49 protein-coding genes and 4 pseudogenes (1 of these 53 only partly in view) are annotated in these 56,406 nt (G+C 66.6%); 33 read left to right on the plus strand and 20 right to left on the minus strand.

Annotated elements, in window-relative coordinates:
• Nucleotides 1-203: 203 nt before the first annotated feature.
• The 9 genes from typA to AVHM3334_RS15840 form a co-directional block, all read right to left on the minus strand.
• On the minus strand, nt 204-2,024 hold the full coding sequence (typA, locus tag AVHM3334_RS15800) for a translational GTPase TypA (RefSeq protein ID WP_284413812.1): 1,821 nt from the start codon (nt 2,022-2,024) through the stop codon (nt 204-206).
• The gene (gene truB, locus AVHM3334_RS15805; RefSeq protein ID WP_284413813.1) at nt 2,021-3,106 is read right to left on the minus strand and encodes a tRNA pseudouridine(55) synthase TruB; all 1,086 of its coding nucleotides are present in this window, start codon (nt 3,104-3,106) and stop codon (nt 2,021-2,023) included. The genes typA and truB overlap by 4 nt, the downstream gene beginning before the upstream one ends.
• 2 nt (nt 3,107-3,108) lie before the next feature.
• Nucleotides 3,109-3,480 (minus strand): 30S ribosome-binding factor RbfA, encoded by a 372-nt coding sequence (gene rbfA, locus AVHM3334_RS15810; protein ID WP_284413815.1) that lies wholly within the window; start codon nt 3,478-3,480, stop codon nt 3,109-3,111.
• 14 nt (nt 3,481-3,494) lie between these two features.
• A complete protein-coding gene (gene infB / locus AVHM3334_RS15815; protein WP_284413817.1) occupies nt 3,495-6,347 on the minus strand; it encodes a translation initiation factor IF-2 in 2,853 nt (950 codons plus the stop codon).
• A gap of 23 nt (nt 6,348-6,370) precedes the next feature.
• Nucleotides 6,371-7,855, minus strand: a complete 1,485-nt coding sequence (gene nusA / locus AVHM3334_RS15820) for a transcription termination factor NusA (protein ID WP_092744978.1) — start codon at nt 7,853-7,855, stop codon at nt 6,371-6,373.
• 73 nt (nt 7,856-7,928) lie between these two features.
• On the minus strand, nt 7,929-8,519 hold the full coding sequence (rimP, locus tag AVHM3334_RS15825; protein ID WP_284413819.1) for a ribosome maturation factor RimP: 591 nt from the start codon (nt 8,517-8,519) through the stop codon (nt 7,929-7,931).
• A 245-nt stretch (nt 8,520-8,764) separates the two neighbouring features.
• Nucleotides 8,765-9,154, minus strand: a complete 390-nt coding sequence (locus AVHM3334_RS15830; protein WP_284413821.1) for a thioredoxin family protein — start codon at nt 9,152-9,154, stop codon at nt 8,765-8,767.
• 18 nt (nt 9,155-9,172) lie between these two features.
• The gene (locus AVHM3334_RS15835) at nt 9,173-10,456 is read right to left on the minus strand and encodes a c-type cytochrome (protein ID WP_284413823.1); all 1,284 of its coding nucleotides are present in this window, start codon (nt 10,454-10,456) and stop codon (nt 9,173-9,175) included.
• Nucleotides 10,453-11,184 (minus strand): c-type cytochrome, encoded by a 732-nt coding sequence (locus AVHM3334_RS15840; RefSeq protein ID WP_284413825.1) that lies wholly within the window; start codon nt 11,182-11,184, stop codon nt 10,453-10,455. The genes AVHM3334_RS15835 and AVHM3334_RS15840 overlap by 4 nt, the downstream gene beginning before the upstream one ends.
• Before the next feature lie 262 nt (nt 11,185-11,446).
• Between AVHM3334_RS15840 and AVHM3334_RS15845 the strand changes: the two genes are divergently transcribed.
• The gene (locus tag AVHM3334_RS15845) at nt 11,447-12,913 is read left to right on the plus strand and encodes an aminotransferase-like domain-containing protein (RefSeq protein WP_284413827.1); all 1,467 of its coding nucleotides are present in this window, start codon (nt 11,447-11,449) and stop codon (nt 12,911-12,913) included.
• An 82-nt stretch (nt 12,914-12,995) separates the two neighbouring features.
• On the opposite strand, the pseudogene AVHM3334_RS15850 reads toward AVHM3334_RS15845, so the two are convergent.
• Nucleotides 12,996-13,925 (minus strand): annotated as a pseudogene (locus AVHM3334_RS15850) (alpha/beta hydrolase domain-containing protein); the annotation flags it as partial.
• Here AVHM3334_RS15850 and AVHM3334_RS15855 point away from each other — a divergent pair.
• Nucleotides 13,918-14,073: pseudogene (locus AVHM3334_RS15855) on the plus strand (LysR substrate-binding domain-containing protein); the annotation flags it as partial. The pseudogenes AVHM3334_RS15850 and AVHM3334_RS15855 sit on opposite strands and share 8 nt — an antisense overlap.
• Before the next feature lie 60 nt (nt 14,074-14,133).
• Nucleotides 14,134-14,358 carry a hypothetical protein gene (locus AVHM3334_RS15860; RefSeq protein WP_284413829.1) on the plus strand — a complete coding sequence of 75 codons (225 nt, stop codon included), beginning with the start codon at nt 14,134-14,136 and terminating at the stop codon, nt 14,356-14,358.
• Nucleotides 14,359-14,504: 146 nt separating this feature from the next.
• Here AVHM3334_RS15860 and AVHM3334_RS15865 read toward each other — a convergent pair whose 3' ends face one another.
• Nucleotides 14,505-14,864: a hypothetical protein gene (locus AVHM3334_RS15865; protein WP_284413831.1), complete on the minus strand. Its 360-nt coding sequence runs from the start codon at nt 14,862-14,864 to the stop codon at nt 14,505-14,507.
• Between the two features lie 152 nt (nt 14,865-15,016).
• Here AVHM3334_RS15865 and AVHM3334_RS15870 point away from each other — a divergent pair, with 152 nt between their 5' ends.
• The 4 genes from AVHM3334_RS15870 (at nt 15,017) to AVHM3334_RS15885 (ending at nt 16,121) form a co-directional block, all read left to right on the plus strand.
• The gene (locus AVHM3334_RS15870) at nt 15,017-15,328 is read left to right on the plus strand and encodes a hypothetical protein (RefSeq protein ID WP_284413833.1); all 312 of its coding nucleotides are present in this window, start codon (nt 15,017-15,019) and stop codon (nt 15,326-15,328) included.
• Between the two features lie 43 nt (nt 15,329-15,371).
• Entirely contained in the window at nt 15,372-15,650 is a 279-nt protein-coding gene (locus AVHM3334_RS15875; RefSeq protein ID WP_284413834.1) for a hypothetical protein, read from the plus strand.
• Nucleotides 15,651-15,767: 117 nt separating this feature from the next.
• A complete protein-coding gene (locus AVHM3334_RS15880; protein ID WP_092744968.1) occupies nt 15,768-15,944 on the plus strand; it encodes a DUF3606 domain-containing protein in 177 nt (58 codons plus the stop codon).
• Nucleotides 15,945-15,956: 12 nt separating this feature from the next.
• The gene (locus tag AVHM3334_RS15885) at nt 15,957-16,121 is read left to right on the plus strand and encodes a hypothetical protein (RefSeq protein ID WP_284413837.1); all 165 of its coding nucleotides are present in this window, start codon (nt 15,957-15,959) and stop codon (nt 16,119-16,121) included.
• Between the two features lie 283 nt (nt 16,122-16,404).
• Here the strand turns inward: AVHM3334_RS15885 and AVHM3334_RS15890 are convergent, their stop codons facing one another.
• Nucleotides 16,405-17,034 (minus strand): DUF4124 domain-containing protein, encoded by a 630-nt coding sequence (locus tag AVHM3334_RS15890; RefSeq protein WP_284413838.1) that lies wholly within the window; start codon nt 17,032-17,034, stop codon nt 16,405-16,407.
• Nucleotides 17,035-17,253: 219 nt separating this feature from the next.
• Between AVHM3334_RS15890 and AVHM3334_RS15895 the strand changes: the two are divergent.
• Nucleotides 17,254-17,751, plus strand: a pseudogene (locus AVHM3334_RS15895) (transposase); the annotation flags it as partial.
• 286 nt (nt 17,752-18,037) lie between these two features.
• On the opposite strand, the gene AVHM3334_RS15900 reads toward AVHM3334_RS15895, so the two are convergent.
• The 3 genes from AVHM3334_RS15900 to AVHM3334_RS15910 are packed head-to-tail and all read right to left on the minus strand — an operon-like array spanning nt 18,038 to nt 19,798.
• Complete coding sequence (locus AVHM3334_RS15900; RefSeq protein ID WP_284413910.1) at nt 18,038-18,766, minus strand: IS630 family transposase; 729 nt, start codon at nt 18,764-18,766, stop codon at nt 18,038-18,040.
• Nucleotides 18,720-18,869: a hypothetical protein gene (locus AVHM3334_RS15905; RefSeq protein ID WP_284413924.1), complete on the minus strand. Its 150-nt coding sequence runs from the start codon at nt 18,867-18,869 to the stop codon at nt 18,720-18,722. Before AVHM3334_RS15905 ends, AVHM3334_RS15900 begins: the two co-directional genes overlap by 47 nt.
• Nucleotides 18,870-18,889: 20 nt before the next feature.
• Nucleotides 18,890-19,798: a LysR family transcriptional regulator gene (locus AVHM3334_RS15910; protein ID WP_284413840.1), complete on the minus strand. Its 909-nt coding sequence runs from the start codon at nt 19,796-19,798 to the stop codon at nt 18,890-18,892.
• A 259-nt stretch (nt 19,799-20,057) separates the two neighbouring features.
• Between AVHM3334_RS15910 and amaB the strand changes: the two genes are divergently transcribed.
• From amaB to AVHM3334_RS15930, 3 genes are read left to right on the plus strand one after another with little or no spacing between them, the layout of a single operon-like run.
• Nucleotides 20,058-21,629: an L-piperidine-6-carboxylate dehydrogenase gene (gene amaB, locus AVHM3334_RS15915; RefSeq protein WP_284413842.1), complete on the plus strand. Its 1,572-nt coding sequence runs from the start codon at nt 20,058-20,060 to the stop codon at nt 21,627-21,629.
• A 59-nt stretch (nt 21,630-21,688) separates the two neighbouring features.
• Nucleotides 21,689-23,587, plus strand: coding sequence for an aminotransferase class I/II-fold pyridoxal phosphate-dependent enzyme (locus AVHM3334_RS15925; RefSeq protein ID WP_502869923.1), 1,899 nt, complete (start codon nt 21,689-21,691; stop codon nt 23,585-23,587).
• Nucleotides 23,588-23,629: 42 nt separating this feature from the next.
• The gene (locus AVHM3334_RS15930) at nt 23,630-25,357 is read left to right on the plus strand and encodes a thiamine pyrophosphate-binding protein (RefSeq protein WP_284413844.1); all 1,728 of its coding nucleotides are present in this window, start codon (nt 23,630-23,632) and stop codon (nt 25,355-25,357) included.
• A gap of 111 nt (nt 25,358-25,468) precedes the next feature.
• Here AVHM3334_RS15930 and gshA read toward each other — a convergent pair whose 3' ends face one another.
• Entirely contained in the window at nt 25,469-26,992 is a 1,524-nt protein-coding gene (gene gshA / locus AVHM3334_RS15935; protein WP_284413914.1) for a glutamate--cysteine ligase, read from the minus strand.
• A 279-nt stretch (nt 26,993-27,271) separates the two neighbouring features.
• Here gshA and xopZ point away from each other — a divergent pair, with 279 nt between their 5' ends.
• Nucleotides 27,272-31,513, plus strand: a complete 4,242-nt coding sequence (gene xopZ, locus AVHM3334_RS15940) for a XopZ family type III secretion system effector (RefSeq protein ID WP_284413846.1) — start codon at nt 27,272-27,274, stop codon at nt 31,511-31,513.
• An 81-nt stretch (nt 31,514-31,594) separates the two neighbouring features.
• Here the strand turns inward: xopZ and AVHM3334_RS15945 are convergent, their stop codons facing one another.
• On the minus strand, nt 31,595-33,829 hold the full coding sequence (locus tag AVHM3334_RS15945) for an FUSC family protein (RefSeq protein WP_284413848.1): 2,235 nt from the start codon (nt 33,827-33,829) through the stop codon (nt 31,595-31,597).
• A gap of 109 nt (nt 33,830-33,938) precedes the next feature.
• On the opposite strand from AVHM3334_RS15945, the gene AVHM3334_RS15950 reads away from it, so the two are divergent.
• Nucleotides 33,939-35,924: an esterase/lipase family protein gene (locus AVHM3334_RS15950; protein ID WP_284413850.1), complete on the plus strand. Its 1,986-nt coding sequence runs from the start codon at nt 33,939-33,941 to the stop codon at nt 35,922-35,924.
• A gap of 38 nt (nt 35,925-35,962) precedes the next feature.
• On the opposite strand, the gene AVHM3334_RS15955 is transcribed toward AVHM3334_RS15950, so the two are convergent.
• Entirely contained in the window at nt 35,963-36,256 is a 294-nt protein-coding gene (locus AVHM3334_RS15955) for a hypothetical protein (RefSeq protein WP_284413852.1), read from the minus strand.
• Nucleotides 36,257-36,446: 190 nt separating this feature from the next.
• Here AVHM3334_RS15955 and AVHM3334_RS15960 point away from each other — a divergent pair.
• The 12 genes and pseudogenes from AVHM3334_RS15960 to tolA form a co-directional block, all read left to right on the plus strand.
• Nucleotides 36,447-36,749: pseudogene (locus AVHM3334_RS15960) on the plus strand (glutathione S-transferase family protein); the annotation flags it as partial.
• Between the two features lie 249 nt (nt 36,750-36,998).
• Nucleotides 36,999-37,280 (plus strand): DUF427 domain-containing protein, encoded by a 282-nt coding sequence (locus tag AVHM3334_RS15965; RefSeq protein WP_284413854.1) that lies wholly within the window; start codon nt 36,999-37,001, stop codon nt 37,278-37,280.
• A gap of 390 nt (nt 37,281-37,670) precedes the next feature.
• Nucleotides 37,671-37,967: a 2Fe-2S iron-sulfur cluster-binding protein gene (locus tag AVHM3334_RS15970; RefSeq protein WP_284413856.1), complete on the plus strand. Its 297-nt coding sequence runs from the start codon at nt 37,671-37,673 to the stop codon at nt 37,965-37,967.
• Nucleotides 37,968-38,107: 140 nt separating this feature from the next.
• Complete coding sequence (locus AVHM3334_RS15975) at nt 38,108-39,820, plus strand: T6SS phospholipase effector Tle1-like catalytic domain-containing protein (RefSeq protein ID WP_284413858.1); 1,713 nt, start codon at nt 38,108-38,110, stop codon at nt 39,818-39,820.
• A 146-nt stretch (nt 39,821-39,966) separates the two neighbouring features.
• Entirely contained in the window at nt 39,967-41,088 is a 1,122-nt protein-coding gene (ribBA, locus tag AVHM3334_RS15980; RefSeq protein WP_284413860.1) for a bifunctional 3,4-dihydroxy-2-butanone-4-phosphate synthase/GTP cyclohydrolase II, read from the plus strand.
• Nucleotides 41,089-41,091: 3 nt separating this feature from the next.
• Nucleotides 41,092-41,556 carry a 6,7-dimethyl-8-ribityllumazine synthase gene (gene ribH, locus AVHM3334_RS15985; protein WP_284413861.1) on the plus strand — a complete coding sequence of 155 codons (465 nt, stop codon included), beginning with the start codon at nt 41,092-41,094 and terminating at the stop codon, nt 41,554-41,556.
• On the plus strand, nt 41,553-42,143 hold the full coding sequence (gene nusB / locus AVHM3334_RS15990) for a transcription antitermination factor NusB (RefSeq protein WP_284413863.1): 591 nt from the start codon (nt 41,553-41,555) through the stop codon (nt 42,141-42,143). The genes ribH and nusB overlap by 4 nt, the downstream gene beginning before the upstream one ends.
• A 121-nt stretch (nt 42,144-42,264) precedes the next feature.
• Nucleotides 42,265-43,449 carry a pyridoxal phosphate-dependent aminotransferase gene (locus AVHM3334_RS15995; protein ID WP_284413865.1) on the plus strand — a complete coding sequence of 395 codons (1,185 nt, stop codon included), beginning with the start codon at nt 42,265-42,267 and terminating at the stop codon, nt 43,447-43,449.
• Between the two features lie 29 nt (nt 43,450-43,478).
• Nucleotides 43,479-43,979 (plus strand): YbgC/FadM family acyl-CoA thioesterase, encoded by a 501-nt coding sequence (locus AVHM3334_RS16000; RefSeq protein WP_284413867.1) that lies wholly within the window; start codon nt 43,479-43,481, stop codon nt 43,977-43,979.
• Nucleotides 43,976-44,680: a protein TolQ gene (tolQ, locus tag AVHM3334_RS16005; protein ID WP_284413868.1), complete on the plus strand. Its 705-nt coding sequence runs from the start codon at nt 43,976-43,978 to the stop codon at nt 44,678-44,680. Before AVHM3334_RS16000 ends, tolQ begins: the two co-directional genes overlap by 4 nt.
• Nucleotides 44,681-44,700: 20 nt before the next feature.
• Nucleotides 44,701-45,126, plus strand: a complete 426-nt coding sequence (locus AVHM3334_RS16010; protein WP_284413870.1) for an ExbD/TolR family protein — start codon at nt 44,701-44,703, stop codon at nt 45,124-45,126.
• A 64-nt stretch (nt 45,127-45,190) separates the two neighbouring features.
• On the plus strand, nt 45,191-46,192 hold the full coding sequence (gene tolA, locus AVHM3334_RS16015; protein WP_284413872.1) for a cell envelope integrity protein TolA: 1,002 nt from the start codon (nt 45,191-45,193) through the stop codon (nt 46,190-46,192).
• Between the two features lie 248 nt (nt 46,193-46,440).
• Here tolA and AVHM3334_RS16020 read toward each other — a convergent pair whose 3' ends face one another.
• The gene (locus AVHM3334_RS16020) at nt 46,441-47,778 is read right to left on the minus strand and encodes an MFS transporter (protein WP_284413873.1); all 1,338 of its coding nucleotides are present in this window, start codon (nt 47,776-47,778) and stop codon (nt 46,441-46,443) included.
• 177 nt (nt 47,779-47,955) lie between these two features.
• Here AVHM3334_RS16020 and cyoA point away from each other — a divergent pair, with 177 nt between their 5' ends.
• The 7 genes from cyoA to AVHM3334_RS16055 all read left to right on the plus strand — a co-directional run bounded on the left by cyoA (nt 47,956) and on the right by AVHM3334_RS16055 (nt 54,859).
• Nucleotides 47,956-49,035 carry a ubiquinol oxidase subunit II gene (gene cyoA, locus AVHM3334_RS16025; protein ID WP_284413875.1) on the plus strand — a complete coding sequence of 360 codons (1,080 nt, stop codon included), beginning with the start codon at nt 47,956-47,958 and terminating at the stop codon, nt 49,033-49,035.
• A gap of 51 nt (nt 49,036-49,086) precedes the next feature.
• On the plus strand, nt 49,087-51,090 hold the full coding sequence (gene cyoB / locus AVHM3334_RS16030; RefSeq protein ID WP_284413877.1) for a cytochrome o ubiquinol oxidase subunit I: 2,004 nt from the start codon (nt 49,087-49,089) through the stop codon (nt 51,088-51,090).
• Nucleotides 51,083-51,724 carry a cytochrome o ubiquinol oxidase subunit III gene (cyoC, locus tag AVHM3334_RS16035; protein WP_284413879.1) on the plus strand — a complete coding sequence of 214 codons (642 nt, stop codon included), beginning with the start codon at nt 51,083-51,085 and terminating at the stop codon, nt 51,722-51,724. Before cyoB ends, cyoC begins: the two co-directional genes overlap by 8 nt.
• Nucleotides 51,721-52,149, plus strand: coding sequence for a cytochrome o ubiquinol oxidase subunit IV (gene cyoD / locus AVHM3334_RS16040; RefSeq protein WP_284413881.1), 429 nt, complete (start codon nt 51,721-51,723; stop codon nt 52,147-52,149). Before cyoC ends, cyoD begins: the two co-directional genes overlap by 4 nt.
• A gap of 104 nt (nt 52,150-52,253) precedes the next feature.
• Complete coding sequence (locus tag AVHM3334_RS16045; RefSeq protein WP_284413916.1) at nt 52,254-53,012, plus strand: SURF1 family protein; 759 nt, start codon at nt 52,254-52,256, stop codon at nt 53,010-53,012.
• The gene (locus tag AVHM3334_RS16050; RefSeq protein WP_284413883.1) at nt 52,996-54,333 is read left to right on the plus strand and encodes an ATP-binding protein; all 1,338 of its coding nucleotides are present in this window, start codon (nt 52,996-52,998) and stop codon (nt 54,331-54,333) included. The genes AVHM3334_RS16045 and AVHM3334_RS16050 overlap by 17 nt, the downstream gene beginning before the upstream one ends.
• Nucleotides 54,323-54,859, plus strand: a complete 537-nt coding sequence (locus AVHM3334_RS16055; RefSeq protein ID WP_284413885.1) for a response regulator transcription factor — start codon at nt 54,323-54,325, stop codon at nt 54,857-54,859. Before AVHM3334_RS16050 ends, AVHM3334_RS16055 begins: the two co-directional genes overlap by 11 nt.
• Nucleotides 54,860-55,025: 166 nt before the next feature.
• Here the strand turns inward: AVHM3334_RS16055 and AVHM3334_RS16060 are convergent, their stop codons facing one another.
• Nucleotides 55,026-55,754, minus strand: a complete 729-nt coding sequence (locus AVHM3334_RS16060) for an IS630 family transposase (protein ID WP_284413918.1) — start codon at nt 55,752-55,754, stop codon at nt 55,026-55,028.
• Between the two features lie 49 nt (nt 55,755-55,803).
• Here AVHM3334_RS16060 and AVHM3334_RS16065 point away from each other — a divergent pair, with 49 nt between their 5' ends.
• On the plus strand, nt 55,804-56,406 hold the 5' portion of the coding sequence (locus tag AVHM3334_RS16065) for a dienelactone hydrolase family protein (protein ID WP_284413920.1). The gene runs 18 nt beyond the window's last position; 603 of the gene's 621 nt are visible here — the first part of the coding sequence; the start codon lies at nt 55,804-55,806; its stop codon lies off the right edge, out of view.

Genomic DNA, 56,406 nt, shown 5'->3' on the forward strand with positions numbered 1-56,406 from the left:
CTTCCAATGTCAATCTGGCATTCTTATGGCTGTTCATCCGGTGGGATCCCTCTGTGACTCTGAAGCGTGTTAACTCCAGTTTCCCAGACCCATTCGGGTGAACAACCTATTGAGACATCACATCTAGCTGTGATGTCTCGCAAAAAAAGGCACCTCGCGGTGCCTTTCTTTCAATGGCCGGGGCTCATCAAACCCCTGCCAGATCAGCGCCCCGCGCGCTTGCGGTCGCTTTCCTTCAGGTGGCGCTTGCGCAGGCGCACCGACTTGGGCGTGATCTCGACCAGTTCGTCGTCCTCGATGAATTCCACGCCGTATTCCAGCGTGAGGTCGATCGGAGGCGTGATCTTGATCGCATCTTCCTTGCCGGACACGCGGAAATTGGTCAGCTGCTTGGTACGCGTGGCGTTCACCACCAGGTCGTTGTCGCGGCTGTGGATGCCGACGATCATGCCTTCGTACACCGGATCGTTCGCCTTCACGAACATGCGTCCGCGGTCGTCCAGCTTGCCCAGGGCGTAGGTGAAGATTTCACCGTCATCCATGGAAATCAGCACGCCATTCTTGCGGCCGCCGATCTCACCCTTGTGCGGCTCGTAGCTGTCGAAGATGTTGCTGATCAAGCCAGAGCCACGCGTCAGATTCAGGAACTCGTTCGTGAAGCCGATCAGGCCCCGCGCAGGAATGCGGTACTCCAGGCGTACGCGGCCACGGCCGTCCGGCTCCATGTTCACCAGCTCGCCCTTGCGTTCGCCCAGTGCCTGCATCACGCCGCCCTGGTGGGTTTCTTCGATGTCGGCAGTCACCAGCTCGATCGGCTCGTGCTTTTCGCCGTTGACGTCGCGGAACACGACGCGCGGCTTGGACACGGCCATCTCATAGCCTTCGCGGCGCATGTTTTCCAAGAGGATGGTCAGGTGCAATTCGCCACGGCCCATCACTTCGAAGATGCCTTCTTCGTCGGTTTCCTTCACGCGCAGGGCCACGTTGTGTTGCAGCTCCTTTTGCAGGCGGTCCCAGATCTGGCGGCTGGTCACGAACTTGCCTTCGCGACCGGCCAGGGGGCTGGTGTTCACGCAGAAGTTCATGGTCAGCGTGGGCTCGTCCACCTTGAGCATGGGCAGCGGCGATGGGTTGGCCGGGTCGGTCACGGTCACGCCGATACCGATGTCCTCGATCCCGTTGATCAGCACGATGTCGCCAGGGCCGGCCATCGGCGTCTGCATGCGATCCAGGCCCTGGAACGTCAGCACCTGGTTGACACGGCCCTTGACGGCCTTGCCATCGGGGCCTTCCATGACGACCACGTCCATCATGGGTTTGATCGTGCCCTGGCTGATGCGGCCCACGCCGATGCGGCCGACGAAGGTGGAGAAGTCCAGCGCCGAAATCTGCAATTGCAGTGGAGCGGTCGGATCACCCGAGTTCGGTGGAACGTGCTTCAGGATGGTGTTGAACAGGGCCGACATGTCGGGGCCCCACTGCTCGCCAGGCGCGCCCTCTTCCAGCGACGACCAGCCGTTGATGCCCGAGGCATACACCACGGGGAAGTCGAGCTGCTCGTCGGTGGCGCCCAGCTTGTCGAACAGGTCGAACGCGGCGTTCACGACCTTGTCGGGATTGGCACCGGGCTTGTCCACCTTGTTCACGACCAGGATGGGACGCAGGCCGAGGGCCAGCGCCTTCTTGGTCACGAAACGCGTCTGGGGCATGGGGCCCTCTTGCGCATCGATCAGCAGCACCACGCTGTCCACCATGGACAGCGCGCGCTCCACTTCACCGCCGAAGTCCGCGTGGCCCGGGGTATCGACGATGTTGATGTGGGTGCCTTCCCAGCTCACGGCGCAGTTCTTGGCCAGGATGGTGATGCCGCGCTCTTTTTCGATCGCGTTGTTGTCCATCACGGTGTCGACCACTTTTTCGTGGTCGGCGAAAGTGCCCGACTGGCGCAGCAGCTGGTCCACCATGGTGGTTTTGCCGTGGTCAACGTGCGCGATGATGGCGATGTTGCGGATTTGTTTGCTCATAGTGCTTCCAATATGCCGCGCTCTACCTGCGGCGTGCTTTCCAGAATCTGTTGAATTTCCAAAGGGCTGAGGAGCCGGTCGGGCACCAGTTCACCCGCGATGGTGTGGCCCACACCCAAAAGGGCATGGGGGTCGTCTCCGAACACTGCCACGGCGGGCGCGTCCGGCCAGGGGCCGCGGCGGCGCACGCCGGACAGAAACCGCCCGGCATTCTCGCTGTCCAGCGTGACACGCACATGCTGTGCCAGCAGGATCTCGGCCGGGTGCACGCAGGCCATGCGCTCGCTTTCGTCCATGGCCTCCAGCGCCGCCAGCGTGACGCAGCGCTCCACCCCGAGCCCCCCCGTATCGACACGCCGCAAGAAGGTGAGATGCGCGCCGCAACCGAGAGCGGCACCGATGTCTTCGCCCAGCGTGCGAATGTACGTGCCCTTGCTGCAGGTTACTATTATTTTGATAGCAAACTGCCCTAGTGTTTCTTGTGCCAGAGCCAGTTTCAATGCATGAATCGTGACGTCTCGCGCTTCGCGTTCGATGGCGATGCCGGCGCGTGCATATTCGTACAGCGCCTTGCCATCCTTCTTCAGGGCGCTGTGCATGGGCGGTACTTGGCGGATCGGGCCCGTGAACTGTCTTTGCACTTCGGCCAGGCGCTCGGGAGTGAGCTGCGCGGGATCGATCTCGCGCTGCGCCAGCACCTCGCCTTCGGCATCGCCGGTCGTGGTCGTGGTGCCCAGCAGGGCCATGGCTTCGTAGGTCTTGGGTGCGTCGAGCTGCAACTGGCTGAACTTGGTCGCCGCGCCGAAGCACAGCGGCAGTACGCCGGTCGCCAGCGGATCGAGGGTGCCGGTATGGCCTGCCTTTTCCGCGCGCAGCAGCCATTTCGCCTTTTGCAAAGCATCGTTGCTCGACAGACCCAGGGGCTTGTCCAGCAGCAGCACGCCGTGCACCGGACGCCGCTGGATCCTGACGCGGGCCGCGCGAGGCGCGCGCGCGTCAGCGCCACGCGGCGCTGGCGCTGCGTGCAAATCGCTGGCCCCCAAGGGGGCACTCGCTCCCTGGGGCGGCCCGTCGATGTGCATGTTCAGTCTTCTTGAGCGCGCGAGGAAACCGCCTTGGCGATCAAGGCGTTCATGTCGGCCGCACGTTCGGTCGTGCGGTCGTACACGAAGTGCAGCGTCGGCACCGTGTGGATGTGCAGGCGCTTGAACAGGCCGTTTCGCAGGAAACCGGCGGCTTGGTTCAATGCCACCTGCGTGGCTTCCGGGTCACCGATCAGCACGCTGAAAAAGACCTTGGCGTGCGCATAGTCGGGAGTCACCTCCACGGCCTGCAGCGTCACCATGCCCACGCGCGGATCTTTCAATTCGCGCGAGATCAGCTCCGTCAGATCGCGCTGGATCTGATCGGCGACCTTGAAACCGCGGTTGGGAGTGGAGGATTTCTTCGCAGCCATGTGTCGCCCACGCCTTACAGCGTCCGCGCGATTTCCTTGATGTCGAAGAACTCCAGCTGATCACCTTCTTTGATGTCGTTGTAGTTCTTGAGCTTGATACCGCACTCGAAGCCTTCTTTGACTTCCTTGACATCGTCCTTGAGGCGCTTGACCGAATCGACTTCGCCCGTGTAGACCACCACGTTCTCTCGCAGCAGGCGGAAGCGTGCGTTGCGATGGACCATGCCCGAGGTGATGTACGAACCCGCGATGGTTCCGATCTTCGTGGCCACGAACACCGTGCGGATCTCGGCCGTGCCGATGACTTCCTCGCGCTGCTCGGGGGCCAGCATGCCGGACATGGCGACCTTCAACTCGTCCACGGCGTCATAGATGATGCTGTAGTAGTGCAGATCGACGCCGTTGTTTTCGGCAGTCTTGCGCGCGCCGGCATCGGCACGCACGTTGAAACCGATCACGATGGCCTTGGAGGCGATCGCCAGGTTGATGTCGGATTCGCTGATGCCGCCCACGCCCGCATACACGAGCTGGACCTTGATCTCGTCCGTGGACAGCTTGAGCAGCGACTGCGACAGCGCTTCCTGGGAACCCTGTACGTCGGCCTTGACGATGATGGGCAGGTACTTGACCTCGCCCGCCGTCATGTCGGCGAACATATTTTCCAACTTGGCGGCTTGTTGCTTGGCCAGCTTGGTGTTGCGGAACTTGCCAGCGCGGTAGGTGGCGATTTCGCGGGCCCGGCGTTCGTCGCCCAGCACCATGAATTCGTCGCCGGCCTGCGGCACTTCCGTCAAGCCCTGGATCTCGACCGGAATCGATGGTCCGGCCGACTTCGCGACCTTGCCGTTTTCGTCCAGCATGGCGCGAACGCGGCCATAGGTCTGGCCTGCCAGCACCACATCGCCCACCTTCAGCGTACCGGACTGCACCAGCACCGTGGCCACCGGGCCGCGGCCCTTGTCCAGTTCGGCTTCGATCACGAGACCCTTGGCCATCGCATCGACCGGAGCGCGCAGTTCCAGCACTTCGGCCTGCAGCAGCACCTGTTCGAGCAGATCGTCGATGCCCATGCCGGTCTTGGAGGACACGGGCACGAATGGCGACTCGCCGCCGTATTCTTCTGGCACCACCTGCTCGGCCACCAGTTCTTGCTTGACGCGGTCGGGGTTGGCATCGGGCTTGTCGGCCTTGGTGATCGCAACCACGATCGGCACACCAGCCGCTTTCGCGTGCTTGATGGCTTCCTTGGTCTGGGGCATGACGCCGTCGTCCGCCGCCACCACGAGGATGACGATGTCGGTGGCCTGCGCACCGCGCGCCCGCATGGCGGTGAATGCCTCGTGGCCTGGGGTATCCAGGAACGAGATCATGCCGCGCGGCGTTTCCACGTGGTAGGCGCCGATGTGCTGCGTGATGCCGCCGGCTTCGCCCGCAGCCACCTTGGCACGGCGGATGTAATCCAGCAGCGAGGTCTTGCCATGGTCCACGTGGCCCATGACGGTCACCACAGGAGCACGCCAGACCGATTCGGCCTGTGCACCCGACACGTCGTCGTTGGTGAAGGCTTCCGGATCGTCCAGCGCCGCCACGACGGCCTTGTGGCCCATTTCTTCCACCACGATCATCGCGGTGTCCTGGTCCAGGGGCTGGTTGATGGTGACCATCTGGCCCATCTTCATGAGCGCCTTGATGACTTCGGACGCCTTGATCGACATCTTGTGCGCGAGTTCGGACACCGTGATGGTCTCCGGCACGTGCACTTCGATGATGCGGGTTTCCACCGGAGCGGACTGCTGGTGATGGTGGTGGTCGTCGCGCTCGTTGCGGCGTCCACGGGGGCCACCGCGCCAGTTGTTGCGACCCACGCCGCCACTGCTGTCGCCGCGCGTCTTGATTTCCTTCTTCTTGGCAGGATCGCCGGCCCAGCTGGACGACAGCTTGGCGGACTTGACTTCCTTGTTGCCACCGACAGGCGCAGCCGGTGCACGTGCACCTGGCGCAGTGACGGGCTTGTGAAGCGTGCCCTTCTTGGCATCGCCGGCAGGCTTGGCCACCGCGGCAGCGGCTGGCTTCGGTTCGTCCGGCTTCTTGGCCACGAGCACCTTCTTGGGCGCAGCCATCATCGCGCGAATCGCTTCGGCTTCGGCCAGTGCCTTGCGGCGGCGTTCGTCCAGGTCGGCGGCACGCGCGGTTTCCTCGGCCGCACGGGCCTTGGATTCAGCTTCGGCCTTGGCGCGGGCTTCGGCCTGCGCCGTCTGGCGTGCAACGGCTTCGGCGGCCTGCTCGCGAGAGGCTTCCTGCTTTTCAGCCTGCACCTGCGCCTTGCGGTTTTGCTCCTGGGCAGCGTAGGCGGCGGCGCGCTCTTCGGCTTCGCGTTCGCGCTGCTCGCGGGCTTCGCGTTCGCGGCGCTTTTCGTTCAGCTCGGCCTCCTGGTGGCCGATCAACTCGGCCTGGCGGCGCGCTTCTTCCTCGCGGCGCACCAAGTCCTGGGACTCGGCGGAGATCGCGGTGTCAGCGGCTTCCGAAGCCTCGTCGGCTCCAGCGTCGGAGACGCCCTCGCCCCCTTCGTCGCGCTTGATGAAGGTGCGCTTCTTGCGCACTTCCACCTGGATCGTGCGCGCCTTGCCGGTGGCATCGGCTTGCTTGATTTCGCTCGTGGATTTTTTCGTCAAGGTGATCTTCTTGCGATCGGCCGAGGCGGTGCCGTGGCTGGCCTGCAGGAACGCCAGCAGCTTTTGCTTGTCCGTCTCGGTCAGAGCATCGGTCGGGGCGGCCTTGGCCACTCCGGCAGACTTCAACTGGTCGAGCAGGGTTTCCGGCGATTTCTTGAGTTCGTTGGCGAACTCGGCGACTGTATTACTGGACATATTTGGTTCGTACCTCCCCTGACCTACTCTTGCCCCGCGAACCAATGTTCGCGCGCCTTCATGATCAAGGCTTTGGCTTCTTCTTCAGACTGGCCGGTCAGGGCGGTCAGTTCGTCAAGGCCTAAGTCGGCCAGATCATCCCGGGTGTTCACGCCGCCTTCGGCGAGCTTGCCGATCAACTCGGGCGTTAGGCCCTCGAGATCGCGCAGGTTCTGCGAAACGCCGTCCACGCTTTCCTCTCGGGCAATTTCCATGGTGAGCAGCGCATCCTTGGCACGGGCGCGCAGTTCATTCACGGTTTCCTCGTCGAAGCTTTCGATCTCCAGCATTTCCTGCAGCGGCACGTAGGCCACTTCTTCGAGGCTGGCAAAGCCTTCCTCGATCAGGATGTTGGCGATTTCTTCGTCCACATCGAGCTTTTCCATGAACAGCTTGCGGGCCGTGTCGGTCTCGTTGGCCTGCTTTTGCGCGCTTTCAGCGGCGTCCATGATGTTGATTTTCCAACCCGTGAGGTCGGAAGCCAGGCGCACGTTCTGTCCGCCGCGGCCGATGGCGATGGCGAGGTTCTCCTCGTCCACCACCACATCCATGGCGTGTTTTTCTTCGTCCACCACGATGGAAGAAACGTTGGCCGGTGCCAGGGCGCCGATCACGAACTGCGCGGGGTCTTCAGACCACAGCACGATGTCCACACGCTCGCCCGCCAGTTCGTTGGTGACGGCATTGACACGGGTGCCACGCACGCCCACGCAGGTCCCGATGGGGTCCACGCGCTTGTCATGCGACAGCACCGCGATCTTGGCGCGGCTGCCGGAGTCCCGGGCACAGCTTTTGATTTCCAGCAGGCCCTGTTCGATCTCGGGCACTTCGTTGCGGAACAGCTCGATCATGAACTCGGGCGCAGAGCGCGAGAGGATGATGGGTGCGCCGCGCAGCGTGAGGTCGACTTCCATGATCATGGCCCGCACGCGGTCACCGTTGCGCAGGTTTTCCTTGGGGATCATTTCGGAGCGGCGCAGGCGGCCTTCCACACGGCCCGACTCGACGATGATGTCGCCCTTGTCCATGCGCTTGACCGTGCCGGTGAAAATCTTCTCGCCGCGCGACATGAAGTCGTTCAGCAGCATCTCGCGCTCGGCGTCGCGGATCTTTTGCAGGATGACCTGCTTGGCGGCCATGGCACCGATGCGGCCGATCGGCACGGAGTCGACGCCTTCCTCGATGTACTCGCCCACCTCGATGTCGGCGATGCGCTCCTTGGCATCCATCAGGAGTTCTTCGGCTTCGGGATTTTGCAGGCCTGCGTCGTCGGGCACGACGAGCCAGCGGCGGAAAGTCTCGTAGTTGCCGCTGTCACGGTCGATGGCGACACGGATGTCCACTTCGCCCTGGTACAGCTTCTTCGTGGCCTGGGCGAGGGCCAATTCCACGGCGCCAAAGACCACATCGCGTTCCACGTTCTTTTCACGCGAAATGGCTTCAACCAACATCAACAGTTCGCGATTCATGCGACGACTCTCCTATTTCAATCTCTTGAAGGCCCCGCGCAGAGCGCGTCAACCTTTGCATTTGTTCGGTGTGTCAGGCCTGGGCGGGCCCGTTTTTCGATCCCCGCCCCTTGAAATCGACGATGGACGCAAGGCGCGCATCGCGCAATTCGTCCAGCGTGAAGCCCATCGCCTGCAGCGGCGCAGGAACGCGTTTTTTACTCACTCTCTGCCCGGGCTTCACGGGCGGTTCTTCCCTCCACACGACCTGCCAGCCGCCTGCTTCGGTGCGCTCCAGCGTGCCTCGGAATTTCTTGCGATTGGCGTTGACCTGCCCGCCCCCGGCTTCGCCGATGGGGGCCTTGAGCGTGAGGTCGACCATGTGGCCGGCAAAACGAATGAAGTCCTGCTCGTGGCGCAGTGGCCGATCGATGCCGGGCGAGGAAACTTCCAGCCGCTTGTACTCCGCGCCATCGACTTCCAGCGCGAACTGCAGCTGGCGCGTGACTTTTTCGCAGTCTTCGACGGTGATGAACTGCTCGGGCAGCACGGGCTCGCCCTCCACGGGCGCCTGCCAAGGCAAATCGATGGTGATGCGCAGCAGGCCACCGGCGGAGCGTTCAATCTCCACCAGGTCATAGCCCAGCCCGGTCACGGTTTGTTCGACGATCTGCTGCAATGCCACGTGTTGTTCTGTTCAGTATCCAGAAGTACAAAAAACCCGATAACCACCTAGGATCTTCCAGGGCAGCTTCGAGCTCCAAAAGCGAACGGCCAAAAAAAACGGGCGGTGGGTACCCGCCCGTTTGGCCGTGAAGCCCGGATTGTAGCCTGTCGCGCGCTGCTTTGCAAAGGCGGCGGCATGCAATTTGCATTGGCGCCACGGTCTGCCTGCTTTGCGGCGGCGAGAGCAGCGCTGCCGTGCGATGGCTAGGGCCGGGCCGCGCGAATCCGCTCCATCAATGCCTGGGCTTGGGGGTCACGCGCGCTCGATGGCGGCGGCGATTGCGACGAAAGGCTGTCCAGCAGCCGGGTCAGCACGCCCGGTTGAGGCAGCAACGGGCCGAGAAACCGCGCGCTGTCAGGGTCGGAAATGAGCAGGGTGGGAAACGTTTCCACATCCAGGTCGCCGGCCAAGTCTTCTTCGTCTTCGATGTCCACCCACAGGAAACGGGCCTGCGGATGGGCCTTCGCCATCGCGTCGAATACGCCCTGGTAGTCACGGCACACGCCGCACCAGCCAGCGCACAGGCAGACGACCCACCAGCCTTGGGTCGCATCAAAGGATGCGGTGTCGAGAGAAGCAGCCGGTTCTTGCATGGGATGGATGGGGAAGGCTCAAGGACTGCGCCCCTCTCGGGCGCGATAGACGTCCATCGTACCCACACCGGCCGCCCGGTTGCCCCATGTGTTGCGCACATAGGTCGAAACGGAGGCCACTTCTTCGTCGCTCAGGGCCTGCCGAAACGGCGGCATTCCGAAGGGGCGCGGGTTTCCGGCGGTGGTGGGCGGATAGCCGCCCAGCAGCACCATCCTGATCAGATTGGTCGGGTTTTCCATCATGACCGCGCGATTGCCTGCGAGTGGGGGAAAGGCGCCGGCCCGGCCATCGCCCTTCTCGCCGTGGCATTGCGCGCACTGCTGGGCATACACCGTGCCGCCGCGCGCCATGGAGGACGCAGAAGGTGCCTCGGCCACCGGCGCCTGGCGCTCGTGCGCTGGCAGCGCGCGCAGATAGACCGCAATGGCCCGCAGGTCGGCATCGTCCAGGTATTGCGTGCTGCGAAACACCACCTCCGCCATCGGCCCGATGACCGATCCACGCGGGGCCACACCAGTGCGCAGCAGCGCCATCACTTCATCCTGCGTCCAACCCGCCACGCCTGCCTCGGTGGGGGCGTTGAGCGCTGGCGCATACCAGTTCTGCACCGGGATCAACCCGCCGCGGAAGGCGCGCGATTCGCTCGTTGCACCGAAAGCATTGCGCGGGCTGTGGCAGGCGGCGCAGTGGCCCAGCCCCTGCACCAGATAAGCCCCGCGATTCCAGTCGGCCGATTGCTGCGGGTCCGGTTCCAGCGCACCCGGCCGAAAGAAGAGCGCGCGCCAGCCCGCCAGCGCCGCCTGCGTGCTGAAGGGGAACGCCAAAGCATGCGGCGTATTGGGTCGCTGCACAGGCGGCAGGCTGCGCAGATAGGCGTAGATCGCGTCGGAATCGTCCCGCGTGACATGGGTGTAGTTGGGGTACGGAAAGGCCGGGTAAAGCAGGCGCCCGTTCCGGGACCGGCCGTTGTGCATGGCGCGCCAGAACTCCGCTGCAGTCCACTGGCCGATCCCTGTGGAGACATCGGGCGTCAGGTTGCTGGCAAACACCACGCCGAAGGGCGTTTCCACGCCGCGGCCACCGGCAAAGGGCGCCCCGCCCTGCGCCGTGTGGCAGGACATGCAGTTGCCGGCGCGGGCCAGATATTCCCCCCGCCGTACCACCTGCGCCGTGCCCTGGGCCAGAGGACTGTCCTGCGGCGGCAAAGGCGCCTCGTCGCGCAGATTGAGAAACACCACCGCTGCACAGGCCGCGGCGGCCAGCAGCACCAGTACCGCCAACGCTTTCAAAAGGCGGCTCATCGTGAGACTCCTGCATTCGCTGCGGCGGCAGGCTTGCGGGGAGCGGCCATATCGGTCACGCCTCCGCAGGCCATCGGCAGCCCGGCAGGCAGCGCGGTGGCGGGCTTGGCCGTGCCCTGCACCGGCTGCGACGACAGCCATGCGTTGACTGCGCTCACGTCTTGCGGCGTGAGTTGCCGCGCCACATGGGCCATGCAGTCGGGGGCCTGCGCGCGCCGCTGCCCGGTCTGCCAGGCACCGATCTGGCTGTTGAGGTAATCGCGTGGCAGGCCCAGCAGACCCGGAATGGAAGGAGCAACGCCCGTCATGGCTGCGCCGTGGCATTGCACGCAGGCCGGAATGCCCCGTGCCGGGTCGCCCTCCCGCACCAGGGCCCGGCCTCGCTCCAGCGCGGAAGGCGACGCCTTGGGCGCAAGCGGTGGCGGATACGGCAGGTCCAGCATGGCGAAATGCGCGGCGATCTCGCGCAGGTAGTCGTCAGTCATGTGCTCGAGCAGGTACGACATCTGCGGATAGCTGCGGCGGCCATCGCGGAAATTGAGCAGTTGGTGATAGAGATAGCCCGCAGGCTTGCCGGCGATGCGCGGAAAGTAGCCCTCTTGCGTGGCCCGCCCTTCCCTGCCGTGGCAGGCCGTGCACGCCAGAACGCGATCGCCCAACCCGGCATTCGGCAGTTCGCCGGGCAACCGCGCGTCGGCGGGCGCTGCAGCGGCGGATGGTGCGGCCATGGTTATAACCATGGCCAACAGCGCGGCTGGCAGACCGTGGCGCAAGGCTGAGCGTGCGATGCCTCTCAACGGGGCCAGGCCGCGAATTTTGTTTTTTGGTGCCATGGCAAGACTCTACGCACACGCCTTAAAACAGTACAGATTCAGTTTGCCCGCAAAAATACGGATCAGTTGCATGCTGCCGACCCGGAGCCCTTCAAGGAGCACCACCGCTTGGCAGGACTTCGAGCCCACAACCCCTGGATTGCCGCCCTGCCCCACCATGAAACGCTACGAACGCCACGCCGACGCCCTGGCCCAACTGATCCACAGCGGCGCCTTGCGCGCCGGCGACCGCATGCCGTCGGTGCGGGAAACCAGCCGGACCCGCGGCATCAGTCCTTCGACCGTGTTCGCGGCCTATGACCTGCTGGAAGCCCAGGGCCTGGTCCATGCCCGGCCGCGCTCGGGCTATTACGTGAGCCATCGGCAGCCGTCCGCCACGGAACGCGTCCCGGCCGAACCGCAGCCCTCGGCGCCGCGCGATGGCTCCCACGGGGTGGAGATCAGCAATTTGGTGTTCGAAGTGCTGGGTTCGGCGCGTGACCCGCACCTCGTGCCGCTGGGATCGGCCTTTCCCGGGCCCGAGCTTTTTCCGCTGGCGCGGCTGGCGCGCTGCCTGTCCAGCGGCATGCGGCGACTGGACCCGGCCGCCATCGTGCAAAGCCTGGCGCCGGGCGACGAGCGGCTGCGCCAGCAGATCGCCCTGCGCTACGGCCTGCACGGCATGGCGGTGGACGCTGCCGAGATCGTGACCACCAACGGCGCGATGGAAGCGCTCAACCTGTGCCTGGAGGCCATCACGCAGCCGGGTGACATCGTGGTGCTGGAGTCGCCCACCTTCTATGCGGCGCTGCAGGCGCTGGAGCGGTTGCGCCTGCGTGCCGTGGAAATCACCACGCACCCGCGCGAAGGCATCGATCTGGCCGCCCTGGAGCGCGCGCTGGGCACGCACCCGGTGAAGGCCTGCTGGCTGATGCCCACCTTCCAGAATCCGCTGGGCAGCACCATGCCCGCGGAGCGCAAGCAAGCGCTGGTGGCGCTGCTCGCCCGCCACCGCGTCCCGTTGATCGAAGACGACGTGTACGGCGAACTGCATTTCGCCCCGCGCCGGCCGCCGCCCGCCAAGGCGTTCGATACCGAAGGCCTGGTCCTGCATTGCAGTTCGTTCAGCAAATGCCTGGCGCCCGGCTACCGCGTGGGCTGGATGGCCGCAGGCCGCTTTGCGGGCGCGGTGCAGCGCCTGAAACTGATGACCACGCTCTCGACCGCCACGCCATCGCAGCAGGCGCTGTCGGAATACCTGGACCAGGGCGGCTACGACCGGCACTTGCGCCAGCTGCGCGGCACGCTGGCGCAGCAGCAGGCGCGCGCACTCGCGTTGATCGCGCAGCACTTTCCGCCCGGCACGCGCGTGTCGCGGCCCGAGGGCGGATATTTTCTGTGGGTGGAACTGCCGCCCCCGGTGGATGCGCTGGCCCTGCACCGGGCGGCGCAAGGCCAGGGCATCAGCCTGGCACCAGGCCAGGTGTTCTCGACCGATCGTCGCTTTTCGCACTGCGTGCGCATCAACTACGGCCACCCGGCGGCAGCGCGTTTCGATGACGCTTTGCGTACCGTCGGGGCGCTGGGCTGTGCCCTCGGCACCACCAGCCACGGCATCACCGAAAGCCGATTGCTATCAAATTAATAGCTACTCAACCAATGAATATTGCGGCAGTGGCACTTTTCGATCCAAGCCTTCGCCGCAGCGTCCCTCTGCCCTTCATCCGTCAGGGAAGCACCGCAGACGCTTTGGCCTTCGCCACCAGCACATCCGCATCGCGGCGCAGCAGCAGGCGCCCCGCCACCAGCGAGTCCGCGGCCTGGGTGACTGCCGCCACATAGCCGGCCTGCGTGCCGTACAGATCCTCCAGCGAGGGCCGCGCATCGCCCGCCGCCAAACGCGCTGCACGCGTCTTGTGAAAGGGAATGAAGCTGCCCGTGAGGTTCGACAGATCGGTGATGCCCGGCGTGGCCACGTAGTTGAACTCGATGCTCGTGCCCAGCGGGGCGCGCGCCTCGACGCTCTGAATCCCGGCGCGGGCCAGGCCCTTGGCCGGGTCCACCTGCGGCACCAGGATGGCGTAGTCGCGGCCCACGGCGCGCGGCGGCTGCAGGGTGGCGATGCCGGCTTCATCCTGCGGGATATATTGCGGCCCGAAGTCGAGCAGCGAGAAGCCGTTGTAGCGCGCGAGGTAGTTGAAAGCCGGGATCGCGGTCGGCGTGCCGCCCACATTCCAGGTCAGGCCCCGCATGGCCGGGTACACCAGCTTGGCGGGGGGCACGAGCGTGCCATCGGCCACCTTGGGCACCTGGCTGGCTGGCGGTTCGGTGCCGCGCACCACCCAGTCCTCCAGCGCGATGAAAAGTGCGCGGAAAGTGTCGGTGAAATGCACCACCGTGCCGGCAGGGTAGAGGTTGCGCGTGGGTGCGTAGCTGATGCTCTCGGTGCCGCCCGCGCCGCCGTGCTGGGTGCTGGCGTAGTAGTAGATGCGCGCATTGGCGGGCTGTGCGATGTCGCGCTGGCCGTTGGCATCGGTCAGCACCGGCGAACCCTGCAGCTGCCAGAACTCGGTGCCCGACAGGCCAAGGAAGAACTTCGGGCAGGTATCGGTGGCGGCGCAGCGCTTCATCACCCCGCCCTGGCGGCCGCTCACCTTCTTTCACTTCGACCAGCCGGACTTGGTGACGCGGCCTTTGTCGCTACCGGGCCTGACGCGACAGATCTACCTCGTGCGACGAAGAGACCGCAGCCTGTCGATGGCGGCCCAGGCCATGTATGCACTGGTGATGGAACACCGTCCCTGACGCCCCGACCCGGCACGGGGCATAAAACAATTTGCTATATTTTTAATAGCAAAAAATGCCATGGATGCTGCGGTGGCGGCCTATTTGGTTGATGAAGAATATTCACTCAATGGTGCGGAGGCGGTTCCTGCACCGGACGATCCCCCTCGCCTGGCGGAGGCTCTTCAACCGGAGGCAAGGGCAACCACCCAGGCTGCGGCGGCGTATCCGGAGGCAGTTGCGGGTTCGCAGGGTTGGGAACGGGAACAGAAGATGCTTGCATCGAAAGACCTCTGGTTGAATTGAAAGGTTGAAAACTGCGGGGGATCGCTCACCAGTTCCAGGGCATTCCAAGGCGGCGAAACGGATGCACAACGGATGCGCGGGCAAGTTTCTCCACGAGCGCGAGGACAGCGAGCGAGCGTGTTCTTGGGCCGCGCCAAGCCTGAAGACTATTTCGTCTTCGCTCGGTCTTCCAGCTCGCCAATCACTTCGGCGCCTTGGCGGGACGACAGCCTGGGCTCCTTGTGGGCCTCGCCACCGTAATCCAGGCCGAGGCCCCGCGCAGAACCCGAGGCATCGACTGCTGCAATCGGCCCGGTGGGATGTTCATGAAGGGGATCTTCCGCAGCCCGGTTGGCATAACTGGATTCATCCCCACCAGAGCCGAAGCGCCGCGCGCTGCCGCCATCACCCTGGTTTTCCCCGTCCACCACACCGCTGCCACGGGAGTCATCACGCATGCCGTACAGCTTGAAATGGCCCTGGTCGCGCTGGCGATCCCGCTCGGGCGTCAATTTGTCATGTGCCATTTTTTCGCTCCTGAAAAGGAAGCTGTCAGCCTAGGCGCAGCTTTGCGCCATGGGTGTAGGACCAGTGCTTTCGAAGCCTGGAGACAAAAAACCGGATGGACATCGCCCAAAAATACTGTAAATTCATACAGCATCAACCAACGGAGCACCCCATGGAAACGGAAGAACTCACCTACACCGTCACCCTGCGCGATTACCCCGAAGCCCTGCCCGAGCGCGAGCGCTCCGGAGCGGAACGGCGTTATGCCAAGGCCCTGGACAAAGCGTTCGGCTCCGCGGCCCAGGTCGCAGCGGCACTGGACACCTTGCGCAGTCTGGAAGAGTCGCCGCCCGAAGTCGTTGCCCCCGCAGACCTTGCGCTGCTGCGGCACTGGGGCAAGGCCAGCACCACCGCGCGCCAGGCAGCCTTTCAGGGTTTGGGCGAGGCCGAGGGCGCGTATTTCGACGTGCACCTTGCCGGGTGAATCGCCGTTGCTGCCCGAGCTTTTGACAGACGCCGTCCTGCCCATGGGCCTCGATCAAATCGCCATCGCGCTGCTGGGGGCTGCTGCGGCCTGGCTTTCACAGTCGCGCCACGAAGAGCGGCGCCGCTGGGCCTGCGTCTTCGGCCTGCTCGGCCAGCCCTTCTGGTTCTATGCCAGCTGGAAGGCGGGCCAGTGGGGCATCTTCGCCGTCAGCGTGCTTTACATGGGCGCATGGCTTCGTGGTGTGTGGATCCATTGGCTGACTCCACCTGCGCCGCAAGGCATCGCCACCATCCAGTTGACGCCGCAGCGCAGGCCATGAAGCGCGCGGGCACCGTGTGGCATTGAGTCACCGGCGGTCCTGCCGCAATCGTCCTACGCAGTCGTCCCGCACGCCGGTCCTAGCATGGGCGCTCGCAGTTTAACCAGGAGCTAAACGATGCCGGACGACGCCACGAAAACCGCCGAAGACCGCAGGCTCATAAGCCTCTCCGAAGACTACGAAATCCGCGACTGGATGCGGTCCCTGAACTGCACCGAAGAAGAGTTGCGCGCCGCCGTGAAGGCCGTGGGCAATTCGGCGCAGGCCGTTCGCTCGTATCTCGCAAACCGTTAGACGGAGATGACCATGTGGGAAGAACCGATCGGAAAAATGGCAGACCTGCGCCAAGTCTGCATGCCGGAGTCACTGGCCGACCTGGCAGAGAAGACGCCATTCTTGCAGTGGCAGCAAGCGGATGAAGCAAGGGTGCAACTGAGCCATGCGGACGTGCCGGCCCGGCAACTTTCATAAGGGAAAGGGAGGCGAGAGCGAACCCTTTCATCCGCATCAAAGGTGCTGAAGGATGGGGCGTGGCTGGCATTGTCATCAATGCGCCACTTTCCGCTCAGCGGGACGAAGGGCTTGCCATACGCGCCTAAGATTGCGCTGCCGACACTCCCTGTCGACACCTCCCTTTCTTGCTCTTGCGCAAGTTTCAGCCCGCCTCGTGCGGGCTGCATTTTTTGTGCGGTGAGCTGTCACTCCACAGCGCTGAATCCTTCAGCTGCCCTCTATGCGAGGGAGTAGAACACCCTCACTGGCACGTCCAGGTTTTGCCCACGCCGGTGCACATCTGACCGTCGGGCGCCGCTAGAACATTGGACCCATTGCGCCCATACGCCGCGCCTTGTTCGTCATAGCAGAACTTGTCTTCACAACGGGTGATCACGATCTGCCGGACCACGCGGGGCGGCGGTTCTTGAAGGAGTGGCGTGTTCGTTCCGCAAGCCGCATTGACACCGCTGATGGCCCCATTCATGCGTGACCGTTTCTCGGTGTCAGACAAGGTGCGAATGCTGGACACGAACTCCAGCTCCTTCTGCGCCGCACGGCAATCGGGGCGGTTTTGCGCCACAGTAATGGGCGCCATTGCAGTACCCGAGCGAGAACTCACGCCTGGCACGGGTGGTTCTGTGGACTGCAGCGCATTGCGTTGCCGGGCCTGAGCGGCCTCAGCCCGCTCCTGCTGCACGGTTTCTGCGGGCTTTCGCTGTTCGAGCTGAGCCGCCGCCTGATCCGCAGCGCACGGCTGGTCGGAATAAGTGAGGTGACCTTTTGCGTCCGAACAGCGGTGCACCTGAGCCGTGGCCGAAAGAGTCCAACTGCACAGCAGCGCTGCCGCGATGAAAAATCCCTTTGATTTCATACCGCCTCCTTTGTGCAAACTCTAGCACCGCGAGGCGACGAGATCCGCGCAGGCCACTTCACACGTTAGGCGGCCTCGATCGACCGGCAACGGAGCCGACGGGCGCACTCTTGAGTCCGTCCTGAACAACTCGCAAGTCGTTGATCCTGCTTGCAGTTCTTGGGGTTGATGGCCGCAGCCTTTGCAAGGTATGGTTTTGCCAATACCTGTTTTCTTGCAAATTCCTCCGGAGATTCCATGGGTCCGAAGCCTTCGCAGCCGCAAACGGCCGAGTTGTTCCGTCCAAGGTTGGACGAGTTGATCAACATGCGTCACCCGCTGGTCAAGCTGGCCGCACTGATCGACTGGGCCGAGATCGAGCGCACCTTCGCAGCTTCTTTCACGTCCGCACGAGGCCGACCCGCGTTGCCGCCGCGGCTGGTGGCTGGGCTGCTGTACCTGCAGCACGCCTTCGATGCCTCTGACGAGGCAGTGGTGAACACCTGGGTGGAGAACCCGTACTGGCAGTTCTTGTGTGGCGAGACCTACCTGCAGACCGAGGCGCCCATCGACCCGTCCAGCCTGACGCGCTGGAGAAAGCGCGTTGGAGAGGAAGGCGTGCAGACGCTGCTGGCGGCCAGCATCGAGGCCGCCCGGCGCGGTGGCGTCGTGCGTGCCTCCAGCGTGGACAGTGTGATCGTGGACACGACCGTCATGCCCAAGGCCATCGCCCATCCCACCGACAGCCGGCTGCTGTCACCGACCGCCATATAGGAGCCAGTCCGTGATCGGCATGTAGGAGCCAGTTGCGGATCGGCATATTGGAGCCACCGCTGCTGACGACTCTCCTTCGCGCATGCGCTGTACGGCCAGCATGCGCATTTCTTCCAACACATTGTGGGCCAGGGTGCGTCCGTCTCGTTTCATGCCGTCAATGAAAGCACCGATCGCCGCACTGCGCAAGAGAGTGTTCTCTAAGTTACTGACTTATGAGTAATTCATGCCGGATCAATAATATTGATCCGGCATGAATAAACTTGAATCAGGCGGCATACCGGACCGGTTCGTGTTCAAAGTAGCTCTTGATGCGTTCAGGCTTTCGCTGAACGCTGCGCAAATGCCTCGCGGTGGCCTTGACCAACTGCAACTTCGTGCGCGCCGGGGCGAGCTTCGTGACGGCCTGCTTGAGGTCGGCGTTGGCCATCTCGTTCGGGTTGAGCTGCGGGCTGTAGCTGGGCATCTCGTCGCCCCAATGGATATCGGCGCCCTCGACCTTGGCGCACGCGGCGATCACAGGGTATTCCTCTTCAAGCCACTTTTTCACCGCCGCGGGCGACTGCTCGTAGGCCTTCTTCATGGGCTTTTGCGGCCTGAAGCCCCAGCGCGCCAAGTACAACCCCATCGTGCGCACCGGCAGCCGAACGCCAAAGCGCTGCTCGATGAGTTCGCCCACCGCCGCACGAGTCCACAGCGCGTACGACATCTTCAGCTGATCGGGCGTCTTGTCGGTGATCAGCTTGCGCACCGCCGCCTCCTGGGCCGCGTCCAGCCGTCGCCCTTCGCCCAGCTTGCGGCCACCGGGCGCGCCCTGCAGCGCACGGGCGCCGGTGGCTTCGTGGCGCTTGACGATGTCGAACACGCCGGTGCGGCTCAGGCCCGTCTGCGCCGCAATTTCGTCGTACGTGCGACCCGCCTTGCGCAGGCGAATCACTTGCACGCGTCTTTCATGCCGCGCTTCGCGCGACAGCGATCTCATGTCGGTTGCTTTCATCATCCATACATGATGGCTCATTCAAAAAATTCAAGATTATTATTGCCGGATCAATAATCATTTTTATAAAGCCGGCGGGCGTGTCGGCAATGGCGCGGATCATGCAAGCAGCCTGCTCGCCATCTACCTTTTCCCTTTTACGCCCCCACTCTCCCCCACCACCCAATCCCTGAACGCCTTCACCAAAGGCGCTTCCGCCCGCGTCTCCGGATACACCAGGTAATACGCATCGCCACTGGTCAGCACCGTATCCGACAGCTCCACCAGGCTCCCTGCCGCCAGCTCCGGCTCGATCAAGAACCGGGGCAGCAGCGCCGCCCCCAGCCCCGACACCGCTGCCTGCGCGATCATGGCGAACTGCTCGTGCCGTGGGCCGCGCAGCGCAAGGCTGGTCGGGGCGCCCACCCGCTCGAACCATTCCGACCACTGCGTGGGCCGGGTGCTCTGCTGCAGCAGCACCACGCGCGCCAGGTCTTGCGGGGTGTGGATGCCGTGCTGGCTTCGGTAGCCCGGGCTGCATACGGGCACGACTTCTTCATGCATGAGGTATTCGCACACCGCGCCGGCCCAGTGGGGTGTGCCGAAATGAATCGCGGCGTCGAACGGGGTGCCGGCAAAGTCGAACGGCTCGGACCGCGCCGCAAAATTGACCGTCACGTCCGGGTGCAGCGCCATGAAGCCGCCCAGGCGCGGGATGAGCCAGCGGGTGCCCAGGGTGGGCAGCACGGCCAGGTTGAGCAGGTCGTCGGTGCTGCTGAAGGCCATGGCTTTTTGCGTGATGGCCGACAGTTGCTGCAGCACGCCCTGCAGGTCGGCGGCATAGACGCGGCCGGCGTCGGTGAGCACCACGCGCTGGCGCACGCGGTGGAACAGGGCGGTGCCCAGTTGCGCCTCCAGCTGGCGGATCTGGCGCGAGACGGCGCTTTGGGTCAGGTGCAGTTCTTCGGCCGCGCGCGAGACGCTGCGGTGGCGGGCGGCGGCTTCGAAGGCCAGCAGATCGGCCATGGAGGGGAGAAAGGCGCGGCGCAGCATGGTGGTGGTGTGGCAGTGACGGGTGAGCGGGTTGTGACGGTGGCAAGAGCGGCACGGCCAATGGTCATGCGCCGGGGGAATGACTGCAAAAATGCCGCTGGCCGCCAGCGCAGATTCAAGTAGGGCGAGGGTTTTTACCCATTTGCAGTTTGATTCCATTTTGGCATCAAGTCGTTCCAATTTTTTGCTATGCAGGGCCGGGGGATTGGCGGATATTGGCGCATCCCCCCATCGTTCGTTTTCGACTGCGAGCCCTGCCATGTCTTCCAACGCTGCCAGCCCCTCTCCCGCCACGCCCGCCCACCCTGCCGCCCCGGTCGCGGCCGGGGTCGAACAACTGCTGCAGCGCCTGGGCGTGCCGCGCTCGGCCTACGCGGGCGGCAGCCTGCCGGTGCGCTCGCCGATCACGGGCGAGGCCATCGGCGCGGTGCCGCAGCACAGCGCGGCCGACGCCACGGCGGCCATCGGGCGGGCGCATGCGGCGTTCCAGGTGTGGCGCAACGTGCCGGCGCCACGCCGGGGCGAGCTGGTGCGCCTGCTGGGCGAAGAGCTGCGCGCGGCCAAGGCCGACCTGGGCCTGCTGGTGACCATCGAGGCGGGCAAGGTGCCGTCCGAAGGGCTGGGTGAGGTGCAGGAGATGATCGACATCTGCGACTTCGCCGTGGGCCTGTCGCGCCAGCTGTACGGCTTGACGATCGCCACCGAGCGCCCCGGCCACCGCATGATGGAAACGTGGCACCCGCTGGGAGTTTGCGGCGTGATCTCGGCGTTCAATTTTCCGGTGGCGGTGTGGTCGTGGAACGCGGCCCTGGCCCTGGTGTGCGGCGATCCGGTGGTATGGAAGCCGTCGGAGAAAACCCCGCTCACGGCGCTGGCCACGCATGCGATCGCCCAGCGCGCCATCGCCCGCTTCGGCGCCGATGCACCCGAGGGGTTGCTGGAGCTGATCGTGGGCCAGCGCGACCTGGGCGAGGTGCTGGTGGATGACGCCCGCGTGCCGGTGCTGTCGGCCACCGGGTCCACGGCCATGGGCCGCGCGGTGGCCCCGCGCCTGGCGGCGCGCTTTGCGCGCGGCATTCTGGAGCTGGGCGGTAACAACGCGGCCATCGTGGCGCCCACGGCGGACCTGAAACTGGCCCTGCGCGGCATCGCCTTCGCAGCCATGGGCACGGCGGGCCAGCGCTGCACCACGCTGCGCCGGCTGTTCATGCACGAAAGCATCTACGACCAGTTCGTGCCCCAGCTGGCCAAGGTGTATGCCAGCGTACAGGTGGGCGACCCGCGCACGCCGGGCACCCTGGTGGGCCCGCTGATCGACCGGCCGGCCTTCGATGGCATGCAAAAAGCGCTGGAGCAATGCCGCGCGCTGGGCGCCCAGGTGCATGGGGGCGAGCGGGTGCAAGGCATTGCGGGCAGCGAGGCGTATTACGTGCGCCCCGCGCTGGTGGAGCTGCAAAAGCACGAAGGCCCGGCACTGCACGAGACCTTCGCACCCATTCTGTACGTGGTGCGCTACGGCACGCTGGACGAGGCGATCGCCATGAACAACGCGGTGGGCGCGGGCCTGTCGTCGTCCATCTTCACGCTGAACGTGCGCGAGGCGGAGCAGTTCATGTCGGTGGCAGGTTCGGACTGCGGCATTGCCAACGTGAACATCGGCCCGAGCGGCGCCGAGATCGGCGGGGCTTTCGGTGGCGAGAAGGAAACCGGCGGCGGGCGCGAGGCGGGCTCGGACAGCTGGAAGGCCTACATGCGCCGCGCGACCAACACCATCAACTATTCCACCGCCCTGCCACTGGCGCAGGGCGTGACCTTCGACATCGCCGATTGAGCGATCGGCCGCGGCGCACCGGATCGAATCCGGTGCTGGCCGGCACGGCTGCGGCCGCAATGGCCTTTTTCTGGTGCGCTGGCGCCGCTGCGCAGACGTCCGCACCGCCCGCCGCCGCTTCGGCGCAGCAGCCCACGCTGGAGAAGATCAAGGCCGCCGGCAAGGTGGTGCTGGGCGTGCGCGAGGCCTCGCCGCCCATGGCCTATGCCCTGGGGGCGAACGAGAAGTTCGTGGGCTACCACGTGGAACTGTGCGAGCGCGTGATGAAGGAGATCGCGCCGCAGGCCCGGCTCGAATACATGGCGATCACGGCGCAGAACACCCTGGCGCTGGTGCAGAACGGCACGGTCGATATCGGCTGCGGCCCCACCACCAACAACACGGCGCGCCAGCAGCAGGTGGCCTTTGCCGTGACCACCTACGTGAGCGAGGTGCGCATGGCGGTGAGCGCGGATTCGGATTTGAACTCGGTGAACCAGCTGGGCGGGCGTGGACGGCTTGCTGATCCGGCTGATGCAGACGGGCGAGCTGGAAAAGATCTACGCCAAGTGGTTCACCAGCCCGATCCCGCCACGCAACCTGAGCCTGAACCTGCCCATGAGCGGCACGCTGCGGCAATTGATCGCAGCGCCCAACGACAAGCCGCTGGAGGCGTACCTCAAGTGACCGCCACCACCGCCGCTACCAGCGCCACCACGGCCAATACCGCCATGGACACCCCCCTGGCCACCGGCGCGGCCACGGCCACGGCCGGCGCCTTCGTGCCAGCGCAGCGCATCGCCGCGCTGGGCGTGTCGCCGATCCTGCGCATCACGGACCATGCCAATGCGCTCAAGCGCTCGGGCCGCCCGGTGATCGTGCTGGGTGCGGGCGAGCCCGACTTCGACACACCCGACCACATCGTGGAAGCGGCCCGCAAGGCGCTGGCGCGCGGAGAGACCCGCTACACGGTGCTGGACGGCAGCCCGGCCATGAAGGACGCCGTGCGCGAGAAGTTCCGGCGCGACAACGGCCTTCACTTTGCGCGGGAAGAGATCACCTTGGGCACGGGCGCCAAGCAGGTGCTCTACAACGCGTTCATGGCCACGCTGAACCCGGGCGACGAGGTGATCCTGCCGGCGCCGTACTGGTCGTCGTATGCCGACGTGGTGACCATTGCGGGCGGTGTGCCGGTGACGGTGCCGTGCACCGAGGCGGACGGGTTCCGGCTGACGGCGGCAGCGCTGGAGGCGGCCATCACGCCGCGCACGCGCTGGCTGCTGCTCAACTCGCCCTCCAATCCCACCGGGGCCGCCTACGGTGCCGCGCAACTGCGCCCGCTGCTGGACGTGCTGCTGCGCCACCCGCAGGTGTGGCTGATGTCGGACGACATTTACGAACACATCCTGTATGACGGCGCGCCCTTCGCCACGCCGGCCGCACTGGAGCCGCGCCTGCAGGGCCGGTGCCTCACGGTGAACGGCGTATCCAAGGCCTATGCCATGACGGGCTGGCGCATCGGCTTTGCCGGCGGCCCGCGCGAGCTGATCGCCGCCATGGCGGTGGTGCAGAGCCAGTGCACCTCTTGCCCCTCGTCCATCAGCCAGGCGGCGGCGATCGAGGCGCTGACCGGGCCGCAGGCCATCGTGGCCGAGCGCTGCGCGGATTTCCAGGCCCGCCGCGACTTCGTGGTGCAGGCGCTGAACCAGACCCCCGGCCTGCATTGCCGCATGCCCGAGGGCGCCTTCTATACCTACGCCAGTTGCGCTGGTACGCTGGGCCGCACCACGCCGGGCGGCGTGCTGCTGAAGACCGACGTGGATTTTTGCAAGTACCTGCTGGCCGAGTACGAGGTGGCCGTGGTGCCGGGCACGTACTTCGGGCTGGCGCCGTATTTCCGGGTTTCGTATGCGACGTCGATGGCGCATTTGCGCGAGGCCTGCCAGCGCATCCAGGCGGCCTGCGCTGCATTGCGCTGACGGCATCGCTTTTCTTTCTCCAACGCTTCGGATCGACGTGCCATGAGTTCAACGACCCCCTCCCACCCCTCCACCACCTCCGCCACCTCCGGCCCGACATCGCGCACGGGCGGCCAGGTCCTGGTGGACCAGCTCCTCCTGCACGGCGTGCAGCAGCTCTTTTGCGTGCCCGGCGAAAGCTACCTGGCGGTGCTGGACGCACTGCACGACGCGCAGATCGCCGTCACCGTGTGCCGCCAGGAAGGCGGCGCGGCCATGATGGCCGAGGCGCAGGGCAAGCTCACCGGGCAGCCGGGCATCTGCTTCGTGACACGCGGGCCGGGGGTGACGAATGCGTCGGCCGGCATCCACATCGCGCACCAGGATTCGACGCCGCTCATCGTGTTCGTGGGCCAGGTCGCGCGCGGTGCGCTGGGGCGCGAGGCGTTTCAGGAGCTGGACTACCGAGCCGTGTTCGGCACCATGGCCAAGTGGGTGGTGCAGATCGAAGACGCGGCGCGCGTGCCCGAGCTGGTGTCGCGCGCCTTCCACGTCGCCACGTCGGGCCGCCCCGGCCCGGTGGTGGTGGCCCTGCCCGAAGACATGCTGACCGATGCCGTGCAGGTGGCCGACGCCCTGCCCTACACCGTGCCGGAGACGCACCCGGGCACTGCCGCGCTGCAGGAACTGGCCGAGCGCCTGGCCGCCGCCGAGCGCCCCGTGGCGATCCTCGGAGGCAGCCGCTGGTCCGAGCAGGCGGTGCGGGACTTCGTGGCGTTCGCCCAAGCGTGGTCGCTGCCGGTGTATTGCTCGTTCCGCCGGCAGATGCTGTTCCCGGCCAGCCATGACAACTATGGCGGCGACCTGGGCCTGGGCGTGAACCCCAAGCTGTTGGCACGCATCCGCGCGAGCGATCTGGTGCTGGTGGTGGGCGGGCGGCTGTCGGAGATTCCGTCGCAAGGCTACGAGCTGTTCGACATTCCCGTGCCCGCGCAGCCCATGGTGCATGTGCACGCCGATGCGAACGAGCTGGGCCGGCTGTACCGGGCCACGCAGTCGATCCACGCCACGCCGCAGGCCTTTGCCGGCGCGCTGGCCGGCCTGCGCCCCGCCGCCGCCGTGCGCTGGGCCGCGCACACACAGGCCGCGCGCGCCGAGTACCTGGCCTGGAGCGACCCGGACCCGATCCGCATTCCCGGCCCGCTGCAGATGGGCGAGGTGATGCGCCACCTGCGCGAGGTGCTGCCGGCCGATGCGATCTTCTGCAACGGTGCGGGCAACTTCGCCACCTGGGTGCACCGCTTCTGGCCCTTCACCACCTATGCGAGCCAACTGGCCCCCACCAGCGGATCGATGGGCTACGGCCTGCCGGCCGGCGTGGGCGCCAAGCGGCTGTGGCCGCAGCGCGAGGTGGTGGTGTTCTCGGGCGACGGCGACTTTCTGATGCACGGGCAGGAGTTCGCCACCGCCGTGCAATACGGCCTGCCCCTGATCGTGGTGCTGCTGGACAACGCCATGTACGGCACCATCCGCATGCACCAGGAGCGCGAATACCCGGGCCGCGTGAGCGCCACCCAGTTGAAGAACCCGGATTTCAAAGCCTATGCGGTGGCCTTCGGCGGGCATGGCGAACGGGTGGAGACGACGGCGGACTTCGCCCCGGCCCTGGCCCGTGCGCGGGCCAGCGGCCTGCCCTGCGTGCTGCACTGCCTGCTTGACCCTGAGGCGATCACGCCCACGGGCACGCTGCAGGGCATTCGCAACGCGGCGCAGGCACGCAAGCCGGGCTAGAGCCGCTCAGGCCGGGCGGGTTGCAACGGGTTGCGAGGGCAACCTGCCGGCCCGCTTTCTACCCACTTTCTGCCCCGCTTTCGGCCAGCACACGCCGGGCCTGCCGATTTTTCAGTCGTGGATCGGCACGGCCATGTACTGCTCGCGCCAGGCTTCGAACGGCAGGGTATCGGCCGCTTCGATGGCCTTTTGCTCGGCGACCGATTGCGCCGCCGCGCTTTCGTAGCGGGCCTGCTGCGCCTCGGTCCAGGGCAGGTCGAGCAGCGTGTCGCGCGCCCATTGGGAGCGGGCGAGCGCGAAGGCATTGAAGCTCTGCCCGTGCTCTTGCGCCATGCGGTCGAGCACACGCGCCGACGGCGTGGCCTGCGGCTCGGCCATCAAGCGCCGGGCATCGGCCAGCGCGGCGCTGAAGTCGGTGGTGCCCTGCGCGGCATCGAGCGCGGCGGCCAGCGGCTCGCATTCGGCCAGCACCTGTGCGCCCCATTCGGCCAGCGGCACCTGTTGCCCGGCGCGCTGCAGCAGCAGGCCGGGCTCGCGCCCGCGTTCGGCGGTGAGATGCTGGTTGCGCTGCAGTTCGGCGATCTCTTCGGGCGTGTCCGGCGGGCTGTCGGACAGCAGGCAGTGCATGAGGAAGACGTCCAGCAGGCGCATGGTCTGTGCCTCGATGCCCAGCGGCGCGAACGGGTCCAGGTCCATCAGCCGCACTTCGACGTATTCGACGCCCCGCTCGCGCAGCGCGTTCAATGGCCGCTCGCCGGTCCGCACGGTGCGCTTGGGGCGGATGGTGCCGTAGAACTCGTTTTCGATCTGCAGCAGGCTCGTGCCCAGCTGGTTGTATTCGCCGCCGGGGTTGCGCACGCCCAATGTTTCGTAGGCGGGGTACGGCCGGCTGAGGGCTTCGCGCAGCGAGGCGGAGTAGCCTTCCAGGCCGTTGTAGCTCACGGCCAGCGTGGCCTGCGCATCGCTCTGATACCCCAGGCGCCCCATGCGCAGCGACGTAGCGTGCGGCAGGTAGAGCGCATCGCCCCCCAGGCGCTGCAGGCCGTGCTCGCGCCCTTGCACGAAGCACGGGCACAGCGCGGGCGAAGCGCCGAACAGGTACAGCAGCACGAAGGCATGGCGGCGGAAATTGCGGATCAGGCCGAAGTATTCGTCGCTGGTCACCTGCGGCAGCGACCAGTTGTAGTGAATGCCCGAGATGGTCTGCATGCGCCGGCCGTAGCGGTGGCCCAGGCCCATGCGGTACACGCTCTTGGCGCGGCCGACGTTCGACGAGCCGTAGCGCGCCGGCGGAATGGTCTCGTCGGTGGGCAGGCCGCAGGGCATGCTGGACAGCCACAGCATCTCGCCGCCCGAGGCCTGCAGGCTGCGATAGACGAACTGGTGGATCTCGGTCAGTTCGTCCAGGCATTCCTCGACGCCCAGGCGGGCCCCGGTGATGAGCTCGATCTGGGACTCGCTGTAGTCGGTGGTGATGTGCGGGTGGGTGAGCGCCGAGCCCAGCGCCACCGGGTGCGGCGTGAGCGCCAGGCCGCCGGTGGGCAGCACCCGCAGCCCCTCTTTCTCGATGCCACGGCGCATGCCGGTCAGGCGGCTGGCTGGCTGTGCGTCGATTTTCCGCTGCAGATGGCTCATCGTCATTTTGGTGATTTCGTTATGACCTGTTCGTCGGTTCGGCCCGGAACTTAGCATGGCCGAGGCACTCTCGCTGGCTCGGCAGGTCAAGACCTTGCTTCGGCAGGCTGCGCGCCACTTCGTAAAATGCGCGCGCGCGCCGCGTGCCGCACCGCACCATCGCCCGTGTCGTGGCCAGCCAACACAGGGCGTGCAATGCGCCGGTCCAGCCACTGTTCCCGAAGAGGGGCCCTTTCCAGCCCCCCGAACGCACACGACGCCCTTGAATGACTGGACACCATGCCAAAATTTTCTGTGCGTCCCTCCAACACCTCGGCGGGCCTGCCCGGCAATTCGACATCGACCGCCCACGCCGGCAAACCGGCAAGCCACAAGCAGGCCCACCACAAGCTGCACCAGCTCGACCCGCACGCCGCCCAGCAAGAGTTGCTGTCGCCGCTGTTCGATGCCGCCCGCGCCGCACGCAAATACCTCGCCCAGCCCCTGCCCACGGCCGACGCCGCCGTGGCCATGGCGCCGCGCAAGTCCAAATCGGTCCTGGGCCAGTTGGCGAACAAGGTGGGCACCTGTTTCGGCATGGCGCGCGGCAACCCCGTGCGCTCCGAAGAACTGCTGCGCTACCAGAACACCAAGGAAGACCGCACGCACGTTCCGCTGCGCAGTCGCGGCAAGTGGGAGAGCCTGGAACCCGTGCTCACCGGCCAGCTCAAGGCCGCCGAAACCTTGCGGCTGGCGAAGATAGCGGTGGACAAGGCCATCGCGATGGAGCGGCTGGTGGAGCACCACCACGACCGCCTGACCGACGAGGCCCTGCTGCGCGGCCAGCGCGCCGGGCACCTGCAAGCCACCGCGCAACGATTGGAGCGAGAGGGCCAGTCCCTCGCCGTCTGGCAGGCAGCGCTGCAGGAACAGCGGCAGTCCGCGCAGCAGAACCTGCAGGCCACCCAGCAGCGGCTGGACAAGGCGCTGGCACTGCGGGCAGACCATGCCAAGGCCGCCAGCACCAGCAACAGGAGCGCCGCGCCCGATGGTCTGGCCGAGCACATCGAGGCGCTCACCGCGCTGCAGCGCACGCAAGCCGGCAAACATGCCGAACTGGTGCGGCGCAGCCAGGACACCCGCGCCGCGCTGGAGCACACCGATCACCAGATAAAGACCGCCGCCCGCGAACTGCTCCAATACGAAAGCGGCGCGTTCGACCTGCAGTCGCTCAAGCCGGCACTGGCCCAGCGCCGCAAGGAAGCCGAGCAGCAACTGGAGCACGCCCGGCGCCGTGACCGCATCGCGACCGAAGCCCTGCAAAAAGCCTATGCCGACATCATCGACCTGCAACTGCGGCGCCTGCCCGGCTTCGAGGTGTTTCGCAGCTCGCCCGCCATCGGAGAACTGCGAGAGGCCCTCCGTGCGTGGGTGAAGGACATCGATGCCACCCGCCATGGCGCCGAAGCCATCGTGCCCGCCAGCGCGCTGACCATGGCCATCAAGGCCCTGGCGGACGCCAGCGGCGGCGATGCCACGGTGGCGCTGCACACGCTGCAGACCCTGGGCGGCCAGACGTGGGGCACGCTGCTGCCCGACCCGAGCGCAGGGCTCGGAAACGCTCCGGCCCTGGACGCCGCCACGCAGCGCACCGTGGACCTGCTGGTGCGCGTGCCGCGCGGCAGCCAGGTGGTGGGCCACCTGCTGGCGCCGGCCGCCGAGGGCACGCCCGACCACACCCGCCGCCACACGGCCCGCCTGGCCTTGCAGGCCGAAGCTGCGGCGCGGTCTGCACCCACCCAGGAACTGCGCGATTGGCTGGCCGCCGCCTCCCGCGCGGCGCGCAAGGCCCTGCACGGCGCAGACCCGGCAAAGGCCCTGGCTGCGTGCACGCACGAAGAGCGATCGGCCTACCACGCGCTGCGCAACAACTACCGCAGCAACGCCGAGGGCTCGCCCTACGACCGCGCCAACCAGCATCTGCAGAAAATCGCCGACTGGCTGCACGACATCGACCACACCGCCGACCGCGGTGTGGAAAAAAGCCAGCGCGGCAAAAAGATCAACCCCTTGCGCTCGCTGCCCCAGGCCCTGGAAGTGGGCTCGGCCACCGCCCTTCCCACCCCCCGCCGCCGGGCGGAGCAGGAGCTGGAAGACGCGGCCGACCACCTGACCCGGTACTTGATGGCCGCTCGGGCCACCCGGCCGCCGGACGAAGTGCCCACCGAAGCGGAGCTGGCCTGGATCGCCGTCGCCGACCAGGTGCGCTGGGCGCCCGAGGGCACAGAGCGGGCGACGATGGTGCTGGATGCGGCATTGCTGGACGGCATTCAGGCGCAATGCGCCCAGCGGCAACGCGAACGGGCGCTGCAGATCGGCCGCCGTGCAGGCGACCCGGTTCCAGCCCCCGAATCAACCGCCCTGCATTCGGCATGGGAGCAGCTGCGCGCCACGCCGCACACCGGCGTGCAGGCCCTGGCGCTGCTGCAGCGCGCCCTGCTGAACGAGCCCGCGGGCGTTGCCGAGCCGGAGCCCGCGCCGCCATCGCCATCGCCTTTGTCTTCGTCCGCCGCAGCGCTGCCCACCGATGCGCAGCAGGCGCAGGCGCAGCGCAAGGCATTCCATGTCTCCGTGGCCAAGGCGCTGCGGCTGCTGTACGACGGGGACCCTTCGCACGTCACCAACGGCCAGGCGCTGTTCGACCTGCTGCGCGACGTGGCGGAGCACCTCGAATGGCGCGACCGGCTGCGGCTGATGGGGCAAAAGACCTATGGCCTGAACCTCGGGCCGCTGTCTGCCGCAGCTGCCATCGCCAGCGCCGTGGGGTTGGGCGTGAAACTGATCGGCTCGGCCCAGCACAACGAGGACCGCACCCTGGAGCTGTACCGGGGCCGCACGGGCACTTACCTGCAGATCAGCTCGCAGTCCACCAACCAGGTGCAGGCCGGGGCCGGCGTGAACACCGGCTACGCCGTGCCACTGGGCACCGACCAGGCCAGCCTGGGCCTGACGGGCGGCGCCGACTGGCGATGGCGCGGTGAAAGGGGCACGGAAAACGGCGTGCAGGTGCGCATACCGCGCCTGTCCAAGGGGCGCGAGCCGGAACTCGACGCGCAGTTCGCCGATGCGCTGGAACACCTGATCGCCATGGCCGCCCCGCCCGGCGATGGCCAGCCCGCGCGCAAGGACTGGATGCGCGAACTGCTGGCCGAGCACCCCGAGCTGAGCATCGGGCTGATCGACGGCGCCGAACGCAGCAGCAGCGGCACGGAGACCAACGTATCGGCCAGCGTGGGCCTGCGCGTGGGCGAAGTGGCGGGGCGCGGGCGGCGCGCGGGCGCAGCGGCCAGCGTGGGCGTGAAGGCCCGGCAGGACAACGGCCAGGCCCGCACCACCGTGGCCGGCTACATGACCACCATCTACCGCGAAGCCACGGCGCAGATGAAGGTGGAGGTGTCGGGCCGCGCCACGCTGGGCGTGCAGTTTGCCGAGTCGGTCGAAAACGACCCCGAAAACGGCCCGACGCAAAAGGCCAGCGCCAGCCTCGGCTTGCTCGATGCGGGCTATTCGCGCGAACTGGTGTCCAAGGCCGTGACGCACTTTTGCACGCTGTTCGTGTTCGATGACGAGATCGACCCCACGCGCAGCGACCGCGCCACCGACGTCTCGGAGTTCGACGTGTTTCAGCAACTGGTGCGCGACGAATGGGACAGCTGGTCGAGCTACGGCGTGGGCAAGCTGGGCACCGCCGTGGACGATGACCTGAAACACGCCGCATCGCAATTGCAGCTGGAACACTTCATGGAGCAGACGCGCACCTTCGCACAGGGCAATGGGCTGGCCGCGATGTTCGCCGACAAATCGATGAAGGCGCCCGCCGCGCCGGCGCTGGACACCCTGCGCGCCCTGGCCCGCCTGGACGGCGAGGCCGCCAGCGAGGCGTTCGGGAAGGCCTGCGCCGGCTACGAGAGCGCCGCCGCCGAATTCGACGCCGCGGGCATGGACATGCGCTCGGTGCGTGCGGACCTGGGCAAGGCGCGCGAGGCTCTGGAGGCGGGCGACACGGCCGCAGCCTCGCAGCACCTGGACCACGCCGCAGCGCGGCTGGAGCGCAAGGTGATCGGCAAGACCGGGCGATCGCCCTCGCAGGCCCGCCGGCGGGATGACGGCGTGGAGCACATGCGCCAGGCCGCCCAATGCAAGGAGCAGGCCGTCGCCCGTCTAGAGGAGGCTCGCATCAGCCAGACAGGGTTCGACGATCTGGTGGTGAAGGACGAGCTGTGGGAACCCACGCTGCTGCTGCTGCGCGAAAAAGCCAAGGTGTTGCGCGAGCGCGGCCTGGACTTTTTCCTGAAGCGTCAAAACAACCGTGGCGCCGAAGCCATGCGGACGGTGGCGCAATGGATCTTGTACGAGCCGGTGCTCCGCTCCGAGCCCGGCCAGCGCATCGAGCCCGCCGGGCACTGGAAGACCGCAGCCGGCGTGCCGGGCGACGGGCGGCTCGCCAGCGTGCCGGAGGGCCAGGAGGAAGACGCAGAGTGAGACGGAGGTGAAGGCGGCCTCAGCGCCGCGCAGGGCGGCGGCTTTCAACGCGCCCCACACCGCTCTACCGGCCATTGCGCCTCAGGCCTCGGGCGGCTTGCGGGGTTCTGCCACGGGCACAGCCATCAAATCCAGCACCTGATCCGCGTCGCTGCGCAGCTCTTGTGCCAGCCCGACCGCCAGCCCCAGCCGGCGCAACAGCCACGGGCCCAGTTGGGCATCGAACGGGTCGGGCAACGGCTCGGGGCCGGGGGATACGCGGGCAGCCGGCGGAGCGCCGTCCGCCGTGCGCGGGGCCGCCAGGGCACCGCCGATCGCATCTGCCGTGGTGGCCAGCGGGGCCTGCAGCCGCTCGGGCTCCAGGTGGCCGCGGCGCTGCAGCAGCATGGTCTTCACGGCCGTGAGCTGGGCCAGCAGCTGGTAGCAATGCAACTGCAGGCGCTCCAGCGGTTCGAGCGGCGGGCGCACCGCGCGCGGCTCCGACAGCGACCGCTGCGTGGCCTGCACCAGGGCCGAGAGGCTGTCGTACGCCTCGCGCCGCGCCAGCCGCCAGGCCAGCTCGGGCGCGTTGTCCACGGCCTGCAACTGGCCCAGGGCCAGGGCCTCGCGCGCATGCCGCGCCTGGGCGGCCAGGGTGCGCGAGACGAGTGCGGGAATCTGCGTGCGCTCCCACGAGGGCAGCACGTATGAAACCGCCCAGGCCACGCCGGTGCCGATGAGCGTATCGGCCAGCCGCTCGAACAGCGCGAAGGCCGTGCTGCTGCCCGCGTGCAGCATGTGCGACTGCACCAGCCCCAGCACGGTGGCGGCCACGGCGGTGACCAGGTAGCGGCGCACCGCGAACCCGTGGGCGACGGCCTGTGCCAGCGTGAGCGCGACGATCAGCCCCATCGCCGTCGGGTGCATGGACAGCAGCGCGAGCGCCAGCACGCAGCCCAGCAGGGTGCCGGCCACGCGGCTGTTGCGCCGCTCCAGCGTCTGCGCGAGGCTGCCGCGCAGCACGACCACGATGGTCAGCAAGATCCAGTAGGCGTGCGTGCCCCACGGTAGCGCCTGCGCCACCGCGTACCCCACGCCCATGGCCAGCGCCGCGCGGATGGCGTGGCGCAGCGGCGGCGCGTCCCACCGCCACAGGCCGTTGAACGGGTGCCACGACCAGGCGGTGGGGCTCACGAACATCTGCCAGTTGGCGCGCACCACGGCGAGGTTGGGCTCGGCCTCGCCGCGCGCCAGGGCGATCATGCGCAGGGCTTCGTCGTTGATGTGGCCGACGCGGTCCGCCAGCCCGCGCGCCAGCAGGCGGGGCGACGGCGTGGCGTTGTCGGGCTGGGGCAGCGCAGCCTCATCGTCCCAGCGCAGCGCGGCCAGGTGGGGCCGGTGGTCGGCGAAGGCCGTGGGCAGGCGGCCGATCAGCATCACGTCGGCCAACCGCTCCATTTCGTCGGCCACGTTCAGCAGCACCTCGCGCAGGCGGCCCACGACGGGGGCATGGCCGGGGTGGGCCTTGAGCGCGTCCAGGTCCAGCTCGCAAGCCAGGAGGTGGTCGCGCATTTCCAGCACCAATAAGAGCATGCCGGCCAGCCGCTGGCGGCGGGGGGTGCGGGGCGATTCGAGCACGATGTTGCGCGCCGCCTGCAGTTGCTCCGCCAGCGCTGCCTGGCGTTGCAGCAGCGCGCCCGCCAGGGCCGGCGCGGGCGGCCCCTGCAGATCGACCGGCGTGAACTGGCGGGCCTGCACGCGCATGAGGGCGGCGAGCGCCAGCAGCGCGTCCGCCACCGACTGCACGCGGTAGCGCGCGTTGAGCGCGTGGTTGGCGATGACCGAATACACCACGTACAGCGCGGCGCCCAGGGCGAAATGCCCGGTGGTCGCCAGCGCCGCGGCCAGCGGCTCCATGCCGTGCGCGGGCGGCACGGCCATCGAAAACACCATGGAGAACATCACGGCCACCGCGATCGGCACACCCCGCTTGCCCCACGCCATGGCCAGGAACGCAATGAAGCTGGCGGGCACGACCAGCAGGCCCAGCGCCAGTTCCGACGGGTGCAGCATCTGCACCCCGAAAAAGAGCGGCACGCCCAGCAGCGGCGCAGGCAGCATCTGCCAGAACTTGCCGCGTGCCGGCCCGGGCAGGTCGGGCGGCGCGGTGACGATCACCCCCACCGATGCCGATGCCGCCGCTGCGGCGCCCAGCCATCCGTGCACGCCGGCCGAGATGAGCAGCAGACCGAACGCCACCGACAGGCCGTTGAAGACATAGTGGCTCAGCGCCACGCGCAAGGCGGCCCGCAGGCGGTGTTCCGGAGAGATCCTCATAAGCCGGCAAGCGTACCGCAGAGCTTTGCGCCGCGGCGTCAGGCAGCGCCGCATCGCGCGGGCCGCCGGGTAACATCGGCTCCCCTCCGCCATCCGGGCTTCGTGCCGCATGCCGCCTTCCTTTTCCTTCTTCGCCCGCCGCGCTGCCGCCCCTGTTCTACTGCGCGGGCGATGGACGGCATTGCGGGGCCTGGCCGCCCTGTGCGCCGCCGCGCTGCTGTGCGGTTGCGCGGGGGTGACGGTGTCGTCCATGTCGCCGCGCGAATACCTCACGCAGCGGCGTGGCGATGTGCTCACCACCGGCCGCGTGAGCGAGGCCACCGAAGAGGTGCTGCGCGTGATCGGCAGCGACGCCGAGGCCTGCGCGGACGACCTGGCCGACTGCCGCGCGCAACTGGCCGCCTCCAACGGCCTGAGCGAAGAGCAGCGCCTCGCGGCCCTGGCAGAGGTGTGGCTGCAGGTGGCCATCGAAGGCGAGCGCGACCGCAGCGCGCCGCTGCCACCCGAAGAGGCGCTCGACGCCTGGATGGAATCGGCCCGCCACGCGTGGGCCTATCTGTTCTTCACGCCGCGCGCACCGGGTGAGCGGGCCTTCGAAGACCGGCAGACGCAGGTGCGCGACTATTACAACTTCGCCACGCAGCGCGTGGTGGCCCTGCTCTTTCAGCGCTACCAGGCCGAAGGCACCCGCTCGGATGCACCGCTGACCATGGGCGTGTGGCGCATCTCCAGCGACGCCTCGGACCTGCGCCTGCCGAGCGATGCCCCGCTGCCCTCGGAACTGATTCCTGCCGCCACGCTGCGATTCTCGGGCGTGCGCAACACCTACCGGCGCGACGGCCTCGGCACGGAACTGGTGGCCGCGTCGGCGCCCGAGCCGGTCATTCCGCAGCAGGACGGACTGCAGGGCCCGCCCCACACGCCGGCACCGTTTCAGGAAATGCCCTTTCCTGCCGCCACCGCCCTGCTGCGGTTTCCCGGCAAGACGCTGGGCGAGGTCTTGCGCACGCAGGACGTGCAGCTCACCGTGTACGACCCGTACCACACGGCCCAGGTGGAACTGGGCGGGCGGCGGGTGCCCCTGGCCGGCAACTTCACGGCGGGCTACGGACTGTGGCTGGCCCGCTCGGGCTTCGCCACGCAGGCCATGCGCACGCTGCTGGGCTGGAGCGACCGGCTGGACGCCCCGCGCATCCACCTGATGCAGCCCTACGACCCCGACCGCCGCACCATCGTGATGCTGCACGGCCTGGCCAGCAGCCCCGAAGCGTGGATCAATGTGGCCAACGAAGTGTTGGGCGACGCGCAACTGCGCGATGCCTACCAGGTGTGGCAGGTGTACTACCCCACCAATGCGCCCCTGGGGGTGAACCAGCACGACATCCGGGAAGCGCTGCTGGCCACGCTGGCGCATTTCGACCCGGCCGGCACCGCACGCGCCTCGCGCGACATGGTGCTGGTGGGCCACAGCATGGGCGGCGTGCTGGCGCGACTGCTGGTGTCCGACACGGGCGACGTGCTGTGGAACCAGCTCTTCGGAGCCACGCGACTGAAAGACAGCGAAAAAGCCCAATTGCGCAAGGACCTGGGCCCGTTCCTGGTGTTCGAGCCGCTGCCGCAGGTGAGCAGCGCGGTTTTCATCGCCGCGCCCCACCGGGGCACGCCGTTTGCGAACAAGACCCTCTCGCGCTGGCTGGCCAACATGGTGACGCTGCCCCTCGCGCTGCTGGAACGCTTCGGCGATGCCACGCGCATGCTGGCCAGGGCCCAGGCCACGCAGCCATCGTCGGACGGCGTGCCGCCCCGGCTGCCCAACAGCATCGACAACCTGGCGGATACCGACCCCTTCGTGCGCGCCGGGGCCGAGCTGCCCATCAGCGCGCAGGTGCGCTACCACTCCATCATGGGGCGCGAAGATCCCGCCGCGCCGCTGGCGCAGTCGAGCGACGGCATCGTGCCCTACGCCAGCGCCCACCTGGCCGGGGCCGACTCGGAACTGGTGCTCACCTCCCACCACAGCGTGCAGGAGAACCCGCGCGCCATTCTGGAGATTCGCCGCATCCTGCGCGAATCGCTGACGGGCAGCGGGCGCTGAACCGCCGCGCTACGGGGCACGGCCGGTCCGGCGCAGACTCAGGAGCAACGCCACTCAGCGGAGTAGAACCGGTTTCCGCCCGGAATCGGAGTCGTGGTGATGCCCAGCATTTGCGCAGGCCGCGAGTTACCGTACTCATCGCTGCACAGTCGGCGGGCAACGAAGAAAGTCTCGTTCCGGACCTGCTGGCGCGTCATGTTGCCGCCGCCCGAGATCGTGACGGATACGGTGCGGCTGTTCTGGGCGAAAGCCGGGGTGGAAGCCAACGGGGCCAGCAAAGCCAGGCCGGCCGCAGCCAAGGCGCCGGATCGGATCAATTTGGAGAGGTTCATGTGTGTCCTTTGAAGGTTAAAGATGAGCGCCGCGCCATCGACATGGAACGAGCCATGGGATCGCGGCCAGTCATGTTGACCATTTCGCAGGGTGAATGACTCGCAGCACGCGAACGGAGGCAGCGGCTTTGCGAAGCGCCGTGTCACTGCCCCGCAAATTGGCAGCTTTTGCGAATCCGTTGTCACCTGCCGGCCTCGCGTGGCGGACGAATACGCGCGCTGGTTCCTGGCGCGCCTGCGCACGCTGGAGCCTCGCGTGGCACAGCAGGCCCACCTGTGCGCAGGCCGGTTCACGGCGGCGGATGTGTCGGTGGGCTACGCGCTGCTGCTGGCCGGGCACCTGGGCCTGGCGGCGTCCTTCACCCCTGCCGTGGCCGACTACTGGGCGCGGCTGCGCGAGCGGCCCGGATTCATCCGCGCCATGGCGGCCCAGGCAGCGGCCGCGCAAGACCAGGGCGTGGAGCCCACGCATGCGCCCGACCTTCGGCCCTGAAGTGCCGTAGCACCGAGGCGCTGAAGCGCTGAAGCGCTGAGGCAGCGAACCATCGACACGGCGTCGCCTCGGCGGTGCGCATGGTTGAGCCGGAGACCGTGCCGCGAAAAGTCGGGTAAGGTTGACGTCCCGCGCCTGCCACGCGAGCGCCACCGCGCTCGCGCGCCACTGCCCCGATTCGACAATCCGCCCGCGCAGGCCACCCCTTTCTCCGGGCCGCCGCCGGGCTTTGATGCAAGGACCATCGCCATGAAAGCCATCTGGAACGGCGTGACCGTCGCCGAGAGCGACGACACCGTATTGGTCGAGGGAAACCACTATTTCCCCGAAAGCTCGCTGAAGCCCGAGTACTTCACCTTCAGCAACCACAAGACCATGTGCCCCTGGAAGGGCCAGGCCACGTACCGATCGCTGCTGGTCAACGGCGAACTCAATCCCGACGCCGTCTGGACCTATGCCGACCCCAAGCCCGAGGCCGAGTCGATCCGGGGCCGCTTCGCCTTCTGGAAAGGCGTCAAGGTCGGCGCCTGAACCGGGCTTCGGGTTATCCCTGCGGGCACTGGACAATCATGTGGATAACCCGGGACAACGCCTGTATGGGCGCCGTAAGCCGTTGATTGGCAAGGGAAACCGACGCGACGCCTCATTTTTAGGCACCCGGTTGCCCACAGGCCTGTGGTTATCCCTCCTGCCGCTGGACAATCATGTGGATAACTCGGGACAAGCCCTGTATGGCGGCGCCAAGTCGTTGATTTTTAACGCATACCGCTCGGCTGCCTTCTTTTTAGGCAGTGGCGGGGTCGCATGGCCAGGGCCCGCCTTTGCTATTTAAATGATAGCTATACCCCCTAGTGTTGATTGTGCTGGAGGCCAAATCCGTTCTTAACTTTTTCGGCCACTGTCCTGCTGTGGCCGTTTGCCATGAGTGACTCTTCTTCCGTTCCCTTTTTCACCGCCCGCGTCGGAGACGACGGCACCCAGTGCGATGCCTGGCCCGAGCAGCCCCTGCTGCTGTCGCTGGAGCAAGGCGGCATCGACTGGCCCAGCTCGTGCCGCAACGGCACCTGCCGCACCTGCATCGGCATGCTGGCCGAAGGCGAGGTGCGCTACGCCATCGAGTGGCCCGGCCTGTCCCCCGAGGAGCGTGCCGAGGGCTGCGTGCTGCCCTGCGTGGCCTATCCGATGAGCGACGTGCGGCTGGAAGCGCCCGGCATCTGAAGGCTGAAGCCTGAAGCCGGCTGAATCGATCTGAAAGCACGCGGTCCATCGCGCAGGGGCTGGGCTGACTCCCTTGCTGGAGGGCATGGCCTTCGCCCAGAATCTTTCCGATACACATCGCAAAGAGAGGGAGCACGGACATGAACGCCAACACCCATCTTGCCGCCAGCCGCGCTGCCGCCCGGGACCGCCCCGACGAAAGCCCCACGCGCGAAGCCATCCTGGCCGAGTGCATCGCCGCCGACGGGCAATGGGCCGCACGGCCAGGGCGCAACCTGGTGCTGCTGTTCGACGGCACGGGCAACATCCTCGGCAACCAGCAGGACACCAACGTGGTCAAGCTGCTGCGCATGCTCGGCAAGGGCCGGGACGCGTCGGGCAGCGAGCCCACGCAACTGGTCTATTACGACCCCGGCGTGGGCACCACCAATGAATTCCCGGCGGATGGCATCCTGTCCAAGGCCAGGAACCAGCTGCGGCAACTGGCCGGGCTGGCCCTGGGCAGCGGCGTGTTTCCCAACATCGCCGAGGCCTACAAGTTCCTCGTGCACACCTACCGGCCGGGCGACCGCATCTACCTGTTCGGCTTTTCGCGCGGCGCATTCACCGCGCGGGCGGTGGCGGGCATGATCAACATGTACGGCCTCATCCACACGGAGGGCATGCCGCTCATCGAAACCCTGGTGCGCACCTATTTCGCGCCCAGCGGCCAAAAGAACCAGGCCGGCACCAAGAGCCGCGAGGCCTTCGCGCGCGACGTGATCGACAACTTCTCGCTGGGCCGCACGCCGCTGGTGCACTTCGTGGGCGTGTGGGACACGGTGGAGGCCATCGGCAGCGGGCTGCTGGGAGGCATCAAGATCACCAACTCCACCGAGTTCGCCCGCAAGCGGTTCGCCAACGTGCGCCATGCCATGTCGCTGTACGAATCGCGCAGCAAGTATTCGCCCCGGCGCTACGCCGACCCGCACTTCACCGAGCGGGAACGGCCCTGGCGCACCTACGACCAGCGCTGGTTCCGCGGCGTGCACAGCGACGTGGGCGGCTCGTACGCGCGCGACGGGCTGTCCAACCTCACACTGAAATGGATGGTGGACGAGGCCTTCGCCAAGGGCCTGCGGGTGGACCGGGGGCAGCTGCAGCCCGGCGACCCGCAGACGGCCATGCACGACCAGGCCTACGACTGCCCCTACTGGGCGTGGACCGGCCTCAATGCGCGCGAACGCTTTCCCAGCGACTTCATCGACCCGACCGCCCGCCCGGTGGACGGCGCCGTGCCCGCCAACACCGTGGCGCGCACCCAGCCCTGGCGCTGGCTGGGCGTGGCGCTGGCGGTGGTCACGGCGGTGCTGTTCGCCGTCACGTTCCAGCTCGGCCGCGAGGCGTGCGATCTGCAGGCCGCGCCAGGGTGGGCGCAGGGCCTGCCTTCGGGCTTTCAGGTGACGGCGCACTGGCATGCGGATTGGGGCGTCGTTTGCGGCGGCACCGACGGCGTGCGCCGCGCCATCGCCTGGGACTGGGCGCTGCTCGCCAGCTACGCCCTGTGGCTGGCCTACCCGGTGGCATGGGCCCTGCGGCGGCTGGTCGCGCAGGCCGTGCCGCCGGGCCGGGCCCTGGGGTGGCTCTACCGCCATGCGCACTGGACGATGGGCGCGCTGGTGCTGTCGGACCTGGTGGAAAACTACGCCACGCTGCACATGCACCACCCGCACTGGCCCACGGTGCTGACCGTGGCCAGCAGCCTCAAACTGCTGTCCCTGCTGCTGCTGGCGTGGGTGATCGTGGCCGGCGCCCTGGCCGGGCGCGAGGGCGGCCGGGCACGGCCTGCCTCGCCCGCGCCCCAACTGCACTAAAATCGCCGCCTTTGGGGCGCGTAGCGCTCCCGCACCGTGCGGCCAGCGCCGCACCGCCCGCTCTTTGGAGGCGGCTCTGACCGGGCCGTGGCCGGACCAGCGTGCGGTGCATGCACCCGCCCGGCCCACCGAAAGCCCTGCCCTCCATGAACACCCCCCTGACCCCTGCGCCCATCTCGCCGGTGCAAGACATCGTGGCCGAGATGCGCGCCGGGCGCATCGTCATCCTCGTGGACGAGGAAGACCGCGAAAACGAAGGCGACCTGGTCCTGGCCTCCGACCACGTCACCCCCGAAGCCATCAACTTCATGGCCCGCTTCGGCCGCGGGTTGATCTGTCTCACCCTCACCCGCGAACGCTGCGAGCTGCTGAAGCTGGCGCCCATGGTGGCCCGCAACGGCACCAAGATGGGCACCGCCTTCACCGCGTCCATCGAAGCGGCCGAAGGCGTGACCACCGGCATCTCCGCCGCCGACCGCGCCCGCACCGTGCAGGCCGCCGTGGCGCCGAACGCCGTGGCCGCCGACCTGGTGCAGCCCGGGCACATCTTCCCGCTGCAGGCCGTGGACGGCGGCGTGCTCATGCGCGCGGGCCACACCGAAGCCGGCTGCGACCTGGCCGCCATGGCCGGCTGCAGCCCCAGCGCCGTGATCTGCGAGGTCATGAAGGACGACGGCACCATGGCCCGCCTGCCCGACCTGCAGGTCTTCGCCGCCGAGCACGGCCTCAAGATCGGCACCATCGCCGACCTGATCGAATACCGCAGCCGCAACGAATCGCTGGTCGAAAAAGTCGGATCGCGCTCGCTGCAGACCGCCTTCGGCGAATTCACCGCCCACGCCTTCCGCGACGCGCCCAGCCAGGCCGTGCACCTCGCATTGGTCAAAGGCCAGTGGAGTGCGCACGACAGCGTGGCGGTGCGGGTGCATGAGCCGCTGTCGGTGCTGGACGCGCTGGAAGTCAACCGCTCCATGCACTCGTGGGGCCTGGACAGCAGCCTGCAATACATCGCAGCGCAGGGCCAGGGCGTGGCCGTGCTGCTCAACTGCGGCGAAAGCGCCGAACAGTTGCTGGAACAGTTCGAAGGCCGTGCCCGCTCGGCCCAGGCGCCCGAACGCGGCCGCATGGATCTGCGCACCTACGGCGTGGGCGCGCAGATCCTGCGCGAATGCGGCGTGCACAAGATGCAGCTCATGGGGCCGCCGCGCCGCATGCCCAGCATGGCGGGCTACGGCCTCGAGATCACCGGATACCTTCCCAAGGAATAAGACATGTTTGGCGCAGAAAAAGGAACATCGGACAAGCTCGACGGCAAGAAGCTGCACATCGGCATCGTGCAGGCGCGCTTCAACGAGAGCATCACCAACAGCCTGGCCGCGGCCTGCCGCACCGAATTGCTGGCGCTAGGCGTGCAGGAAAAGCACATCCACCATGTGCTGGTGCCGGGCGCGCTTGAAGTGCCCGTGGCCCTGCAGGCCATGGCGGAAAGCGACGAATACGACGCGCTGATCGCCCTGGGCTGCATCATCCGCGGCGAGACGTACCACTTCGAGCTGGTGGCCAACGAATCGGGCGCGGGCGTGACCCGCATCTCGCTCGACTACCACGTGCCGGTGGCCAATGCCATCATCACCACCGAGAACATGGAGCAAGCCATCGCCCGCCAGACCGACAAGGGCCAGGATGCCGCCCGCGTAGCCGTGGAAATGGCCAACCTGCTGGAGGAACTGTCGTGAGCGATTCCTCGTCGTCCTCCCACCCCGGCAGCGGCGCCAAGCGCCCGCCGCGGCAGTCGCGCACCGGCGTGACCAGCACCGGCGCCCGCAAGGCCGCCTCCAAGTCCAACCGCAGCCGGGCCCGAGAGTTCGCGCTGCAGGCGCTCTACCAGCATCTGGTGGGCCGCAACGACGCCGCCGCCATCGACACCTTCACGCGCGACCTGTCGGGTTTTCACAAGGCCGACGCCGCCCACTACGACGCGCTGCTGCATGGCTGCATCGAGTCGGCCGAAGCGCTGGATGCCCTGATCACCCCCAAGCTCGACCGCAAGATGGCCGAGATCTCGCCCATCGAACATGCGGCCATGTGGATCGGCGTGTATGAGTTCCAGCACTGCCTGGACGTGCCCTGGCGCGTGGTCATCAACGAGTGCATCGAGCTGGCCAAGGAGTTTGGCGGCACCGATGGGCACAAATATGTGAACGGCGTGCTCAACGGCCTGGCACCCACGCTGCGTGCGGACGAAGTGGCGGCCGACAAGGGCGCAGCGAAGCCCCAGCCCCCCGCGAGCGGCGCCCCCGAAGCCCCGGCGGACAACGCCTGAGCGCGACGGGCATGGACGCGGGGCCGCTCGCCCCGCTGCCCGACCGACCGGCCTGCTCGCTCACGCTCACGTCAACGCCACGCCAATGCCCACGCCCGCGCCGTGCGGGCAGGAACAGACCATGCAATTTTCTTCACGCGCGGAGCGCATCGAACCGTTCTATGTGATGGAGGTCACCAAGGCCGCCCATGCGCTGGCGCGCGAGGTGGCCGGCACCCGCGAGCCGATGATCTTCCTGAACATCGGCGAGCCCGACTTCACGGCCCCGCCACTGGTGCAGGAAGCGGCGGCGCGCGCCGTGCACGACGGCACCACGCAATACACGAATGCCCTGGGCCTGGAGCCCCTGCGCGAACGCATCAGCGCCTGGTATGCCCAGCGCTTCGGCGTGCAGGTGCCCGCCCGTCGCATCGTGGTGACGGCGGGCGCATCGGCGGCGTTGCAGCTCGCGTGCCTGGCGCTCATCGATGCGGGCGATGAAATCCTCATGCCCGACCCGAGCTACCCCTGCAACCGCCACTTCGTGAGCGCGGCGGAAGGCAAGGCGGTGCTGATCCCCACCACGCCCGAAGAGCGCTACCAGCTGAGCGCCGCCAAGGTCGAAGCGGCCTGGGGACCGAAGACGCGCGGCGTGCTGCTGGCCTCGCCCTCCAACCCCACGGGCACATCCATCGCCCCCGACGAACTGCGCCGTATCCATGCGGTCGTGCAGTCGCGCGGCGGCGTGACGCTGATCGACGAGATCTACCTGGGCCTGTCGTACGAGGAACGCTTCGGACACACGGCGCTGGCGATCGACGAGAACATCATCAGCATCAACAGCTTCAGCAAATACTTCAACATGACCGGCTGGCGCCTGGGCTGGATGGTCGTGCCGGACGCCATGGTGCCCGTGGTCGAACGGCTGGCGCAGAACCTCTTCATCTGCGCCAGCACCGTCTCGCAACACGCGGCCCTGGCCTGCTTCGAGCCGGACAGCATCGCCGAATACGAACGCCGGCGTGCCGAGTTCAAGGCGCGGCGCGACTACTTCATTCCGGCGCTGCAGGCACTGGGCCTGCCGGTGCCCGTGGCCCCCGACGGCGCCTTCTACGCCTGGGCCGACTGCACCCGGGCCGCAGAGCGCCTGGGCGTATCGGGCAGCTGGGACTTCGCCTACGAGGTGATGCGCCGCGCCCACGTGGCCGTCACGCCGGGGCGTGATTTCGGAGCGTTCGAACCGCAGCGCTTCGTGCGCTTTTCCACGGCCAACTCAATGGCGCAGCTGCAGGAATCGGTGGCGCGCCTGCGCACCCTGCTCGGATGATGGCGGCCAGCACGGTGCCCGGCGCGAACATGCAGGCAACGCCCCAGACAGCGCCCCCGGTAGCGGCACAGGCAGCGCCCCCGGCGGCGGCAGCGTCGCGGTTCGAATGGCCGCTGCGCATCTATTGGGAAGACACCGATGCGGGCGGCATCGTGTTCTATGCCAACTACCTCAAGTTCTTCGAGCGCGCCCGCACCGAGTGGCTGCGCTCGCTCGGCCTGGGCCAGCACCATCTGCGGGAACTCACGGGCGGCATGTTTGTCGTAACGGACGCGCGGCTGCGCTACCTGAGCCCGGCGCGCCTCGACGATGAACTGATTGTTACGGCCTCTTTGCAAGAGCATGGCCGCGCATCCCTGACAATACGCCAGCAAGCGCTCCTGAAACCAGAGCAAATGTCCCAACCCCAGTCCTTGCCCATCCAGCCCGTGCTACTGTGTGAAGGCACCATCCGCATCGGATGGGTCGATGCCGCCACCCTGCGTCCCGCACGCATCCCGGGCACCCTTCTGGAACAACTCTCATCATGAATTCCCAAGACATGTCCATCCTCACTTTGGTGCTCAACGCCAGCTGGGTGGTGCAACTCGTCATGCTGCTGCTGATCGGCGTGTCGGTGGCCAGCTGGGCCGCGATCTTCCGCAAGCTTTTCGCGTTGAAGCGCGTGAAGTCGCTCAACGAAGACTTCGAACGCGAGTTCTGGTCGGGCACCAGCCTGAACGACCTGTACGCCAGCGCCGCCCAGAATGCCAAGAACGCCGGCCCCATGGAACGCATCTTCGCCAGCGGCATGCGTGAATACCAAAAGCTGCGCGAGCGGCGCATCACCGATGCCGGAACGCTGCTCGATGGCGCCCGCCGGGCCATGCGCGCCAGCTTCCAGCGCGAGATGGACGTGATCGAATCCAGCCTGTCGTTCCTGGCCTCGGTCGGCTCCGTCTCTCCGTACGTGGGCCTGTTCGGCACGGTGTGGGGGATCATGCATGCGTTCACGGGTTTCGCCGGCATGGAACAGGTGACGCTGGCCACGGTGGCCCCCGGCATCGCCGAAGCGCTGGTGGCCACGGCCATCGGCCTGTTTTCCGCCATTCCGGCCGTGATCGCCTACAACCGCTTCGCACGCGACATCGACCGCGTGGCCATCCATCAGGAGACTTTCATCGAAGAGTTCTCCAACATCCTGCAGCGCAACCTGGGCGCCCAGCCCACGTCGTCCGCCTCGGGCCACTGAGCAGCACAGGAGAGAGCAGCATGCCCGCAATGGCTTCACGCGGCGGCGGCCGTCGCCGCACCATCAACGAGATCAACATGGTGCCCTTCATCGACGTGATGCTGGTGCTGCTGATCATCTTCATGGTCACCGCGCCGATGCTCACGCCCAGCGCCATCAATGTGCCCTCCGTCGGCAAGGGCGCCAAGCCGCCCAAGGCGTTCGGCCAGGTCATCATCCAGAAGGACGGCAGCCTGCAGCTCAAGACCGGCGACGGCGAGCGCCCCATCACCCTTCAGGGCCTGGGCGCCGCCGCCAAGACCTGGCAGGCCACGCAGCCTCCCGATACGCCCATCCTCATCAGCGCCGACAAGACCGTGACGTACGAAACCGTGGTCAAGGCCATGGACGCGTTGCAAAAGGCAGGCGTGCAGCGCGTGGGCCTGGCGGTCAAGTCGGGCGGCTGAGCCGCACCACCGCCTTTCGCTGCAGCACTTCGCCGCCGCTCCGTTTTCGCCTTTTTCCGATCGCATGCACGCCTCCAACGACCGCGACCAGTTCGCCCCCACCCGTCCGCCCGGGCGCCTGCGCGCCGTCGCGCTGGCCGTGCTCGTGCATGCGGCGCTGCTGGGCGCCCTCACCTGGGGGGTGAACTGGAAGACCAGCGCGGACATGCCTGCCGTGGAAGCGGAGATCTGGGATCGGGTGCCGCAGCAAGCCGCACCCCGCGACGTGCCACCGCCCCCCGTTCCGCAGCCCGACCCTACGCCCGCGCCTCCGCCTCCGCCTCCTGCACCGGCGCCCCCACCGCCACCTCCGCCTCCTCCGAAGGCGGAGCCCGACACGCGCGAGGCCGACATCGCCCTCGAACGCGAGAAAAAGCGGCTGGAGCAGGAAAAGAAAGAACGCCAGCAGCAGGCCGAGCGGGAAAAGCGCGAGCGCGAGCGCAAGGAACAGCTCGAAGAAGAGAAAAAGGAACGCCTGCAAAAGGAAAAAGAAAAGGAACAGCGCGAGAAGGCAGACAAGGCAGAACGCGAGAAGGCCGAGAAAGAGCGCCGCGAAAAGCAGGCCGAGCAGGATCGCCAGGAACAGCAGAAGAAACAGGCCGAGGACAAGAAGAAGGCCGAAGAGAAACGCAAGGCCGAGGCCGCGCAGGCCAAGCAGGCCGAGGCGCAGCGCCAGGAAAACCTGCGCCGCATGCAGGGCCTGGCTGGCGCCACGGGCGGCGAAACGGCCACGGGCACCGCCCAGCGCAGCGCCGGCCCGTCGGGCAGTTACGGCGGCAAGGTGGCCGCGAAGGTCCGCCCCAACATCGTGTACCCGGACGCCCTCTCGGACAACCCGCGCACCGAAGTGGAAGTGCGTGCGTCCCCTGACGGCACCATCGTGGGCACGCGCGTGACCAAGTCGAGCGGCAACAAGGCCTGGGACGAAGCGGTGGTCCGCGCCCTTCAAAAGACCGAAACCCTGCCGCGTGACGTGGACGGCAGGGTTCCGTCATCGCTGGTCATCGGGTTCCGTCCACAGGATTGAGACCGGTCAACGCTGGACGGGCTGCTTGGGGCCTCGCGCCGTTGGCTGCCTGGCCGGGCAGCGAATCCGCTATAAAAAAAGAAGCTGCCAGCGCAATAAAGAAAAGGGTTTCAGGCCCTTTACTGCCTGAAACCCATGTTCTTCTATGGCATATCGCTATTGATTAAATAGCAGCCCGACTCACAGCAGTGGCAAGGCGGTCGCAGCACGCCAGCATGATGCCGCCCCGCTGCGAGCCGGCCCGTCGATCAGTCCCGCCGCTCGATCATGCGGTTGACGCTCAGAGCACCCAGCGTGCAGGCCGCGGCCGACAGCAGGTACAGGCTCACCGCGAACAGCCCGAAGTGCGCCGACAAGCCCAGTGCGACCAGGGGCGCGAAGGCGGCACCCACCAGCCATGCCAGATCGGCGGTGAAGGCGGCGCCCGTGTAGCGGTACTTGGAGGCGAAGTTGGCCGTCACGGCGCCGGCCGCCTGACCGTAAGACAGGCCCAGCAGCACGAACCCGATCAGGATGAAGGCATCCAGCGCCACGGCGCCGCCGCCGATCAGCGTGGGCGCGAAGCCGCTGTACACCGCGATCATCACGGCCAGCACGCCCAGCGTGGTGCGGCGGCCCAGCCGGTCGGCGATCAGGCCCGAGGCGATCATGCTGCCGATGGCCAGTACGCCGCCGATGAGCTGCACGAACAGCACGTCGTTGATCGGCTGCTCGGGATACAGCGCCGCCCAGGACAGCGGGAACACCGTCACCAGGTGGAACAGCGCATAGCTGGCCAGCGCCGCGAAACCGCCGATGAACACGTTGTAGCCCTGCGTGCGCACCATTTCGCCGATGGGCGTGGGCTCCAGTTCACGCTCCTCCAGGAGCTTGGTGTACTCGTCGGTCACCACCAGCCGCAGACGGGCGAACAGGGCCACCACGTTGATGGCGAAGGCCACGTAGAACGGATAGCGCCAGCCCCACGAAATGAAGTCCTCCGCCGACAGGCTGGCGTGCAGGAACAGGAACAGGGCGCTGGCGATGATGAAGCCGGTCGGCGCGCCCAGCTGGCCCAGCATGGCGTACCAGCCGCGGCGGCTGGCCGGCGCATTCAGCGCCAGGAGCGAAGGCAACCCATCCCAGGACCCGCCCATGGCGACGCCCTGCAAAATGCGAAAGAGCGCCAGCAGCACGATCGCATACGCGCCCAGGCTTTCATACCCGGGCAGAAAGGCCATGCCGGCCGTGGAAAAGCCCAGCAGGAACAAGGCAGCCGTCAGCTTGGTGCCGCGGCCCCAGCGGCGCTGCATGGCCATGAACAGCGCGGTGCCGAAAGGCCGGGCCACGAAGGCCAATGAAAAGACCGCGAAAGCGTAGAGGGTTCCCTGCAGCCGATCGACGAACGGGAAGAATACGGTGGGAAAGACGAGCACCGAGGCGATGCCATAGACGAAGAAGTCGAAATATTCGGAAGCGCGGCCGATCACCACGCCGATCGCTATCTCCTCGGGAGCGATGGGGGAGTGTCCGTTCTGGACGGGCCGGGAGTCTTCTTCCGTGGCGCGCGATGAGGATCCGGGGTAATGCTGTGTCAATGTGGTCATCGGCGTGCTCCTTTTGAATGCACCAGCAGTTTTTGCTTTGGCGGGCCAACGAACCTGTCGCGGGCTGCCGCAACCCACTGTAGGACAAAACGTCCCATTCCCACCACACTGGTTTTCACGTAGATTCGATGGCTTCCCGTGGCCATTTCGTGCCGCCTTCCACCTTTCTTGCCCGGTATGCCCTCCATTCACCGACTTCGCGGACTGCTCGCGGTTCCCGCGGCCGCGCTTTTAGCCGGCTGCAATGCCGTCGTGCTCAGCCCCTCCGGCGATATCGCCGCGCAGCAGCGCGACCTGATCATCGTCTCGACCATCCTGATGCTGCTGATCATCGTTCCGGTGATCTTCCTGACCTTCCTGTTCGCATGGCGCTATCGCCAGGCCAACACCGAGGCCGAGTACAAGCCGGACTGGGACCATTCCACGGGCCTGGAGCTCATCATCTGGTCGGCGCCGCTGGCGATCATCATCGCCCTGGGCGCCATCACCTGGGTCAGCACCCACAAGCTGGACCCCTACCGGCCACTGGACCGCATCAGCGAAGGCCGCGCCGTGCCGGAAGGCACCAAGCCGCTGGTCATCGAGGTCGTGGCACTCGACTGGAAATGGCTGTTCCTCTATCCCGAGCAAGGCATCGCCACGGTGAACGAGATCGCCGCACCGATCGACCGCCCCATCCAGTTCAAGATCACCTCCTCGACGGTCATGAACTCGTTCTACATCCCGGCCCTGGCGGGCCAGATCTACGCCATGCCGGGCATGGAAACCAAGCTGCACGCGGTGATCAATGCGCCCGGCAACTTCGAAGGCTTTTCCGCCAACTACAGCGGCGCGGGCTTCTCGGGCATGCGCTTTCGCTTCCACGGCGTCGACCAAACAGGCTTCGACCAGTGGGTGAAGCAGGCCAAGGACGCCGGCGGCGAACTCGGCCGCGACGGCTACCTGCAACTGGAAAAGCCCAGTGAACGCGACTCCGTGCGCCGCTGGGCCACGGTGGCCCCCGGCCTGTATGACGCCATCCTGAACCGGTGCGTGGAAGCCAACCGCATGTGCATGAAGGACATGATGGCCATCGACGCCAACGGCGGCCTGGGCAAGCCCGGTTCGTTCAACGTGGCCTCCCTGGACGACGCGACCCGCTCGCGCCTGGGCCTCGCCGACACGCCCTCGCGCAGCTACGTGGGCGCCATGTGCACCGTCACCAACCCCGAGGGCGCCGTGCAGGCCTCCCCGGCCCCTGCCACGCAGCCGATCTAAGCGGCGCGTCCAGACACTTACTTTTAACGCGCCAACGGCACGCGACCTCCGATGTCCGATCCTACAGACCTCACCCGACTCATCTTTGGCCGCCTCTCCTGGGAGGCCATACCCCTGCACGAACCGATCCTGATCGCGACGTTCGCCGCCGTCATCCTCGGTGGCACCGCCGTGCTCGGTGCCCTGACCTATTTCAAGCTATGGGGCTACCTGTGGCGAGAGTGGTTCACCAGCATCGACCACAAGAAGATCGGCATCATGTACATCATCCTCGGGCTGGTGATGCTGATGCGCGGCTTCGCCGACGCGATCATGATGCGGATGCAGCAGGCCATCGCCTTCGGCGACAACCCCGGCTTCCTGCCGCCGAACCACTACGACCAGGTCTTCACGGCGCACGGCGTGATCATGATCTTCTTCGTGGCGATGCCGCTGGTCACGGGCCTGATGAACTACGTGGTGCCGCTGCAGATCGGCGCGCGCGACGTGGCCTTCCCGTTCCTCAACAACTTCAGCTTCTGGATGACCACCAGCGGCGCGGTGCTGGTGATGGCCTCGCTGTTCGTGGGCGAATTCGCCAAGACCGGCTGGCTGGCGTATCCGCCGCTCTCGGGCATCCTGCACAGTCCGGACGTGGGGGTGGATTACTACATCTGGTCCCTGCAGATCGCCGGGGTGGGCACGCTGCTTTCCGGGGTCAACCTGCTGGTGACCATCGTGAAGATGCGCGCGCCTGGCATGAGCCTCATGAAGATGCCCGTGTTCACCTGGACGTCGCTGTGCACCAACGTGCTGATCGTCGCCGCCTTCCCGGTGCTGACGGCCGTGCTCGCCCTGCTGTCGCTGGACCGCTACGCCGGTTTCAACTTCTTCACGAACGACTTCGGCGGCAACTCGATGATGTACGTGAACCTGATCTGGATCTGGGGCCACCCTGAGGTCTACATCCTGATCCTGCCGCTGTTCGGCGTGTTCTCGGAAGTCGTCTCCACCTTCAGCCGCAAGAAGCTGTTCGGCTACGCCTCCATGGTGTACGCCACGGTGGTGATCACGATCCTGTCGTACCTCGTGTGGCTGCACCACTTCTTCACCATGGGCTCCGGCGCCAGCGTGAACTCGTTCTTCGGCATCACGACCATGATCATCTCGATCCCGACCGGGGCGAAGATCTTCAACTGGCTGTTCACCATGTACAAGGGGCGCATCCAATTCGAAGTGCCCATGCTGTGGACCATCGGCTTCATGGTGACCTTCGCCATCGGCGGAATGACCGGCGTGCTGCTGGCCGTGCCACCGGCCGACTTCGTGCTGCACAACAGCCTGTTCCTGATCGCCCACTTCCACAACGTGATCATCGGCGGCGTGGTGTTCGGACTGTTCGCCGGCATCAACTACTGGTATCCCAAGGCCTTCGGCTACAAGCTCGACCCCTTCTGGGGCAAGTGCTCGTTCTGGTTCTGGCTGATCGGCTTCTGGATGGCCTTCATGCCGCTGTACGTGCTCGGCCTGATGGGCGTCACCCGCCGCATGAGCCACTTCGAGGACGCCTCGCTGCAGATCTGGTTCCAGATCGCCGCGTTCGGCGCGGTGCTGATCGCCCTGGGCATCGGCAGCTTCCTGATCCAGCTGGTGGTCAGCTGGCGCAACCGCGAAGCCCTGCGCGACACGACCGGCGACCCATGGGGTGGCCGCACGCTGGAATGGTCCACGTCTTCGCCGCCACCCGCCTACAACTTCGCGTTCACGCCGCAAGTGCATGACAACGATGCCTGGCACGACATGAAGCAGCGCGGCTACGAGCGTCCCCTGAGCGGCTTCATCCCGGTGCACATGCCCAAGAACACGGCCGCTGGCGTGGTCATCGCCGGCATCTGCACGGTGCTGGGCTTCGCGCTGATCTGGCACATGTGGCTGCTGGCAGGCGTGTCGTTTGCCGCACTGCTGGTCGTGAGCATCGCCCACACCTTCAACTACCAACGCGACTACTACATCGATGCGGACACCGTTGCCCGCACCGAAGCCGATCGCACCCGTCTCCTGGCCAGCCATGTCTGATACCACCGCACTCCACCACCCCGGCGCCGCGGGCGCCCCGGCCAAGCCGGTCTTCCACCTGACGGAAGAACACCACCCCCAGAACGGCACCCTGCTGGGCTTCTGGATCTACCTGATGAGCGACTGCCTCATCTTCGCGTGCCTGTTCGCCGTCTACGGCGTTCTGGGCCGCAGCTACGCCGCCGGCCCCTCCGGCGCCGACCTGTTCGACCTGCCGCTGGTGGCACTGAACACGTCCATGCTGCTGCTGTCGTCCATCACGTATGGCTTCGCCATGCTGGAAATGCAGAAGAAGAAGGTCAACAACACCATGGTGTGGCTGGCCATCACCGGCCTGCTCGGCGCGGCCTTCATCGGCCTGGAACTGTACGAGTTCAACCACCTGATCCACGAAGGTGCCGGCCCGCAGCGCAGCGCATTCCTGTCGGCCTTCTTCGGCCTGGTGGGCACCCACGGGCTGCACGTGAGCTTCGGCATCATCTGGCTCGTCGTGCTGCTGTTCCAGCTCAAGAAGCACGGCCTCAATCCTGCCAACCGCCGCCGCCTGCTCTGCCTGTCCATGTTCTGGCATTTCTTGGACGTGGTCTGGATCGGCGTGTTCACCTTCGTCTACCTGATGGGAGTCCTGCCATGAGCACCCCCCACGATCACAAGAACCTCACCCATACGCACGACGGCCAGCACGGCCATGACGACCACCACGGCCATCACGACGAAGAAGAGGGCGCGAGCCACGGCTCCATGCGCGATTACGTGATCGGGTTCGTCGCCTCGGTCATCCTGACCGCCATCCCGTTCTGGCTGGTCATGGGCAAGGTGTTCGACAAGTCGAGCACGACCGCCCTGGTCATCCTGGGCTTCGCCGCGGTGCAGATCGTGGTGCACATGGTGTACTTCCTGCACATGAACACCAAATCCGAAGGCGGCTGGAACATGCTGGCGCTGGTCTTCACCGTGGTGCTCGTGGTCATCACGCTGGCCGGCTCGCTGTGGGTGATGTTCCACCTGAACGCCAACATGATGCCCATGTCGATCCACGACATGAAGAACATGCCTTGACCTCTCCTGCCGGCAGCGGCGCTGCTTCTTCGGCCCCTGCCTCCGCGCCCACCCCGGGCGTGGACCGGCCAGCCCCGCCCCGCTCCAGGGCGGCGCTGGCGGCGATGGGAGTGTGCGCGCTGCTGGTGTTCGCCACCCTGGTGGCACTGGGCAGCTGGCAAGTGGCACGCCGCGCCTGGAAACTGGATCTCATCGAGCGCGTGGAGCAACGCATCCACGCCGCTCCTGTCGCCCCCCCCTCTTTTGCCGACTGGCAGCGAAGCCCCGATGCGGCGCGAGAATCCGAGTATCTGCACGTGCGCCTGAAAGGCACGTTCGACCACGCCAAGGAAGTGCTGGTGCAGGCCAACACCACGATGGGCGCAGGTTTCTGGGTCGTCACACCGCTGCGGCAAGCCGATGGCACGGCCGTGCTGGTCAACCGGGGGTTCGTGCCGCCCGAGGCACGCGACCCCGCGGCCCGCGGCGTGCCAGCACCCCAGGGGAACACCGAGGTGGTCGGCCTGCTGCGGCTGAGTGAACCCGGCGGCGGCTTCCTCAGGCACAACGACCCCGCCGGCGACCGATGGTTCTCGCGCGACGTGCAGGCCATTGCCGCAGTGCGGGGGATTGCGCCGGTTGCGCCCTACTTCATCGATGCCGAGGCGGCTGTGCATTCCGCCGCCCAGCCCGTCGCCAATACATCTACCCAATGGCCAGCAGGCGGCTTGACGGTGGTGCGCTTTCCCAATAGCCACCTGGTCTACGCCATCACCTGGTACACGCTGGCCTTGATGGTGGCCGCAGGCGCCTGGGTGGTGTGGCGCGACGACCAGAAGCGCCGCCGCCGAAGCGCGCCGCCCGCCGATGCCGCTCTCCACTGACCCCGTGGCCGAGCGGCCGGCACCGCGCACGCGCGCAGCGGTGGCCGATTCCACGGGCCTCAAGAATCTGCAGCAGTTGATCCAGCTGCGATGGATCGCGGTGGTGGGCCAGCTCTTCACCATCGAGGTGGTGCATTACAGCCTGGGTATCATCCTGCCGCTGCAGCAGATGCTGATGGTGCTGGGCGCGCTGGTGGTCTTCAACACGGCGAGCCTGCTGCGCTGGCGCACCGGGCGCCGCGTGCGCAACGTGGAACTTTTCTTCGCCATGGTCGTGGACGTCGGCATGCTGACGGCGCAGCTCTATCTGAGTGGCGGCACGACCAACCCGTTCGTGTTTCTCTACCTGTTGCAGGTCACCCTGGCTGCCGTGCTGTTGCGTGCCGGCTACACGTGGACGATCGTGGCAATGACCGTCGCCTGCCTGGGCGGGTTGGCGCTCTTCAGCCGGCCGCTCGCGCTGCCGCTGGACCACGACCGCGGCCTGTACAGCCCCTACGTGCTGGGCATGCTCGTGTGCTTCGTGCTCAATGCGGTGCTGCTCGTGATTTTCATCACGCGCATCGGGCGCAACCTGCGACAGCGCGACGCGCGGCTGGCCACCATGCGCCAGCGCGCCGCCGAAGAAGACCACATCGTGCGCACCGGACTGCTGGCCTCGGGCGCGGCCCATGAACTGGGCACGCCGCTGGCCACCATGGCCGTGATCCTGGGCGACTGGCGCCGCATGCCCGCGCTGGCACAAGATGCCGAACTCCAGGCCGAGATCGCCGAGATGCAGGCGCAGGTGCGACGGTGCAAGACCATCGTGAGCGGCATCCTGCTGTCGGCCGGAGAGACCCGCGGCGAGGAATCGATGCAGACCACCGTGTGCACCTTCCTCGACCAGTTGGCCGAGGAATGGCGCACCACCCGGCCCGTGGGCACCTTCGCCTACGACAACCAGTTCGGGCAGGACAGCCCCATGGTGTCGGATGTCACCCTGCAGCAGATGGTCTTCAACGTGTTGGACAATGCACGCGATGCGTCGCCGCATTGGGTGGGACTGGCGGCAGAGCGCCAGGCCGATGCCCTGCTGATCACCGTCACCGATGCCGGCCCCGGCTTCGCCCCCGCCATGCTGGAACAGTTCGGCAAACCGTACCAGTCGAGCAAGGGCCGGCCGGGCGGAGGATTGGGGCTGTACCTGGCCACCAATGTGGCGCGCACGCTGGGCGGCACCATCACCGCGCGCAACCGCGCGGCAGGCGGCGCCGCCGTCACCATCACCCTTCCGCTCGCAGCCGTGGCGCTGCAGGAGACCCTGGACCATGGACGCTGAACGCCTGCTGCTCATCGTGGAGGACGACGACGCCTTCGCGCGCACGCTGGCCCGCTCGTTCGAACGGCGGGGCTACCGCGTACTGCACGCCGCCAACCTGCCCGAGGTGGAAACCCTGCTGACCGAGCACATGCCCGGCTATGCCGTGGTGGACTTGAAGCTCAAGGGCGAGGCTTCCGGCCTGGCCTGCGTGCAAAAGCTGCATGCCGCGAGCGAGGACATGCTCATCGTCGTGCTGACGGGATTCGCCAGCATCGCCACCGCGGTCGAGGCCGTGAAGCTGGGCGCCTGCCACTACCTCGCCAAGCCCTCCAACACCGACGACATCGAAGCCGCCTTCGGCCTGACCGAAGGAAATATCGAAGTCGAGTTGACGAACCGCTCCAGCTCGATCAAGACGCTGGAATGGGAGCGCATTCACGAAGTGCTGGCCGAAACCGGCTTCAACATTTCAGAAACCGCCCGGCGCCTCGGCATGCACAGGCGCACCCTGGCGCGCAAGCTGGACAAGCGGCGCGTGAACTGAGCCCGGGCTTGCTGGACGTCTGCCGCATCGAGACGGCGTGATCCTTCTGGCAAGAGAGATATTCGATTGTTGACAACGATGCCAATCGGAGCGCTGTCTGGATGATCGACATCGACATCGATTGGAAGCATTGGTAACCTATTGATCCGGCATGAATTAACTTGAATCATGCGGCATACCGGACCGGTTCGTGTTCAAAGTAGCTCTTGATGCGTTCAGGCTTTCGCTGAACGCTGCGCAAATGCCTCGCGGTGGCCTTGACCAACTGCAACTTCGTGCGCGCCGGGGCGAGCTTCGTGACGGCCTGCTTGAGGTCGGCGTTGGCCATCTCGTTCGGGTTGAGCTGCGGGCTGTAGCTGGGCATCTCGTCGCCCCAATGGATATCGGCGCCCTCGACCTTGGCGCACGCGGCGATCACAGGGTATTCCTCTTCAAGCCACTTTTTCACCGCCGCGGGCGACTGCTCGTAGGCCTTCTTCATGGGCTTTTGCGGCCTGAAGCCCCAGCGCGCCAAGTACAACCCCATCGTGCGCACCGGCAGCCGAACGCCAAAGCGCTGCTCGATGAGTTCGCCCACCGCCGCACGAGTCCACAGCGCGTACGACATCTTCAGCTGATCGGGCGTCTTGTCAGTGATCAGCTTGCGCACCGCCGCCTCCTGGGCCGCGTCCAGCCGTCGCCCTTCGCCCAGCTTGCGGCCACCGGGCGCGCCCTGCAGCGCACGGGCGCCGGTGGCTTCGTGGCGCTTGACGATGTCGAACACGCCGGTGCGGCTCAGGCCCGTCTGCGCCGCAATTTCGTCGTACGTGCGACCCGCATTGCGCAGGCGAATCACTTGCACGCGTCTTTCATGCCGCGCTTCGCGCGACAGCGATCTCATGTCGGTTGCTTTCATCATCCATACATGATGGCGCATTCAAAAAATTCAAGATTATTATTGCCGGATCAATAAAGATGCCAAGGTGCCTGCGGTGGTGCTCAGCCACGGAAGCGGCGGTGTCGATAGCAATCTCTATGACGTGTGGGCAAAGGAGTTGAATGCCACAGGCTATGCGGTGCTGATCACCGACAGCTACAAACCCCGGGGCGTGGTGGAGACCAATTCCAACCAAGAACTGGTGCCGTACCCCGCCCATGTGGCAGACACGATGAACGCGCTGCGTATGCTGGTGACCCATCCACAAATTGATGCAGCCCGCATCTTCAACATCGGCTTCTCTCGGGGCGGCAGCGTGGCGTTCGACACCGCTTGGCCCACATGGTCAGACCCGGTCAATACCAGCACGGTGAAGTTCGCAGGGCATGTAGCGTTCTACCCCGGCAACTGCAATATCCGATACCGCTCTGATGACCGCGAGAAGGCGACAGCGCCCATCTTGCTAGTACTGGCCGACCGAGAGCTGGAAGAAGCCCAGAACGTGGCGGTGTGCAGCCGCTGGCACGACGAGTTGATCGCTAAGGGCAACAACATTCGCTACACGGAGTTCAAGGACGCGCGCCATGCCTTCGACACGTTGAACTTCACCTACCGGGTCAATCCGCGTACC

This window comes from Acidovorax sp. SUPP3334 (assembly GCF_030159055.1).
GTDB lineage: Bacteria > Pseudomonadota > Gammaproteobacteria > Burkholderiales > Burkholderiaceae_C > Paracidovorax.

Coding starts and splice junctions, on each gene's coding strand:
- rbfA (WP_284413815.1), bottom strand. CDS start 3,480: ATGGCTGCGAAGAAATCCTCCACTCCCAACCGCGGTTTCAAGGTCGCC.
- AVHM3334_RS16045 (WP_284413916.1), top strand. CDS start 52,254: ATGGGAGTGTGCGCGCTGCTGGTGTTCGCCACCCTGGTGGCACTGGGC.
- AVHM3334_RS15830 (WP_284413821.1), bottom strand. CDS start 9,154: ATGCAAGAACCGGCTGCTTCTCTCGACACCGCATCCTTTGATGCGACC.
- AVHM3334_RS16060 (WP_284413918.1), bottom strand. CDS start 55,754: ATGAAAGCAACCGACATGAGATCGCTGTCGCGCGAAGCGCGGCATGAA.
- AVHM3334_RS15950 (WP_284413850.1), top strand. CDS start 33,939: ATGCCGCCTTCCTTTTCCTTCTTCGCCCGCCGCGCTGCCGCCCCTGTT.
- AVHM3334_RS15925 (WP_502869923.1), top strand. CDS start 21,689: ATGGCCTTTTTCTGGTGCGCTGGCGCCGCTGCGCAGACGTCCGCACCG.
- infB (WP_284413817.1), bottom strand. CDS start 6,347: ATGTCCAGTAATACAGTCGCCGAGTTCGCCAACGAACTCAAGAAATCG.
- nusA (WP_092744978.1), bottom strand. CDS start 7,855: ATGAATCGCGAACTGTTGATGTTGGTTGAAGCCATTTCGCGTGAAAAG.
- tolA (WP_284413872.1), top strand. CDS start 45,191: ATGCACGCCTCCAACGACCGCGACCAGTTCGCCCCCACCCGTCCGCCC.
- tolQ (WP_284413868.1), top strand. CDS start 43,976: ATGAATTCCCAAGACATGTCCATCCTCACTTTGGTGCTCAACGCCAGC.
- AVHM3334_RS16000 (WP_284413867.1), top strand. CDS start 43,479: ATGCAGGCAACGCCCCAGACAGCGCCCCCGGTAGCGGCACAGGCAGCG.
- AVHM3334_RS16020 (WP_284413873.1), bottom strand. CDS start 47,778: ATGACCACATTGACACAGCATTACCCCGGATCCTCATCGCGCGCCACG.
- AVHM3334_RS15870 (WP_284413833.1), top strand. CDS start 15,017: ATGGAAACGGAAGAACTCACCTACACCGTCACCCTGCGCGATTACCCC.
- AVHM3334_RS16010 (WP_284413870.1), top strand. CDS start 44,701: ATGCCCGCAATGGCTTCACGCGGCGGCGGCCGTCGCCGCACCATCAAC.
- AVHM3334_RS15845 (WP_284413827.1), top strand. CDS start 11,447: ATGAAACGCTACGAACGCCACGCCGACGCCCTGGCCCAACTGATCCAC.
- AVHM3334_RS15910 (WP_284413840.1), bottom strand. CDS start 19,798: ATGCTGCGCCGCGCCTTTCTCCCCTCCATGGCCGATCTGCTGGCCTTC.
- AVHM3334_RS15905 (WP_284413924.1), bottom strand. CDS start 18,869: ATGATCCGCGCCATTGCCGACACGCCCGCCGGCTTTATAAAAATGATT.
- ribBA (WP_284413860.1), top strand. CDS start 39,967: ATGAACACCCCCCTGACCCCTGCGCCCATCTCGCCGGTGCAAGACATC.
- AVHM3334_RS15995 (WP_284413865.1), top strand. CDS start 42,265: ATGCAATTTTCTTCACGCGCGGAGCGCATCGAACCGTTCTATGTGATG.
- AVHM3334_RS15955 (WP_284413852.1), bottom strand. CDS start 36,256: ATGAACCTCTCCAAATTGATCCGATCCGGCGCCTTGGCTGCGGCCGGC.
- gshA (WP_284413914.1), bottom strand. CDS start 26,992: ATGAGCCATCTGCAGCGGAAAATCGACGCACAGCCAGCCAGCCGCCTG.
- cyoD (WP_284413881.1), top strand. CDS start 51,721: ATGAGCACCCCCCACGATCACAAGAACCTCACCCATACGCACGACGGC.
- AVHM3334_RS15865 (WP_284413831.1), bottom strand. CDS start 14,864: ATGGCACATGACAAATTGACGCCCGAGCGGGATCGCCAGCGCGACCAG.
- AVHM3334_RS15930 (WP_284413844.1), top strand. CDS start 23,630: ATGAGTTCAACGACCCCCTCCCACCCCTCCACCACCTCCGCCACCTCC.
- ribH (WP_284413861.1), top strand. CDS start 41,092: ATGTTTGGCGCAGAAAAAGGAACATCGGACAAGCTCGACGGCAAGAAG.
- AVHM3334_RS15885 (WP_284413837.1), top strand. CDS start 15,957: ATGTGGGAAGAACCGATCGGAAAAATGGCAGACCTGCGCCAAGTCTGC.
- cyoB (WP_284413877.1), top strand. CDS start 49,087: ATGTCCGATCCTACAGACCTCACCCGACTCATCTTTGGCCGCCTCTCC.
- xopZ (WP_284413846.1), top strand. CDS start 27,272: ATGCCAAAATTTTCTGTGCGTCCCTCCAACACCTCGGCGGGCCTGCCC.
- AVHM3334_RS15875 (WP_284413834.1), top strand. CDS start 15,372: ATGGGCCTCGATCAAATCGCCATCGCGCTGCTGGGGGCTGCTGCGGCC.
- AVHM3334_RS15970 (WP_284413856.1), top strand. CDS start 37,671: ATGAGTGACTCTTCTTCCGTTCCCTTTTTCACCGCCCGCGTCGGAGAC.
- AVHM3334_RS15835 (WP_284413823.1), bottom strand. CDS start 10,456: ATGAGCCGCCTTTTGAAAGCGTTGGCGGTACTGGTGCTGCTGGCCGCC.
- AVHM3334_RS16055 (WP_284413885.1), top strand. CDS start 54,323: ATGGACGCTGAACGCCTGCTGCTCATCGTGGAGGACGACGACGCCTTC.
- AVHM3334_RS15965 (WP_284413854.1), top strand. CDS start 36,999: ATGAAAGCCATCTGGAACGGCGTGACCGTCGCCGAGAGCGACGACACC.
- AVHM3334_RS16050 (WP_284413883.1), top strand. CDS start 52,996: ATGCCGCTCTCCACTGACCCCGTGGCCGAGCGGCCGGCACCGCGCACG.
- AVHM3334_RS15840 (WP_284413825.1), bottom strand. CDS start 11,184: ATGGCCGCACCATCCGCCGCTGCAGCGCCCGCCGACGCGCGGTTGCCC.
- truB (WP_284413813.1), bottom strand. CDS start 3,106: ATGCACATCGACGGGCCGCCCCAGGGAGCGAGTGCCCCCTTGGGGGCC.
- typA (WP_284413812.1), bottom strand. CDS start 2,024: ATGAGCAAACAAATCCGCAACATCGCCATCATCGCGCACGTTGACCAC.
- cyoC (WP_284413879.1), top strand. CDS start 51,083: ATGTCTGATACCACCGCACTCCACCACCCCGGCGCCGCGGGCGCCCCG.
- AVHM3334_RS15900 (WP_284413910.1), bottom strand. CDS start 18,766: ATGAAAGCAACCGACATGAGATCGCTGTCGCGCGAAGCGCGGCATGAA.
- AVHM3334_RS15945 (WP_284413848.1), bottom strand. CDS start 33,829: ATGAGGATCTCTCCGGAACACCGCCTGCGGGCCGCCTTGCGCGTGGCG.
- AVHM3334_RS15880 (WP_092744968.1), top strand. CDS start 15,768: ATGCCGGACGACGCCACGAAAACCGCCGAAGACCGCAGGCTCATAAGC.
- amaB (WP_284413842.1), top strand. CDS start 20,058: ATGTCTTCCAACGCTGCCAGCCCCTCTCCCGCCACGCCCGCCCACCCT.
- cyoA (WP_284413875.1), top strand. CDS start 47,956: ATGCCCTCCATTCACCGACTTCGCGGACTGCTCGCGGTTCCCGCGGCC.
- AVHM3334_RS15860 (WP_284413829.1), top strand. CDS start 14,134: ATGGATGCTGCGGTGGCGGCCTATTTGGTTGATGAAGAATATTCACTC.
- AVHM3334_RS15975 (WP_284413858.1), top strand. CDS start 38,108: ATGAACGCCAACACCCATCTTGCCGCCAGCCGCGCTGCCGCCCGGGAC.